53 protein-coding genes (1 of these 53 only partly in view) are annotated in these 56,032 nt (G+C 68.1%); 27 read left to right on the top strand and 26 right to left on the bottom strand.

The window, feature by feature from the left end:
* The first annotated feature begins 74 nt into the window (after positions 1–74).
* From tolQ to folD, 12 genes are all read left to right on the top strand, one after another.
* Positions 75–749: a protein TolQ gene (gene tolQ / locus O4G76_RS09330; RefSeq protein WP_207569209.1), complete on the top strand. Its 675-nt coding sequence runs from the start codon at positions 75–77 to the stop codon at positions 747–749.
* Position 750: 1 nt separating this feature from the next.
* Positions 751–1,245 (top strand): ExbD/TolR family protein, encoded by a 495-nt coding sequence (locus O4G76_RS09325; protein WP_269397072.1) that lies wholly within the window; start codon positions 751–753, stop codon positions 1,243–1,245.
* A gap of 10 nt (positions 1,246–1,255) precedes the next feature.
* Entirely contained in the window at positions 1,256–2,467 is a 1,212-nt protein-coding gene (locus O4G76_RS09320; protein ID WP_269397071.1) for a hypothetical protein, read from the top strand.
* 119 nt (positions 2,468–2,586) lie between these two features.
* Entirely contained in the window at positions 2,587–3,918 is a 1,332-nt protein-coding gene (tolB, locus tag O4G76_RS09315; RefSeq protein WP_269397070.1) for a Tol-Pal system beta propeller repeat protein TolB, read from the top strand.
* 76 nt (positions 3,919–3,994) lie between these two features.
* Positions 3,995–4,546, top strand: a complete 552-nt coding sequence (gene pal, locus O4G76_RS09310) for a peptidoglycan-associated lipoprotein Pal (RefSeq protein WP_085894632.1) — start codon at positions 3,995–3,997, stop codon at positions 4,544–4,546.
* Positions 4,546–5,379 (top strand): tol-pal system protein YbgF, encoded by an 834-nt coding sequence (ybgF, locus tag O4G76_RS09305; RefSeq protein WP_269397069.1) that lies wholly within the window; start codon positions 4,546–4,548, stop codon positions 5,377–5,379. Before pal ends, ybgF begins: the two co-directional genes overlap by 1 nt.
* Positions 5,376–6,614, top strand: coding sequence for a tRNA lysidine(34) synthetase TilS (gene tilS, locus O4G76_RS09300; RefSeq protein WP_269397068.1), 1,239 nt, complete (start codon positions 5,376–5,378; stop codon positions 6,612–6,614). Before ybgF ends, tilS begins: the two co-directional genes overlap by 4 nt.
* Positions 6,615–6,694: 80 nt before the next feature.
* The gene (gene ftsH / locus O4G76_RS09295) at positions 6,695–8,611 is read left to right on the top strand and encodes an ATP-dependent zinc metalloprotease FtsH (RefSeq protein WP_269397067.1); all 1,917 of its coding nucleotides are present in this window, start codon (positions 6,695–6,697) and stop codon (positions 8,609–8,611) included.
* Positions 8,612–8,731: 120 nt separating this feature from the next.
* Positions 8,732–9,331, top strand: coding sequence for an MOSC domain-containing protein (locus O4G76_RS09290; protein ID WP_269397066.1), 600 nt, complete (start codon positions 8,732–8,734; stop codon positions 9,329–9,331).
* Positions 9,332–9,412: 81 nt separating this feature from the next.
* On the top strand, positions 9,413–11,089 hold the full coding sequence (locus tag O4G76_RS09285; protein ID WP_269397065.1) for a formate--tetrahydrofolate ligase: 1,677 nt from the start codon (positions 9,413–9,415) through the stop codon (positions 11,087–11,089).
* Between the two features lie 51 nt (positions 11,090–11,140).
* Entirely contained in the window at positions 11,141–11,446 is a 306-nt protein-coding gene (locus O4G76_RS09280) for a chorismate mutase (RefSeq protein ID WP_269397064.1), read from the top strand.
* Positions 11,443–12,336, top strand: a complete 894-nt coding sequence (folD, locus tag O4G76_RS09275; protein ID WP_269397063.1) for a bifunctional methylenetetrahydrofolate dehydrogenase/methenyltetrahydrofolate cyclohydrolase FolD — start codon at positions 11,443–11,445, stop codon at positions 12,334–12,336. Before O4G76_RS09280 ends, folD begins: the two co-directional genes overlap by 4 nt.
* Before the next feature lie 7 nt (positions 12,337–12,343).
* Here the strand turns inward: folD and pdeM are convergent, their stop codons facing one another.
* Genes pdeM through O4G76_RS09260 form a run of 3 tightly spaced genes read right to left on the bottom strand, consistent with a single transcriptional unit; the run spans position 12,344 to position 16,152 of the window.
* The gene (gene pdeM, locus O4G76_RS09270) at positions 12,344–13,033 is read right to left on the bottom strand and encodes a ligase-associated DNA damage response endonuclease PdeM (protein WP_269397062.1); all 690 of its coding nucleotides are present in this window, start codon (positions 13,031–13,033) and stop codon (positions 12,344–12,346) included.
* Positions 13,034–13,082: 49 nt separating this feature from the next.
* A complete protein-coding gene (locus O4G76_RS09265; protein ID WP_269397061.1) occupies positions 13,083–15,515 on the bottom strand; it encodes a ligase-associated DNA damage response DEXH box helicase in 2,433 nt (810 codons plus the stop codon).
* A 31-nt stretch (positions 15,516–15,546) separates the two neighbouring features.
* Positions 15,547–16,152, bottom strand: a complete 606-nt coding sequence (locus O4G76_RS09260) for a MarR family winged helix-turn-helix transcriptional regulator (protein ID WP_269397060.1) — start codon at positions 16,150–16,152, stop codon at positions 15,547–15,549.
* Positions 16,153–16,290: 138 nt separating this feature from the next.
* Here O4G76_RS09260 and O4G76_RS09255 point away from each other — a divergent pair, with 138 nt between their 5' ends.
* The gene (locus tag O4G76_RS09255; RefSeq protein WP_269397059.1) at positions 16,291–17,778 is read left to right on the top strand and encodes an MDR family MFS transporter; all 1,488 of its coding nucleotides are present in this window, start codon (positions 16,291–16,293) and stop codon (positions 17,776–17,778) included.
* Positions 17,779–17,784: 6 nt separating this feature from the next.
* On the opposite strand, the gene O4G76_RS09250 is transcribed toward O4G76_RS09255, so the two are convergent.
* From O4G76_RS09250 to O4G76_RS09200, 11 genes are all read right to left on the bottom strand, one after another.
* Entirely contained in the window at positions 17,785–19,095 is a 1,311-nt protein-coding gene (locus tag O4G76_RS09250) for an ATPase (protein ID WP_269397058.1), read from the bottom strand.
* An 88-nt stretch (positions 19,096–19,183) separates the two neighbouring features.
* A complete protein-coding gene (locus O4G76_RS09245) occupies positions 19,184–20,035 on the bottom strand; it encodes a lipopolysaccharide assembly protein LapB (protein ID WP_269397057.1) in 852 nt (283 codons plus the stop codon).
* Positions 20,036–20,061: 26 nt separating this feature from the next.
* Positions 20,062–20,619, bottom strand: coding sequence for a tetratricopeptide repeat protein (locus tag O4G76_RS09240; RefSeq protein WP_085894645.1), 558 nt, complete (start codon positions 20,617–20,619; stop codon positions 20,062–20,064).
* A gap of 11 nt (positions 20,620–20,630) precedes the next feature.
* On the bottom strand, positions 20,631–21,617 hold the full coding sequence (locus O4G76_RS09235; protein ID WP_269397056.1) for a type II secretion system F family protein: 987 nt from the start codon (positions 21,615–21,617) through the stop codon (positions 20,631–20,633).
* Between the two features lie 3 nt (positions 21,618–21,620).
* Positions 21,621–22,589, bottom strand: a complete 969-nt coding sequence (locus tag O4G76_RS09230; protein WP_269397055.1) for a type II secretion system F family protein — start codon at positions 22,587–22,589, stop codon at positions 21,621–21,623.
* Between the two features lie 4 nt (positions 22,590–22,593).
* Complete coding sequence (locus O4G76_RS09225; RefSeq protein WP_269397054.1) at positions 22,594–24,093, bottom strand: CpaF family protein; 1,500 nt, start codon at positions 24,091–24,093, stop codon at positions 22,594–22,596.
* A gap of 28 nt (positions 24,094–24,121) precedes the next feature.
* On the bottom strand, positions 24,122–25,357 hold the full coding sequence (locus O4G76_RS09220; RefSeq protein ID WP_269397053.1) for an AAA family ATPase: 1,236 nt from the start codon (positions 25,355–25,357) through the stop codon (positions 24,122–24,124).
* A 192-nt stretch (positions 25,358–25,549) separates the two neighbouring features.
* Positions 25,550–26,203 (bottom strand): OmpA family protein, encoded by a 654-nt coding sequence (locus tag O4G76_RS09215; protein ID WP_269397052.1) that lies wholly within the window; start codon positions 26,201–26,203, stop codon positions 25,550–25,552.
* Between the two features lie 13 nt (positions 26,204–26,216).
* Positions 26,217–27,629, bottom strand: a complete 1,413-nt coding sequence (locus O4G76_RS09210; protein WP_373568026.1) for a type II and III secretion system protein family protein — start codon at positions 27,627–27,629, stop codon at positions 26,217–26,219.
* Between the two features lie 169 nt (positions 27,630–27,798).
* Positions 27,799–28,665, bottom strand: coding sequence for a Flp pilus assembly protein CpaB (gene cpaB / locus O4G76_RS09205; protein WP_269397050.1), 867 nt, complete (start codon positions 28,663–28,665; stop codon positions 27,799–27,801).
* A 451-nt stretch (positions 28,666–29,116) separates the two neighbouring features.
* On the bottom strand, positions 29,117–29,314 hold the full coding sequence (locus tag O4G76_RS09200) for a hypothetical protein (protein ID WP_269397049.1): 198 nt from the start codon (positions 29,312–29,314) through the stop codon (positions 29,117–29,119).
* Positions 29,315–29,623: 309 nt separating this feature from the next.
* Here O4G76_RS09200 and O4G76_RS09195 point away from each other — a divergent pair, with 309 nt between their 5' ends.
* Positions 29,624–30,457: a lytic transglycosylase domain-containing protein gene (locus tag O4G76_RS09195; RefSeq protein ID WP_269397048.1), complete on the top strand. Its 834-nt coding sequence runs from the start codon at positions 29,624–29,626 to the stop codon at positions 30,455–30,457.
* Here O4G76_RS09195 and O4G76_RS09190 read toward each other — a convergent pair whose 3' ends face one another.
* The 6 genes from O4G76_RS09190 to tldD all read right to left on the bottom strand — a co-directional run bounded on the left by O4G76_RS09190 (position 30,458) and on the right by tldD (position 37,664).
* Positions 30,458–30,745 (bottom strand): GNAT family N-acetyltransferase, encoded by a 288-nt coding sequence (locus tag O4G76_RS09190; protein WP_269397047.1) that lies wholly within the window; start codon positions 30,743–30,745, stop codon positions 30,458–30,460.
* Positions 30,738–31,364, bottom strand: a complete 627-nt coding sequence (locus tag O4G76_RS09185) for a 3-oxoacid CoA-transferase subunit B (protein ID WP_085894656.1) — start codon at positions 31,362–31,364, stop codon at positions 30,738–30,740. Before O4G76_RS09185 ends, O4G76_RS09190 begins: the two co-directional genes overlap by 8 nt.
* A gap of 2 nt (positions 31,365–31,366) precedes the next feature.
* Positions 31,367–32,062 (bottom strand): CoA transferase subunit A, encoded by a 696-nt coding sequence (locus tag O4G76_RS09180; protein ID WP_085894657.1) that lies wholly within the window; start codon positions 32,060–32,062, stop codon positions 31,367–31,369.
* 107 nt (positions 32,063–32,169) lie between these two features.
* Positions 32,170–34,890, bottom strand: a complete 2,721-nt coding sequence (topA, locus tag O4G76_RS09175; RefSeq protein ID WP_269397046.1) for a type I DNA topoisomerase — start codon at positions 34,888–34,890, stop codon at positions 32,170–32,172.
* 98 nt (positions 34,891–34,988) lie between these two features.
* A complete protein-coding gene (gene dprA, locus O4G76_RS09170) occupies positions 34,989–36,140 on the bottom strand; it encodes a DNA-processing protein DprA (RefSeq protein WP_269397045.1) in 1,152 nt (383 codons plus the stop codon).
* Positions 36,141–36,230: 90 nt separating this feature from the next.
* A complete protein-coding gene (gene tldD / locus O4G76_RS09165) occupies positions 36,231–37,664 on the bottom strand; it encodes a metalloprotease TldD (RefSeq protein WP_269397044.1) in 1,434 nt (477 codons plus the stop codon).
* Positions 37,665–37,853: 189 nt separating this feature from the next.
* Between tldD and coxB the strand changes: the two genes are divergently transcribed.
* The 10 genes from coxB to O4G76_RS09115 all read left to right on the top strand — a co-directional run bounded on the left by coxB (position 37,854) and on the right by O4G76_RS09115 (position 46,931).
* Positions 37,854–38,711, top strand: a complete 858-nt coding sequence (coxB, locus tag O4G76_RS09160; RefSeq protein WP_269397043.1) for a cytochrome c oxidase subunit II — start codon at positions 37,854–37,856, stop codon at positions 38,709–38,711.
* Between the two features lie 172 nt (positions 38,712–38,883).
* Complete coding sequence (gene cyoE / locus O4G76_RS09155) at positions 38,884–39,852, top strand: heme o synthase (RefSeq protein WP_269397042.1); 969 nt, start codon at positions 38,884–38,886, stop codon at positions 39,850–39,852.
* 6 nt (positions 39,853–39,858) lie between these two features.
* Complete coding sequence (locus O4G76_RS09150; protein ID WP_085894663.1) at positions 39,859–40,062, top strand: hypothetical protein; 204 nt, start codon at positions 39,859–39,861, stop codon at positions 40,060–40,062.
* On the top strand, positions 40,059–40,673 hold the full coding sequence (locus O4G76_RS09145; RefSeq protein ID WP_269397041.1) for a cytochrome c oxidase assembly protein: 615 nt from the start codon (positions 40,059–40,061) through the stop codon (positions 40,671–40,673). The genes O4G76_RS09150 and O4G76_RS09145 overlap by 4 nt, the downstream gene beginning before the upstream one ends.
* A gap of 25 nt (positions 40,674–40,698) precedes the next feature.
* Positions 40,699–41,499 carry a cytochrome c oxidase subunit 3 gene (locus tag O4G76_RS09140; protein WP_269397040.1) on the top strand — a complete coding sequence of 267 codons (801 nt, stop codon included), beginning with the start codon at positions 40,699–40,701 and terminating at the stop codon, positions 41,497–41,499.
* An 88-nt stretch (positions 41,500–41,587) separates the two neighbouring features.
* Entirely contained in the window at positions 41,588–42,256 is a 669-nt protein-coding gene (locus tag O4G76_RS09135) for an SURF1 family protein (RefSeq protein WP_269397039.1), read from the top strand.
* Between the two features lie 17 nt (positions 42,257–42,273).
* On the top strand, positions 42,274–43,662 hold the full coding sequence (gene thrC, locus O4G76_RS09130) for a threonine synthase (protein ID WP_269397038.1): 1,389 nt from the start codon (positions 42,274–42,276) through the stop codon (positions 43,660–43,662).
* On the top strand, positions 43,659–44,924 hold the full coding sequence (locus O4G76_RS09125) for a pitrilysin family protein (RefSeq protein WP_269397037.1): 1,266 nt from the start codon (positions 43,659–43,661) through the stop codon (positions 44,922–44,924). Before thrC ends, O4G76_RS09125 begins: the two co-directional genes overlap by 4 nt.
* Positions 44,924–45,508, top strand: a complete 585-nt coding sequence (locus O4G76_RS09120; protein WP_269397036.1) for a GNAT family N-acetyltransferase — start codon at positions 44,924–44,926, stop codon at positions 45,506–45,508. Before O4G76_RS09125 ends, O4G76_RS09120 begins: the two co-directional genes overlap by 1 nt.
* 13 nt (positions 45,509–45,521) lie before the next feature.
* The gene (locus O4G76_RS09115; protein WP_269397035.1) at positions 45,522–46,931 is read left to right on the top strand and encodes an FAD-binding oxidoreductase; all 1,410 of its coding nucleotides are present in this window, start codon (positions 45,522–45,524) and stop codon (positions 46,929–46,931) included.
* Positions 46,932–47,022: 91 nt separating this feature from the next.
* Here O4G76_RS09115 and O4G76_RS09110 read toward each other — a convergent pair whose 3' ends face one another.
* The gene (locus tag O4G76_RS09110) at positions 47,023–47,553 is read right to left on the bottom strand and encodes an adenine phosphoribosyltransferase (protein WP_269397034.1); all 531 of its coding nucleotides are present in this window, start codon (positions 47,551–47,553) and stop codon (positions 47,023–47,025) included.
* 199 nt (positions 47,554–47,752) lie between these two features.
* Here O4G76_RS09110 and O4G76_RS09105 point away from each other — a divergent pair, with 199 nt between their 5' ends.
* A complete protein-coding gene (locus tag O4G76_RS09105; protein WP_269397033.1) occupies positions 47,753–49,345 on the top strand; it encodes a SulP family inorganic anion transporter in 1,593 nt (530 codons plus the stop codon).
* 106 nt (positions 49,346–49,451) lie between these two features.
* Here O4G76_RS09105 and O4G76_RS09100 read toward each other — a convergent pair whose 3' ends face one another.
* Positions 49,452–50,057 carry a flavin reductase family protein gene (locus O4G76_RS09100; RefSeq protein ID WP_269397032.1) on the bottom strand — a complete coding sequence of 202 codons (606 nt, stop codon included), beginning with the start codon at positions 50,055–50,057 and terminating at the stop codon, positions 49,452–49,454.
* 137 nt (positions 50,058–50,194) lie between these two features.
* Here O4G76_RS09100 and O4G76_RS09095 point away from each other — a divergent pair, with 137 nt between their 5' ends.
* Both O4G76_RS09095 and O4G76_RS09090 read left to right on the top strand, forming a co-directional pair.
* Entirely contained in the window at positions 50,195–50,692 is a 498-nt protein-coding gene (locus O4G76_RS09095) for a GNAT family N-acetyltransferase (RefSeq protein WP_269397031.1), read from the top strand.
* 31 nt (positions 50,693–50,723) lie between these two features.
* A complete protein-coding gene (locus O4G76_RS09090; RefSeq protein WP_269397030.1) occupies positions 50,724–51,539 on the top strand; it encodes an EcsC family protein in 816 nt (271 codons plus the stop codon).
* Here the strand turns inward: O4G76_RS09090 and arsH are convergent.
* From arsH to O4G76_RS09070, 4 genes are all read right to left on the bottom strand, one after another.
* Positions 51,536–52,243, bottom strand: a complete 708-nt coding sequence (gene arsH / locus O4G76_RS09085; RefSeq protein WP_269397029.1) for an arsenical resistance protein ArsH — start codon at positions 52,241–52,243, stop codon at positions 51,536–51,538. The genes O4G76_RS09090 and arsH overlap by 4 nt on opposite strands.
* A 60-nt stretch (positions 52,244–52,303) precedes the next feature.
* Positions 52,304–54,559, bottom strand: coding sequence for a phosphoenolpyruvate--protein phosphotransferase (gene ptsP, locus O4G76_RS09080; RefSeq protein ID WP_269397028.1), 2,256 nt, complete (start codon positions 54,557–54,559; stop codon positions 52,304–52,306).
* A 41-nt stretch (positions 54,560–54,600) separates the two neighbouring features.
* Positions 54,601–55,839, bottom strand: coding sequence for an aspartate kinase (locus O4G76_RS09075; RefSeq protein WP_085894678.1), 1,239 nt, complete (start codon positions 55,837–55,839; stop codon positions 54,601–54,603).
* Between the two features lie 70 nt (positions 55,840–55,909).
* A protein-coding gene (locus O4G76_RS09070; RefSeq protein ID WP_269397027.1) for a DUF1178 family protein crosses the window boundary here: on the bottom strand, positions 55,910–56,032 show its end. Its footprint extends 300 nt past the window's final position; only the last 123 of its 423 coding nucleotides appear in the window; its start codon lies off the right edge, out of view — the gene reads right to left on this strand; its stop codon occupies positions 55,910–55,912.

Below are 56,032 nucleotides of genomic sequence, written 5' to 3'. Positions count from 1 at the left end.
TTCGCGCCACGGATCGGTTATGCGCGCCACTAGCGGCCCGCGAGAGGCCACGCGCGTCACTAAAGAGCAGGCAGATGGATCAGGTTGTAGACTTCTCGATGTGGGGGCTCTTTGCCCGCGCGACGATCACCGTCAAATTCGTCATGATCGCGCTGATCCTGGCCTCGATCTGGTGCTGGGCCGTGATCGTCGACAAGGTGATCCAGTACCGCGCCGCCCGAGCCGAGGCCGCGCGCTTCGACCGCGCCTTCTGGTCCGGCGAGCCGCTCGACCAGCTGTTTGACGAGATCGGCGCCGACCCGAGGGGCGCATCGCAGCGCATCTTCGCCGCCGGCATGACCGAGTGGCGCCGCTCGCACCGCCAGGATGGCGGGCTGATCGCAGGCGCGCAGGCGCGCATCGACCGCGGCATGGACGTGGCGATCGCCAAGGAGGCCTCGCGGCTGCAGCGCGGTCTGCCGGTGCTCGCCACCACCGGCTCGACCGCGCCCTTCGTCGGGCTGTTCGGCACGGTCTTCGGCATCATGAACGCCTTCATCGAGATCGCCGAGGCGCAGAACACCAACCTCGCCGTGGTGGCGCCGGGCATCGCCGAGGCGCTGCTCGCCACCGGCCTCGGCCTGATGGCCGCGATTCCGGCGGTGATTTTCTACAACAAGCTTTCGGCCGATTCCGACCGGCTGCTGGGCGGCTACGAAGCCTTTGCGGACGAGTTCTCGACCATCCTGTCGCGCCAGCTGGACAGCTGAGATGGGCGCGGGTGTCATGAAATCAGGCGGCGGCGGCAATCGCCGGGGACGCCGCAGGGGTCGGGCCCAGCCGATGGCCGAGATCAACATCACACCCTTCGTGGACGTGATGCTGGTGCTGCTGATCATCTTCATGGTCGCGGCGCCGCTGATGACCGTGGGCATCCCGGTGGAACTGCCGCAGACCGCCGCCTCGGCGCTGCCTTCCGACGAGGAAGAGCCGCTGACGGTGACCGTCACCGCAGAGGGCGGGCTGCTGATTCAGACCACCGAGGTGCCGCAGGGCGAGCTGATCACGCGGTTGCAGGCGATCGCCGCCGAGCGGTCCAGCAACCGCATCTTCCTGCGCGCCGACGGCGCCAATGCCTGGGATCGGGTCGCCGAGGTGATGGGCGCGCTCAATGCCGGCGGCTTCTCGAATATCGGTCTTGTCACGGATGTCGGCGGTTCGGATTTCGGGGCGGGCGCGCCGACCGCGCTGCCTTCGGGCGGCTGAGGCATTCGCGATGAGCACGGGGGGCTACATCTCGGGCATCGGCCATGCCGGCCTGCTCATCTGGCTCGTCATGGGCTGGGGGTTCGACAGCGAGCCTCTGGACTTCGAGGTCGCGCCCGTCTCCGTGGTCTCCGGCGAGGAATACGCGGCGCTCGTCGCCGCCACCTCGCCGCAACCGCAGACCGAGCTGCCGCCCGCCCCCGAGACCCCGGTGGTCGAGGAAACCCCGCCCGCGCCCGAGACACCGGTCGAGACCCCGGCCGAGGCGCCACCGCCGCCGCCCGCGCCCGAGGCACCGGCCGAGGAAACCCCGCCGCCGCCCGCGCCGGAGCCGCTGCCCGAGCCGCCGGCCGAGATGGCCGAGGAAATCGCGCCACCGCCGCCGCCGCCCGCCGCCGCGCCCGCACCGACAGAGGTACCCGAGATCGCCGAGCGCCCGGTACCGCGCCCGGCGCCGCGCGTGGCGCCCGAGGCCGTCGCGCCGCCGCCGCCGGATGCACAGGTGGCCGATGTCGTGCGCGAGGCGGCGACGCCCGAAGCCGAGAGCGCCGAGGTGGCCGAAATCGAGGAAGAGGCCACCGCGCCGGAGGAGGCCACGACCGAGATCGTGACCGAGGCCGAGGAACCCGCCTCGGCACCCGAAACCCCGCCCGCGCCGCAGGTGGCGGCTCTGGCGCCGCCCTCGGCGCCGCGCCCGCCGTCGCGCCCCGCGCGTGCCGCCCCCCAACCCGAACCGGCGCCCGAAACCCCGGCGCAGACCCAGACGGCCGCCTCCGAGAACGTCACGCCCGAGCCCGAACCGGCGCCGAGCACCGACACGAGCGACGCCGTGGCGGACGCTCTGGCCGCGGCCCTGGCCTCGACGCCGGCGCCATCGGCCCCGGCCGCTGCCGCAAATCCCGGCCCGCCGATGACCGGTGCCGAGCAGGATGCGTTCCGCGTCGCGGTGCAGCAGTGCTGGAACGTCGATGTCGGCTCCGAAGCGGCGCGGGTGACGCTGACCGTGGCCTTCGATCTCGATCCGCAGGGGCGGGTGCAGGGCGACGTGCGGCGCATTTCCGGTGCGGGCGGCAGCGACGGCGCGATCGAGGCGGCCTTCCAGGCCGCCCGGCGCGCGATCCTGCGGTGCGAGCGCGACGGCTACGTGCTGCCCGCCGACAAGTACGAGCAGTGGAAGGAGGTCGAGATGACCTTCGATCCTTCCGGCATGAGGATGCGCTGATGTTTCGGCCCGCTCACGAAACCGTTGAACCCGCGCGCCCGAAGGGGCGTTGCCCAAACACACGCCGCTGCGCACAAAGGGGCGCCAGACCCCCGCGGCCTGACGGAACGAGGACCAAGATGCTGACCAGAACCATCGCGCTTCTGCTGGCGCCGCTCGTCGCGGCGACCGTGCTTCCCGCCCCCGTGACCGCCCAGAGCGGCCCGTTGCGGATCACCATCTCCGAAGGCGTGATCGAGCCGCTGCCCTTCGCCGTGCCGGGCTTTCAGGCCGAGACCGCCGGCGCCGAGCAGATCGCCGCCGACATCACCCGCGTCGTGGCGCAGGATCTGAGCGGCACCGGGCTGTTCCGCGAGATCCCGGCCTCGTCCTTCATCTCCACCCCGGCGAGCTTCGCCAGCCCGGTGGCCTATCCCGACTGGCGCGCGATCAACGCGCAGGCGCTGATCACCGGAGCGGTCGCCGTCAATGGCGACCAACTCACCGTGAAGTTCCGCCTCTACGACGTCTTCACCGGCGCCGAGCTGGGCGAGGGGCTGCAATTCGCGGGCACCACGGGCGGCTGGCGCCGCATGGGTCACAAGGTGGCCGACGCGGTCTATTCGCGCATCACCGGCGAGAGCGGCTATTTCGATAGCCGCGTCGTCTTCGTCTCCGAGAGCGGCCCCAAGGACAACCGCGCCCGGCGCCTTGGCATCATGGATTACGACGGCGAGAACCGGCAGTTCCTGACCGACAGCAACTCGCTCGTGCTGGCGCCGCGCTTCTCGCCCAATGGCGACCGGGTGCTCTATACCAGTTATGAGAGCGGCTTCCCGCGGATCAACCTTCTGGACGTGGCCAGCGTCGGCCGCCGGCAGATCACCACGGTCGAGGGCGAAATGGCCTTCAGCCCGCGCTTCTCCAAGGATGGCGGCGCGGTGATCTACTCGGTTTCGACCGGGGGCAACACCGACATCTATCGCACCGAACTCGGCTCCGGCGCGCATAGCCGCCTCACCTCGGCGCCCTCGATCGAGACCTCGCCCTCGCTGTCCCCCGATGGCAGCCAGATCGTGTTCGAGAGCGACCGTTCCGGCACCCAGCAACTCTACGTCATGCCCGCCTCGGGCGGCGAGCCGCGGCGCATCTCCTTCGGGGAGGGGCGCTACGGCTCCCCGGTCTGGTCTCCGCGCGGCGATCTGATCGCCTTCACCAAGCAGAATGCGGGCCGGTTCCATATCGGCGTGATGCGCACCGACGGCTCCGAAGAGCGGCTGCTCACCTCCTCCTTCCTCGACGAGAGCCCGACCTGGGCGCCGAACGGGCGGGTGCTGATGTTCACGCGCGAGACGCAGGGCGCCTCGGGCGGGCCGCAGATCTATTCGGTCGATATTTCGGGCCGCAATCTCAAGCAGGTGCCGACGGGCGGCTTCGCCTCCGATCCGTCCTGGGGACCGTTGCAGCAATAATGACGCGGCGTTTGCACGGGGACGACCCCGTGCTACGCATGCCGGTAATCACTCCTCGAGGGGCAGGACCAAACACATGAACAAGTATCTCACCGCTTCCATCCTCGTCGGCGCGTTGGCGCTTTCGGCCTGCACGCGGCCCGACCGCTTCGGCGGCGGCGCAGGTGCGGGCGCCGACGGCATGGGCGCCGGCGCCGGCATGGGTGCCGGTTTCGATCAGTCGGCGATCGGTCAGGGCGGCCTCGGCGCCGGCAACCCCAACAGCCCCGAGTACTTCGCCCAGAGCATCGGCGACCGGGTGCTGTTCGCGGTCGACCAGTCGACGCTGAGCTCCGAGGCCATGGCGACGCTCGACGGCCAAGCCCAATGGCTGATGACCAACACCGACTACCTCGCGGTGATCGAGGGCCATGCCGACGAGCAGGGCACGCGCGAATACAACGTGGCGCTGGGCGCGCGGCGCGCCAACGCGGCACGCGAATACCTGATTTCGCGCGGCGTGCCGGCTTCGCGCCTGCGGACGATCTCCTACGGCAAGGAGCGCCCGGTCGCGACCTGTTCCGATCCGAGCTGCTACGCGCAGAATCGTCGCGCGGTCACCGTCATCGCGGCCGGGGCGCTGAGCTGATGATGGCCCCCCTGCGCAGCCTCGCGCTCCTGTGCGCCCTTGCGGCTCCGGCCGCGGGGCTTGCGCAGGGGCAGGACAAGACGCTCGCCGACATCCGTCAGGAACTGTCGGTTCTCTACGGCGACATCCAGTCGCTCAGGGGCGAGCTCAACACCACCGGTGCCGCGCCGCAGGCGGTGGGCGGCAATTCCGCGCTCGAACGGCTCAACGCCATCGAGGCACAGCTTCAGGGGCTGACCTCGAAGACCGAAGAGCTGGAGTTCCGCATCAACCGGATCACCACCGACGGCACCAACCGCGTCGGCGATCTCGAATTCCGGATCTGCGAACTCGACGAGAACTGCGACATCAGCCAGCTCGGCGACACGCCGTCGCTTGGTGGTGTCGACAGCGCCTCGAACGTGCCCACCCCTGCGGCGCCGGCCACGACCGGTTCCGGACCTGCGCTGGCGATCGGCGAGAAGGCGGATTTCGAGCGGGCGTCGGAGGCGCTCGCCCAAGGTGACTTTCGCGGCGCCGCTGACCAGTTTGCGGCCTATCTCCAGACCTACCCGGGCGGTGCGCTGAGCGCCGAGGCGCTTTACAAGCGCGGCGAGGCGCTTTCCGGGCTGGGCGACAACGCCGGCGCGGCGCGAGCCTATCTCGACAGCTTCTCGGGCGATCCCGACGGCAAGGTCGCGGCGCAGGCGCTGCTGGAACTCGGCCAATCGCTGGCGGCGCTGGGGCAGGTGCCCGATGCCTGTGTCACGCTGGGCGAGGTCGGCACCCGTTTCCCGGGCAACCCGGCCGCTACCGAGGCGCAGGCCGCGATGCAAAGCCTGTCCTGCCAGTGACCGCCGGGCCGGACGATCTCGTCCGCCGCGCGACCCGATGCCTCGAGACCGGGCCCCGCAACGGGCTCGGTCTCGCCGTTTCGGGGGGCAGCGACTCCATGGCCCTGCTGCACATGGTCGGCCCCGCGGCTCGTGCGCGCGGCCTGACCTGCCGCGTGGCGACCGTCGATCACGGCCTGCGCCCCGAAGCACGGGCCGAGGCGGAGCGCGTCGCCGCGGCCTGCGTGCGCCTCGACCTGCCGCACGAGATCCTCGATTGGACGGGCTGGGACGGGCGCGGCAACTTGCAGGGTGCGGCCCGTCGCGCGCGGCAGGCATTGCTGGGAGATTGGGCCCGGCGCCATAGCCTCGACGCGGTGGCGCTCGGCCACACGCGCGACGATCAGGCCGAAACCGTCCTGATGCGCCTAGCGCGCGGCTCCGGCGTCGACGGGTTGTCGGGCATGGCGTCAGCGCGCGCGACCGCCGGGCTGCTCTGGTTGCGCCCGTTGCTGGATCTCGGTCGCGCCGAACTGAGGGACTGGCTGGAGAGCCGGGGCATCGGCTGGGACGAAGACCCCTCCAACGCCGATATCAGGTTCCAGAGGGTACGAGCGCGCCGCGCCATGACGGCGCTCGAGCCGGTCGGGGTGACGCCGGACGGCCTCGTGGCTACCGCCGAGCGGATGGCTCTGGCCCGGATGGCGCTGGAGCATCTCGCGGATGCGCTGTCGGCCCGGTCCGTGCGGCTCGCGGCGGGGGCGGTGGCGATCGACCCGGAGGCTCTGGCACAGGCTCCGGAGGAAACGCGGCTGCGACTGGTTTCCGCCGCGCTGCGCTGGATCGCCGGTAGCGACTACCGCCCACGGATCGACGCGCTGCGGGCGGCCCTCGCCGGAGCGAGCGCCGGGCGGCGTACGCTGGGCGGCGTCGTGCTGGAGACCTGGCGCGGCGCGACGTGGTTGAGCCGGGAGGTCGCGGCAACGGCACCCGATGCCACGCCCGATGCCTTGTGGGACGGGCGCTGGCAGCTGTCGGGGCCCGCGCTTTCGGGGGTGCGTGTCGCGGCGCTCGGGGAGACCGGCCTGCCGCTTTGTCCACAGTGGCGCGAATTGGGGCTGCCGCGCGCGGCGCTGCTGGCCAGCCCGGCGATCTGGCACGGCGACACGCTGGTGGCGGCCCCCTGCGCTGGCGAGCCCGGTGAATGGTCCGCGCGGATTGTCGCGGATTTCCCTTATCGGGTGCTTCCGCATTGAAGATACCGCGCCAATCTCTATCTTGATTCCGTGGCCCGCGTGCCATTAAGCGCGGCCAAACCAATTTCGGAGGAAATCCTTTGGGCAACGCGCGCAACATCGCCTTCTGGGTCGTGCTTTTCTTGCTGATCCTGGCGCTGTTCAACCTGTTCAGCGGCGGGCAGTCCACGCTCCAGTCGAATTCCCGCAACTATTCCGACTTCGTCGAGGCGGTGGAGACCGGCAACGTGTCGCAGGTCACGCTCGATGGCGAGGAAGTGCGCTATCGCGGGACCGACGGGCGCGACTACGTCACCATCAAGCCCGAGGATGCCGAGGTCACGCAGCTTTTGATCGAGCGTGACATCCCGGTGAACGCGCGCAGCCAAGAGCAGTCGGGCTTCACCACCTTCCTGCTGTCGCTACTGCCCTTCCTGCTGCTGATCGGTGTCTGGATCTATTTCATGAACCGGATGCAGGGCGGTGGCCGTGGCGGTGCCATGGGCTTCGGCAAGAGCCGCGCCAAACTGCTGACCGAAAAGCATGGCCGCGTCACCTTCGACGACGTGGCGGGCATCGACGAGGCCAAGGACGAACTCGAAGAGATCGTCGAATTCCTCCGCAACCCGCAGAAGTTCTCGCGCCTTGGCGGCAAGATCCCCAAGGGCGCGCTGCTCGTGGGCCCTCCGGGCACCGGTAAGACGCTGCTGGCGCGCGCCATCGCGGGCGAGGCGGGCGTGCCCTTCTTCACCATCTCGGGCTCCGACTTCGTCGAAATGTTCGTGGGCGTCGGCGCCAGCCGCGTGCGCGACATGTTCGAGCAGGCCAAGAAGAACGCGCCCTGCATCGTGTTCATCGACGAGATCGACGCCGTGGGCCGGTCGCGTGGCGTGGGCTATGGCGGTGGCAATGACGAGCGCGAGCAGACGCTGAACCAGCTTCTGGTCGAGATGGATGGCTTCGAGGCGAACGAAGGCATCATCATCGTCGCGGCGACCAACCGTCCCGACGTGCTCGACCCCGCCCTGCTGCGTCCCGGCCGCTTCGACCGTCAGGTTCAGGTGCCGAACCCCGACATCAAGGGCCGCGAGAAGATCCTCGGCGTGCATGCCCGCAAGGTGCCGCTCGGCCCTGATGTCGATCTGCGCATCATCGCCCGCGGCACGCCCGGCTTCTCGGGCGCCGATCTCGCCAACCTCGTCAACGAGGCGGCGCTGATGGCCGCGCGCGTCGGCCGCCGGTTCGTAACGATGATCGATTTCGAGAACGCCAAGGACAAGGTGATGATGGGGAGCGAGCGCCGCTCCATGGTCATGACCGAGGACGAGAAGAAGCTGACCGCCTACCACGAGGCCGGTCACGCCATCGTCGGCCTCAACGTCCCGCAGCACGACCCGATCCACAAGGCGACGATCATCCCGCGTGGCCGTGCCCTCGGTCTGGTGCTCAGCCTGCCCGAGCGCGACCAGCTCTCGGTCACCTACACCAAGTACAAGTCCAAGATCGCCATGGCGATGGGTGGCAAGGTCGCCGAGGAGCTGATCTTCGGTAAGGAGAACGTCACTTCGGGCGCGACCTCGGACATCCAGCAGGTGACCAAGATCGCCCGCGCGATGGTCACGCAGTTCGGCTTCTCGGACAAGATCGGCCATATCGACTATGCCAACGAGCAGCAGAGCTATCTCGGCTCCTACTCGGGCGGGGCCAGCCATTCGGCCGAGACCCAGAAGGTCATCGACGAAGAGGTTCGCCGGATCATCGACGAGGGCTACGAGACCGCCAAGCGTATCCTGACCGAGCGCCGCGAGGATCTGGAGCGTCTGGCGCAGGGTCTTCTCGAATACGAGACGCTGACCGGCAACGAGATCACCCGCGTGATCGCGGGCGAGCCGCTGAACCGGGGCGACGACGACGACAGCCAGAAGCCCGAGCAGGGCGGCGGCGCGTCGATCACCGCGATCCCGAAGACGCGCAAGCCCAAGCCGACGGATGGCGGGCTGCCCGAGCCCAGCGCCTGATCAGGCGTTCCATGTGAATCGAGACGAGCCCCGGCCCCGCAAGGCGCCGGGGCTTTTCATGCGCGCTTGAGCAATATCGGGCGGACTGGCATGAGGGGCGCAACCATCGCAGGAGTTGCCATGCCCGCCCTTGCCCCTACCGGTTATACCGGCCGCATCACTTGGCTGGGCCGGGTGCCGCATCGCGCCGCCGCGCCGATCGAGACCGAGGCGCTGAGCGAGATGCCCCTCGGTTTCGGCGGCATGGAAGGAGAAGTCCATGCCGGCCTGACCCGGCCCTCCTGTTCGCGCGTCACCGCGCAACATCCCAGGGGCACCGAGATCCGCAACACCCGTCAGCTCACCCTGCTTGGGGCCGAGGAACTGGACGAGATCGCGGCGAGGCTGGGGTTGGACGCGCTTGATCCCGCCTGGCTCGGTGCGTCCTTGGTGGTGGCGGGCCTGCCGGATTTCAGCCACCTGCCGCCCTCGGCGCGACTACAGGGGCCCGATGGCTGCACGCTGGTCGTCGACATGCAGAACCGGCCTTGCCAGTTCCCTGCGATGACCATCGAAGCGGCCCGTCCCGGCCATGGCAAGGCGTTCAAGCAGGCCTCCAAGGGGCTACGGGGGGTCACGGCCTGGGTCGAGCGCCCGGGCACGCTTCGGCCCGGCGATGCGCTGCGACTGCACCTGCCCGACCAGAGGGCGTGGCGTCCCGAGGCCCGAAACGACGCTTAAGCGCGTAGAAGGGTCGCGCCGGCGCGGCACGATACGGCCCGTGATCGCGAGGCTGGACGGCAGGGAGAGGGGAGAGCGGACATGGTGCAGAAATCGGACATCGAAATCGCCCGCGCGGCGGACAAGCTGCCGATCCGGGAGATCGGCGCGCGGCTGGGCATCGGCGAGGCCGACCTGCTGCCCTACGGGCATGACAAGGCCAAGATCTCGCAGCGCTTCATCGACAGCCTCGAAGGCCGACCCGATGGCAAGCTGGTCCTTGTGACGGCGATCAACCCGACCCCTGCCGGCGAGGGCAAGACCACTACCACCGTGGGCTTGGGCGATGCGATCAACCGGATCGGCCGCCGCGCCGCGATCTGCATCCGCGAGGCCTCGCTCGGGCCGAATTTCGGCATGAAGGGCGGGGCGGCGGGCGGCGGCTACGCGCAGATCGTGCCCATGGAGGAGATGAACCTCCACTTCACTGGCGATTTCCACGCGATCACCAGCGCCCACAACCTGCTCGCGGCGATGATCGACAACCACATCTACTGGGGTAACGAGCTCGAGATCGACACCCGCCGCATTACCTGGCGGCGGGTCATGGACATGAACGACCGGGCTTTGCGGCAGATCACGGCATCCTTGGGCGGCGTGATGAACGGCTTTCCGCGCGAGGCGGGCTTCGACATCACCGTCGCTTCCGAGGTCATGGCGATCCTGTGCCTCGCCACCGATCTGCGGGATCTGCAGACGCGGCTCGGTGACATGATCGTGGCCTACCGCCGCGACAAGACGCCGGTCTTCGCGCGCGACCTCAAGGCCGATGGCGCGATGACGGTGCTGCTGCGCGACGCGATGCAGCCCAACCTCGTGCAGACGCTCGAGAACAATCCCGCCTTCGTGCATGGCGGCCCCTTCGCCAATATCGCGCATGGCTGCAACTCTGTCATCGCCACCCGAACGGCGCTCAAGCTTGCCGATTTCGTGGTGACCGAGGCCGGCTTCGGCGCCGATCTGGGCGCGGAAAAGTTCTTCGACATCAAGTGCCGCAAGGCCGGGCTGCACCCCGACGCGGCGGTACTGGTGGCGACGATCCGGGCGCTGAAGATGAATGGCGGCACCCCCAAGGAGGATCTCGGCACGCCGGATGCCGAGGCCGTCGCGCGCGGCTGCGCCAATCTCGGGCGGCACCTCGCCAATCTCAAGGGCTTCGGCGTGCCGGTGATCGTGGCGATCAACCACTTCGCGGGCGACAGCGAGGCGGAGATCGCCACCGTCATGGACTATGTTCACCAGCATGGCTCCGAGGCGGTGCTGTGCCGCCACTGGGCCGAGGGCGGGCGCGGTGCCGAGGCCCTGGCCGAACGGGTGGTGAAGCTGGCCGAGAGCGGTGCCTCCGCCTTCGCGCCGCTCTACGAGGACGGGATGGGACTGTTCGACAAGATCGACACCATCGCGCGCCGCATCTACCACGCCGATCAGGCGATCGCGGATGCCAGGATCCGCGACCAGCTCCACGCATGGGAAGCGCAGGGCTACGGCCATCTGCCGGTCTGCATGGCCAAGACGCAGTATTCCTTCACCACCGATCCGACCCGGCGCGGCGCGCCCACCGGGCACGACGTGCCGGTGCGCGAGGTAAGGCTGTCGGCGGGGGCGGGCTTCGTCGTCGCGGTCTGCGGCGAGATCATGACCATGCCTGGCCTGCCGAGCCGTCCCGCCGCCGAGAAGATCCGCCTGTGCGAAGCCGGTCATGTCGAGGGTCTGTTCTAGGCCGCCGCACTGTGGGAAAAGGCCCCCGAACGAGCTTTCGGAGGGTTTCGAATGACGGCAGCGGCCGAAATCGGCGACATGGCGGCGCTCAGGCGCGAGATCGACGCGATCGATGCGGAGCTGGTGCGCCTGCTGGCGCGCCGCGCGACGATGATCGAACGCGCGATCGAGCTGAAACCGGGCGAGGGGCTGCCCGCGCGGATCGAGAGCCGGGTGCAGGACGTGCTCGACAAGGTGATCGCCCGTGCCCATGCCGAGGGGCTCGATACCGGTCTCGCGGAGCGGCTGTGGCGCGAGATGATGGAGCATTTCATCGCGCGCGAGGAAGAGGTTCTGGGCAAGGGAGACGCCGAATGAGCGCCACCATCATCGACGGCAAGGCCTTTGCCGCCGACATCCGGGGCCGGGTGGCCGAACAGGTCGCGGCGCTGAAAGCCGATCACGGCATCACCCCCGGTCTCGCCGTGGTGCTGGTCGGCTCCGACGCGGCCTCAGAGGTCTATGTGCGGTCGAAGGGCCGGATGACGGTCGAAGTCGGCATGGAGAGCTTCGAGCATCGCCTGCCCGAGGAAACCTCCGAGGCCGATCTGCTATCGCTGGTCGCGCAACTGAACGCCGACCCGGCGGTGCATGGCATCCTCGTACAGCTGCCGCTGCCCGGGCACATGAATTCCGACGCGGTGATCAACGCCATCGATCCGGCCAAGGACGTGGACGGGTTTCATATCTCCAATGTCGGCCTGTTGGGCACCGGACAGAAGGCGATGGTGCCTTGCACGCCGCTGGGTTGCCTGATGATGCTGCGCGAGCATCTGGGTGACATGTCGGGCAAGGAGGCCGTCGTCATCGGTCGCTCCAACATCGTCGGCAAGCCGATGGCGCATCTGCTGCTGGGCGAAAGCTGCACGGTGAGCATCGCGCACAGCCGTACCAAGGACATCGCCGACGTGGTGCGCCGCGCCGACATCGTCGTGGCGGCGGTGGGCCGGCCCAAGATGGTCAGGGGCGACTGGATCAAGCCCGGCGCCACGGTGATCGATGTTGGCATCAATCGGGTCGAGGCCGAGGGCGGCAAGACACGGCTCGTGGGCGATGTCGATTTCGACGCGGCCCGGGAGGTCGCGGGCGCGATCACCCCGGTGCCCGGCGGCGTCGGACCGATGACCATCGCCTGCCTGCTCGCCAACACGCTGACCGCCGCCTGCCGGGCGAACGGCTTGCCAGAGCCCGAGGGGCTGACGGTCTGATCCCGGGCTAGAAGCGCCGGCGTCCCCGTCCCGTGCCCTTGCGTCCGGGGTAGGGGACGAGCAGGGGCTTGGTACCCGTGAGCACCGCGAAAGCCGGGCTGCCGATCAGCGCCGCGAACTCCGGCGCGGTGGCGGGCATGCCGCCGGTATAGGCGCCATAGGCGGGCAGGATCATCCGGTCCGCGTCGAACAGGAAGCATGGCCTCGTTCCGCCGCAACCGGGCAGGCCGAACTTGGGGTGGTAATGCCCCGACAACTCGCCCCGCGCGCCCACTTCGGCGATATGGCGGAAGACGAGCGGACCGATGACCAACTCGGCATGATGCTCGCCCGGCAGTCCCGCCGGTCCGGGATCGTGATTGCCCTCGACCCAATGCCAGACGCGCCCTTCGATCAGCGAGACGAGATGCGCTCGGTCCTCGTCGTCCAGCCCGTTCGCGGCGTCGAGATCGTCGAAGCTGTCGCCCAAGCAGAGCACGCCGCCCGCGCCCGTTTCCAGCAGATCCGCCTCCAGCCGCTCCAGCGTCGCGCGGGTCTCATATGGCGGCAGCATGGTGCCGCGGCGGCGCGCGATGCGCTCGGACTTGCCGAGATGCAGGTCCGAGACGATCAGCAGGTCCCGCGCGGCCCAGTGGAGCGCGCCGGAGCCCAGCGCACAGAGCGTCTCGCCCTGAAAGGGGATCTCTATTCCGTTCATGGAACGGTCCCATGCCCGCACGGGGCGTCGCGTGCAAGCGGGACCTCCCTCACACCCCCGCGACCGTGGGGGCGCCGAGGGCTGCGAGACCCGATTCCTTCAACAGGCGCGCCGCCTCCTCCTCGGCCAGCCGCTCGCGGCCGGCACCCGCAACGGGCACCCGGTCGCGTTCCAGCAGCATCGCGGCGGCAAGCGGCGTGGGGCGGGCGGCGCGAACGAGATCGACCCGGCCCTTGGTGCGCTCCAGCATTTCCTCGACCCGGGCGAAGTCGACGAGACCGCGCATCGCCTCTTCGCGGGTGACCCGCAGGATCAGGTGCTCTGGGTCGTATTTCGCCAGCGTGTCGTACAGGATGTCGGAGCTGAACGTTGCCTGCCGACCGGTCTTGCGGACCTGCGGCAGGTTCTTCTCGATCAGTCCGGCAATGCTCGCCACGCCCCGGAAGGTGCGCTTCATCACCGCGTTCGAGGTCAGCCAGCCCTCCAGCCCCTCGCGCAGCTCGTGCGCTTCGAACAGCGGCGCCGGATCGCTGAGCTCGTCGAGCCCCCAGATCAACGTCGCGTAATCGGTGCCGACGAAGCCCAAGGGGTGCAGGCCCAGTGTCTCCATCCGCCGTGTCAGAAGCAGACCCAGCGTCTGCTGTGCGTGGCGGCCCGCGAAGGTGTGGAAGCAGGCATGGTGACGCCCGTCATGCTCGAAGGTTTCCACGAGGATGCGCCCCCGCTCGGGCATCTTCGACACCTCGCGCTGGAGGTGCAGCCAATCGCGCGTATGGGGCGGCAGTTCGGGCCAGTCGGGGCGTTGCAGATCGTCGAGGATGCGATGCGCGAGCTGCGCCGAGGTCGGCATCTTGGCCCCGGCGTAGGTGGCGATGCGCGGTTCGCGATCGGCGCGACGGGTGACCTCCACCGTCATTTCGCGCAGCGTCTCGTAACGCACGACCTGCCCGCCGATGAGAAACGTGTCGCCCGGGGTGAGCGATGAGGCGAAACCCTCCTCGACCTCGCCCAAGGGCTTGCCACCGCCGCCGCGCATCCGCACCTTCAGCATGTCGGCATCCTGGATCGTGCCGATATTCATGCGGATGCGCAGGGCGCTTCGAGGGTCTCGCAGCTGCCACAGCCCGTCGGGGCGCCGCAGCAGCCGCTTCCACTTGTCATAGGCGCGCAGCGCATAGCCGCCGGTGGCCACGAAATCGAGGCAGTCGTCGAATTGTGCCCGGCTGATCCCGGCATAGGGACCGACGCTCTTCACCTCGGCAAAGAGCGCGTCCTCGTCGAAGGGTCCGGCGCAGGCGGTGATCATGATGTGCTGGCACAGCACGTCGAGCGGGCCGGGGCCGCGCGGGTTGCCGTCGAGCTCGTGGTCGCGCACCGCCTCGAGCGCCGCCATGCATTCGACCACCTCGAAGCGGTTGGCGGGCACCAGCAGCGCCTTGGACGGTGCGTTGTAGCGGTGGTTGGCCCGGCCGATGCGCTGCACCAACCGCTTGATGTTCTTGGGGGCGCCGATCTGGATCACCAGATCCACGTCGCCCCAGTCGATCCCGAGATCGAGGCTGCCGGTGCAGACGATGGCGCGCAGATCGCCCGCGACCATCGCGGCCTCGACATTCTCGCGCACCTGCCGCGACAGGCTCCCATGATGGATGCCGATCGGCAGGTCGTCCTCATTGGCGAGCCAGAGCTTGTGAAAGAAGATCTCGGCTTGAGCGCGGGTGTTGTGGAAGATCAGGGTGGTCTTGTGCCGTTTCACCTGCGCCAGCACCTCGCGCACGGCATAGCCGCCGCCCGCGCCGGCCCATGGCGGCGGCGCTTCGGTGCGCAGCATCGAGATGTTTGGATCGGGGCCGGGATCGGCCTCGATGATCTCGCAGGGCTCGGGGTGCCGTGCGAGCTGCGCGGCCAGCGCCTCGGGGTCGTCCACCGTGGCCGAAAGCCCGACCCGGCGCAGCCCGGGGGCAAGGCTTTCGAGCCGCCCCAGCGACAGCATCAGCTGGTCGCCGCGCTTGCCCTCCATCAGCGCATGGATCTCGTCGACCACGACCCGTTGCAGCCCGGCGAAGATGCGCGGCGCGTCCTCGTAGGAGATCATCAGCGCGAGGCTTTCGGGCGTGGTCAGCAGGATATGCGGTGGATCGGCGCGCTGGCGTTTCTTGGCGGTCTGCTTTGTGTCGCCGGTCCGGTCCTCGATCCGGATCGGCAGTCCCATTTCCTCGACCGGGATGGTCAAGTTACGCCTGATGTCGGTGGCCAGCGCCTTCAGCGGCGAGACGTAGAGCGTGTGGAGCCCCTTGTGATCGCCCTCCGCCAGCTCGGCGAGCGTCGGCAGGAAACCCGCGAGCGTCTTGCCGCCACCGGTGGGTGCGATGAGCATGAGCGCAGTCGCGTCGGACCGGTCGAGCATCTCTTGCTGGTGCGGATGAACGCTCCAGCCACGTTTGGAAAACCAGTCCTCGAAGATGGGGGGCAGGGCGCTCATCACCCCCATCTAGGGCGCGCGGCCCCCGCTTTCAAAGCGCGGCGAGCTTCTGCGCCAGATCGTCGCGCAGCCGACCGATCCGGTTCTCCAGATCCGCCTCGTCGGCGGTGGCGCCGGTTTCGGACCAGTGCGAGAACCGCTCCAGCAGCGGCAACAGCGTTTCGCGCTCCTCCACCGTCCAGTCGGAGAGAAACCCGCCCAGAAGCAGGAACTTGTAACGCCGCACCGCCTCGACGATGGCCTGCCCCGAGGGGGTAAGCGCGACGATGGTTCGCCGCGCATCGGCCTGGCTCGCGGCGCGTTCGGCAAAGCCGCGCGCGATCAGGTCCGAGACGATCCGGCTGGCGCGCGACGGGTCGATGTTGAGCCGCTGCGCCACGGTCGACACCATGGTCTCTTCGGCGGGGTCGTCGCCGAACTCGTTGGCGGGCGCATGGATCGCGATCATCACATCGAGCTGCGCAAGATCGAGCGGCAGACCCAGTTCGGAGAGCGCCCGGTGCCCCAGTTCTCGCGTGCGCACCCGTCGGCGCCAGCGTTGCAGCACCGCGTCGAAGGCGAGTGCCGCCCGCGTCACCTCCGGATCGATCCCGGCCCGCGCCATGTCCCCGATCAGTTCCTCGTCGCGTTCGGCCATTCCCCGCCTCTCCAAATTGCATGCCATTGACATGAATCTGCCAGTGTCACATATCTGGCGTTACCGCCCCGTTTCCGCAAGCCTCTCCGCCCTTCGGCGGAGCGTGCGGGCCTGTACCCTGATAGCCCGGAGTTTCGCATGACCGCCACACCCCAAGCCATGGAGACGCCGGGCCATCATCGGCGACTGGCGATCTGGGCGGTGGCAGTGACGCTTTTCGTGGCCTCGACCGGCCAGACCATCGTGTCCACGGCGCTGCCGGTGATCACCGCCGATCTCGGCGGGCTGAACCGGATGAGCTGGGTGGTCACGGCCTATCTTCTGGCCTCGACCGTCGGCGCGCCGATCTTCGGCAAGCTGGGCGACCTGTTCGGCCGCAAGGCGGTGATGCAGGCCGGGCTGGGTGTGTTCACCTTGGGCGCGCTGATCTGCGGTGTCGCGCCGTCGATGGAGGTGCTGATCGCGGGGCGCGCGGTTCAGGGGCTGGGCGGCGGGGGCCTGATCGTGGTGGCGATGGCGGTGGTGGCCGACCTGCTGCCCCCGCGCGAGCGTAGCCGGGTGCAGGGCGCGCTGGGCGGGGTGTTCGGCCTTTCCACGGTGGTCGGGCCGCTGGTCGGGGGCTTTCTGGTGCAAAGTCTCGGCTGGCACTGGATCTTCTTCGCCAACCTGCCGGTGGTCGCCATCGCTTGGGTCGTGCTGCAATCGGCGTTGCGCGGACGCGCGCCGGGCGCCCGGCCCCACATCGACGTGGCAGGGGCGGCGCTCTTGACCGCGACGCTGTCGGGGCTGGTGCTGATGACGAGCATGGGCGGCACCGCGCTGGGCTGGAGCGAACCGGCGATGCTGGCGCTGATCGGCGCGACGATGGCGTCGCTCACGGGGTTCCTTTTCGTCGAGGGCCGTGCCGCGGAGCCGATCCTGCCGCTGTCGCTGTTCCGGCTCAACGCGGTGGCGGTGGTCAACGCGGCGGGGCTGCTGGTCGGCATGGCGATGTTCGGCACGATCACCTTCCTGCCGCTCTATCTGCAGGTTGTGCAGGGGGTCTCGCCGGTATTGTCGGGAATGTTCCTGCTGCCGATGATGGGGGGACTGATCGGCGCCTCGATGGTCTCGGGGCGGGTGATGGGCCGCACGGGCCGCTACAAGGCGCTGCCGGTGGCCTCCACCGCGCTGCTGGCCGTGGCGATGCTGGGTCTGTCGCGGCTTGGTCCCGACACGCCGCTCTGGCAGGTCGTGGCGTTGATGACGGCCACCGGGCTCGGCATCGGGCCGATGATGAGCGTCGGCGTCGCGGCGATCCAGAACGCGGTGCCGCGCGCGATGCTGGGTGTGGGCACCGCCAGCGCCAACATGTTCCGCCTGATCGGCGGCTCGCTCGGCACCTCGATCTTCGGGGCGGTGTTCGGCGCCGGACTGGCGCAGAATCTCGCGGGCCGCGTCGAGGGGGCAGGGCTCGGCACGATCAGCCGCGACAGCGTGATGGCGCTCGAACCGCATCTGCGCGAGAGCGTGCTGGCAGGCTTTGCCGCGGCGCTCGATCCGATCTTCCTGCTTGCGGCAGGGATCGCCACGCTGGCCTTCGCCGTCACGCTGCTCTTGCGCGAGGTGCCCTTGGCCGAAGCGTGAGGGGGTTCAGCGCACCACCGCGCCCTCGCGCACGAACATGTTGTCCCAGGCCCGGTCGATCAGTTCGGGCGTCATCTGGTAAGGGATTCTCTCGAACTCGCAGATCGAGATGATCTGGTCGATCAGGAATACCGGTTGGTAGTTGGCATAGACATTGCCGATGGTCGGGTACTTGGCCTTGAGCAGATGGATCAGCGCGGCCTGGCTCAGCGGCATCTTCTTCTTGCGCGCCACCAGCGCGAAGATCTTGAGGAAATCCTCCTGGCTGGGCCCGTCCACGCGGATCTTGAAGAAGATCCGCCGCAGTGCTGCCTGGTCGAAGATCTCATTGGGATGGAAGTTGGTGGAGAAGATCACCAGCGTATCGAAGGGCACCTCGAACTTTTCGCCGGATTGCAGCGCGAGGATATCGCGGTTCTCTTCTAGTGGCACGATCCAGCGGTTCACCAGCTTCTGGGGTGGTTCGGCCTGTCGGCCCAGATCGTCGACGATGAACACGCCGCCCGTGGCCTTGAGCTGCAACGGCGCCTGATAGGTGCGCGCCACCGGGTTGTAGACCAGATCGAGCATGTCGAGCGACAACTCGCCCCCGGTGACGACCGTGGGCCGCTCGCAGCGCACGTAGCGGGTGTCGAAGCGCGTGGTCGAACGGCGCAGCGCGTTCGGGTCTTCCGGAGCATCCTCGATGCTGGCATGGATGATCGGGTCGTAGACGGTGATGACCTGCCCGCCATATTCGAGCGCGCGCGGCACATAGACGAGATCGCCGAGCGCGGCGCGAATGCCGTTCGAGATCGAGGATTTGCCGTTGCCGGGCGGGCCGTACATGAGGATCGAGCGTCCGGCGCCGATGGCGGGTCCGAGTTGGCCGATCAGCCCGGGCGGCAGCACCAGATGTCCCATCGCCGCCTGCAGCCGGTCGCGGGTCATGGTCAGGTTGCGTACCGACTGCTTGGCCACCTGCTCGCGGTAATCGGCGAGAGGCACCGGCATGGCGCCGAAATATTCTGATTGCGCCAGCGCGTCGAGCGCCCGGGCCCGGCCCGCCTCGGTAAGCTGGTAAGGCATTTCGGCACTGGCACCGGGACCGGTGAGCGTGCCCATCGCCTCGATCAGCTTCTGACCGCGCAACAGATCGACGAGTTCCTGCGCGACGTTGACGGGCAGGCAGGTGGCACGGGCGACCTCGCTGACCAGTCGGGCATTCATGCGGAAGATCGTCTTGAGGGCGATGTCGCGCATCATCACCATCGGCAGTCCGGCCGCCTCGAGGCTGCGCGGTACCTGCGGCGCCATCGCGCCGATCTGCATGTTCATCGAGATCTCCCGTCACTGCCGCTGCCATTCGGCCCTGCCGCCCGAGCTTCGCAAGCGATTGTGGCAGCAGCGGGGAAGCAGCCCGGCGCTAGTTGGTCGCGCCGCCTTCAAGGGCGTTCAGCGCCCGCGCGGCCTCTTCGAAATGCTGCGGATGCGTCTCGACCGCGTCGCGCAGCAGCCCCTTGCCGATCGTCACGTCGTTCTGCTTGATCGCGGCGAGCGCCAGCGTGTAGAGCAGCTGCGCCCGCTCGGTCTGGGTCATCGGCACCACCGGCAGCTGGTAGTTGCGCTGGGCACCCCGCGCGAGAACGAGGTTGTTCTTGGCGGTGAAGAGCCCCGGCTCCTGCCGCAGCGCGTCGGTGAAGAGCCGCTCGGCGCCGTTGTAGTCGCCGCGGGTGAGCTTGGAATAACCCCAGTTGTTGAGCACGCCCGCGGGCGTCGTGGTCAGCCCCGCCGCGGTTTCGTAGAAGCTGTCGGCGCGGCTCCATTCCTCGTTGCTGTCAGCGACCATCGCCTCGAGCCGGTAGCGCTGGAAGGTTTCGAAGGTCGGCGGAATGCCGTCGAGCACGGCCTCGGCCTCGTCCCAGGCATTGGTGCGGATCAACGCGTCGGCCAGCTCGACGCTATCGGCCGGACCGGATTCCGGATGCGCGACCACCTTGCGCCATGCGGCCACGCCCTCGGCGCTGCGCTTGGCGCGGACCAGCGAGGTGGCCAGACCCCGCTGCGGCGCGATGGCGGCGGGTTCCGCCGTGACGAGGCGCTGAAAATAGGCAACGCTTTCGGATGGCTCGGCCACCGTCAGCATGATCTCGTTGAGGTCGGCGTCGCGGGCCTCGCGCAGATCCCCGACCGCGCGCGACACCTGGCCCTCGGAATCGCCGCATCCCGCGAGAATGAGCGCCGACAACAGGGCGCAACAGCTGAGGGGAAGGCGCATGGGCGCGTCCTTTGTGCTCGACATCCTCACAGCGCGGTCAGGATCGCGTATTGCCCCGATCCGCGCCGCACCAGCTGGAACTCTTCCGTTTCCTGCGGGCCAGCATAGAGCGCGCCGTCACGCTTGGCGAGGGCCCGGCGCAGGTTGTCGCGCACCATGTCATCGCCGCCATCCACCAGCGCGAAGGCGCGGCGAAAGCTCTCGGCGGCCTCCGCGGCGCGGTCGGTCTCCATCAGTACCACGCCCAGGTTGTTCCAGGCCGGCGCGAAGTCCGGATCCTCGGCCACGGCACGGCGCAGCAGCCGCTCCGCCTGGCCCAGACGGCCCAGCCGCAGATTGGCCGAGCCCATCGCCGAGAGCGTGTCGACGTCGAGACCCTGCTGGCCGGCGGCGCGGCCATAGGCGTTCAGGGCCAGTTCCGGCTCGTTCGCCGCCATCAGCCGGTGCCCGACGATCAACCCGTCCACGTCGGGCTCACCGGAGGGGCCGGGGGCATAGACGCCACCCGCGGATGCGGAGAGGCCGCCCGCATCCGAGCAGGCGGCCAGCAAGGCGAGGGCGGCAAGAATGGCGATCGATCGCATATGTGAGAGAGTCAGTTCCCGGCAGCCCCGCCGCCAAGGGTCATGTAGATGTCGAAGATCGACGGCCCGATCAGGATGATCAGCAGCGGCGGCACCGTCAACATCATCGTCGCCAAAGTCATCTTGGTGGGCAGGGTGTTGGCCTTTTCCTCGGCCCGCATCACGCGCTTGTCGCGCATCTCGGCGGAGAAGACCCGCAGCGCTTCGGCGATGGAGGTGCCGAATTGCTGGCTTTGCACCAGCACCGTGACGAAGCTCGAAATATCGACCACGCCGCAACGTTCCGACAGGTCGCGCAGCACCAGCGCCTTGTCCTTGCCTGCCTTCATCTCGTGCGCCACCTGGCTGTATTCGAAGGCGAGGTCCGGATATCCCGCACGCAGCTCGTGGCTGACGCGGATGATCGCCTGATCGAGCGACTGGCCCGCCTCGACGCAGACCAGCATCATGTCGAGACTGTCGGGGAAGCCGTCGGTGATCTGCTGCTTGCGCGCCTCGCGGCGCCGGGTGACCCAGTATTTGGGCCCCATGTAGCCGATCGCGGCCGGGATCAGCGTCGCGGTGATCAGGTCCTGCGTCGTGGCCTCGCCGCGGCTCAGCGCCCAGATCAATCCGGCCAGAAGCGCGCTGATGCCTAAGGCGAACTGGCTGAAATGGTAGATCCGCACCGCGTTGCGCGCGCGGTAGCCCGCCTGCATCAGCCGCAGCCGCACGGCCGAGAGCTCCTCGGCGTTCTGCGGCTCGAGAAACGTGGCGTAGCGATCGAGCTTGTCGGCCGCCGATGGCGCCCGCAGCCGGTCGACCGAACTGGCCTGGGTCTCGCCTCCCTCGCGCACGTTCTGGGCCCTGAGCTTGTCGAGCGGGTCCTCGCGGCGGCGCAGTAGGGCCGGCAACGTCAGGAGGATCATCGCGAGACCGAGCAGGCCCACCACGATGAGTGGTCCGGCCGGGCCGAGATGTTCGACGAGGATCGCCTGGATCTGCTGGAACACGGGCATGGTTCAGACCTTGATGTTGACGAGGGCACGCATGACGATGACGTTCACGGTCAGGAAGGCGCCGACCACGAAGCAGGCCGGGATGAACACCGCCGTCTCCCGCACCTCGTCGTAATAGTTGGGGTCCATCAGGTTGATCCCTACCAGTGCCGCCAACGGGAAGCCGGAAAGGAACATGCCCGACCATTTGGCCTCGGCGGTGATGGCCTTGACCCTGCGGAACAGCCGGAACCGGGCGCGCACCACCTTGGCGAGGCCGTCGAGGATCTCGGCAAGGTTGCCGCCTGCCTGTCGCTGGATCGTCACCGCCACGGCGAGAAAGCGCAGATCCTGCATGTCGAGCCGCTCGGCCATGGCTTTCAGGCTTTCGCTCATGTCGCGCCCATAGGCGGCCTCGTCGGCGATCACGCCCATCTCCGAACCCAGCGGATCGGGCACCTCGCGCGCGACGATGCCGATGGCCGATGAGAAGGGGTGGCCCACGCGCAGCGATCGCACCATGAGTTCGATCGCCTCCGGCAACTGCGACTCGATCAGCCCGAGGCGCTTCTTGGCCTTGTTGTTGACCCAGACATAGACGCCACCCACCCCCATCGCCGCGCCAACTACGATCCGAATGGGCAGGCTCGCCGCCGTGCCCACCGAGAGGCCGGCGAAGGCCAGAAGCCCCAGCCCCGCCATCAGCAGCACCAACTGGGTCGGGGTGAAGGCGATATTGGCCTTCTGCGCCTTGTGGGCGAGGATCGAGTAGAGCGGCACGCGGCGCGACTTCAGGTGCTGCGTCATCTCCTTGCGCAGCTGTTCGAGCACCTCTTCGCGCCGGCCGCCTTTTTCCAGCAGCGTCAGGCGGCGATTGACCCGGTTGTTGAGGCTGATCGAGCGTCCGAAGATGGTGAGGTAGAGCCCCTCGACCAGCACCAGGACGGCGACGAAGACGAGGCCGTAGATGATCGGTTCCGCGCTGAGGTTCATGTTCCTACTCCGCCGCCATCGGTTCGAAGATCGTCGCCGGCAGGTCGTAGCCCCAGAGGCGGAACCGCTCCGAGAAGTGGCTGCGCACGCCGGTGGCCGTGAAATGGCCGATGATCTTGTTGTCGGGGGTGAGGCCGACGCGGCGGTAGCGGAACACCTCCTGCATCGAGATCACGTCGCCTTCCATGCCGGTGATCTCGGTGATCGAGGTCATCCGGCGCGAGCCGTCCTGCAGGCGGCTTGCCTGCACGATCAGGTTCACCGCGCTGGCGATCTGGCTGCGAACCGCCTTGATCGGCATCTCGATCCCGGCCATCGCGATCATGTTCTCGAGGCGCGAGATACCGTCCCTGGCCGAGTTGGCGTGGATCGTGGTCATCGAGCCGTCATGGCCGGTATTCATCGCCTGCAGCATGTCGATCACTTCCTCGCCGCGCGTTTCGCCGACGATGATCCGGTCGGGCCGCATCCTGAGCGCGTTCTTGAGACAGTCGCGCTGGCTCACCGCGCCACGCCCCTCGACGTTGGCGGGACGGCTTTCCATCCGGCCGACATGGGTCTGCTGGAGCTGAAGCTCGGCGGTGTCCTCGATCGTCAGGATGCGCTCGTTGTTGTCGATGAAGGATGAGAGGGCGTTCAGGGTCGTGGTCTTGCCCGAACCGGTGCCACCCGAGACGATGATGTTGAGCCGCGTCGCCACCGCCGCCTCGAGATAGGCGGCCATCTCCTCGGTCATCGCGCCGAAGCGGATCAGGTCGTCGATGCCGAGCTTGTCCTTCTTGAACTTGCGGATCGAGACGAGGCTGCCATCCACCGCGATCGGCCCGACCATGGCGTTGAAGCGCGATCCATCGGCGAGGCGCGCGTCGACATAGGGGTTCGATTCATCGACCCGGCGGCCGACGGCAGAAACGATCTTGTCGATGATCCGCAGCAGGTGCCGTTCGTCCTTGAAGGTGATGTCGGTCAACTGCAGCTTGCCGCCCCGCTCCACGAAGATCTGGTGCGGGCCGTTGACGAGGATGTCGTTGACGCTGTCGTCCTTGAGCAGCGTCTCGAGCGGGCCGAGCCCGGTGACCTCGAAAAAGAGATCCTGGTTGAGACTCTGACGCTCTTCGCGGTTCAGAACGACGCCCATGGTGTCGAGCGTTTCGGTCGCGATCGAATTGATCTCGTTGCGCAGATCCTGCTCGCTTGCCTTGTCGAGCGCGGCGAGGTTGAGCGTGTCGAGCAGCGCCTTGTGCACCTCAAGCTTGATCTCGGCCAGCCGCTCCTTGCGGCGACGCTCCTTGTCGGCGGGCGCGGCCTCGGCAGCGCGGCGCACGGCATCGGTCGCAGGAACCGACCGGCGCATCGAGGCGCTGGCAGGGCCGGGCAGGGCCGGCGCCGGTGTCGAGGGGACCGCCGCCTGCGGCGCGGGCGCCGCGGGCTTGGCCGCCGGAGTGCGGGCAGCGGTTGCGCCGGCATTCCGGCTCGGATCGGGCTTCCTGTATTTCGAGAACATGGCGCTCTCCTGGCTGCGGCGCCGGCCCTCAGGCCTTGGCCTCGGCGACGTTGACCTTGTGAACGGAGCGGGCAAGCTTGGCGATCTCGCGCCGCAGCGGGTTCTTGGCCGCGCCCTCGGCCAGCGGCGTGCCGTGATCGGCGCTCTGGGTCACCGCGCGGCCACCATCGGGCAACTGCACCTCGATCGAGATGCCCAGCGAGTCGGCGAGCCTCTTGGCCCGGCTCTTGCCCGACAGATCGGTGAAGCCCGGCGCGCGATTGAGCACGAAGCGCAGCTTCTCGAAGGGCAGCTCCTCGGATTGCAGAGCCCGCTTGAGCCGCATCGTGTTCTGGGCCGAACGCATGTCGAGTTCGAGCGTGGCGAAATAGACATGCGCCGCCTGCAGCACCGTCTCGGACCAGTCGACCACGCTCGAGGGCATGTCGATCACGACATAGTCGAAATTGACCCGCGCCATCTCGATCAGCCGCGCCACGTCGGCCGGACCCATGAGATCGAGCGGCACCAGCTCGGCCGGAGAGGTCAGCACGTGCAGCCGCTCCTGATGCACGATCATGGCGGCGAGCAGGCTCTCGCTGTCGGCGCCCGCGGTATCGCTCAGGATCTCCAGCACCGCCTCGCGGCGCGGCAGGTCGAGATAGGTGGCGGTGGTGCCGAATTGCAGGTCGAGATCGATCAGGCAGACCCGCGGCGGTGCCTTCCGGTCGATATTGGCCAGTTCCCAGGCGAGGTTCACCGCGAGCGTCGTGGCACCGCTGCCGCCTGCGAGGCCCTGTACAGGGATCACCACGCCGGAGCGGTCATCGGTGGCGCGGGGCTCGGTCGGCTCGGCTTCGGGCAGAAGCGGCCCGGCGCCCGAGCGCAGCCGCTCGATCGCCTGGGCCAGTTCGCCCTCGGGCAGGGGATAGGGGACGAATTCGTCGCCGCCCTCGCGCAGCAGCTGGTGCAGCGCGGCCGGGCTCACGTCATCGGCGATCAGCACCACCTTGATGCCGCGCCGCTTCGCGTGGGCGATGATGTCTGCGATCAGCGGCAGCTGGCGCTCGTCCTCCTTGCTCAGGGCGACCGCCACGAATTCGAGTTCCGCGGCCTCGGGCTGCTCGAGGAAGGCGAGGGCGTCCGCGAAACCGAGATCGCCCCAGTTCTCGCCCATCGCAGCCTCCATGTCCTCGATCAGCAGGTCGAACTGCTGCACATCACGACTGATCGTGCAGGCCGCGATCGGCTGGGGTTCGGGTTGCAGGGGGGCCGTGCTGCTCATTCCTTCGTATCCTCTGTCAAGGCGGGAGGGCCCGCCGAAGCGGGTCGGGCGGCCCGGAAGACGGTGCAGAGACCATCCCCTCCACCGGTTCAGTCTTGCAGATCAATGATGGCTGCAATGGGGCTGAAAAACTGTAATTGTTGGGGCGCTGGCAACGATCGCGATGTACGGTTCGAATTTGTCACACCGGACTCAAGGGGCCGCGGCTTCGACACCGTCGCCACCAGATCCGCCTTCGCCGAGCGTGCTTTGGGGCACCGCGCTCTCCACGTAGCCCTCGAAGATCACCGCGGCGTATTTGCCGTTGAGAAGGTTGGGGTGACCGCGCACGAAGCCCGACACCTCGGTGACGGTCCGGCGGTTGGCCCGCTCGGGATCGGTCGTGGCGATCAGCGGACGGGTTTCGCCGAAGGAGGCCACCGCCTCGAGGCGGCTCGCATCGAGGCCCTGCGACACGAGATAGGCCACCGCCGCGCGGGCCCGGCGCAGGCCCAGCGCCTGATTGTAGCTGGCCGGGCCGACGAGGTCGGTATGGCCATAGACCCGGAATCGCAGCTCCGGATAGCGCCGGATCCACGCCGCTTGGCGCTGCAGCACGGCGCGCGCCTTGGCATCGAGCTGGGCGGAATCGAAGGCGAAGGTGATCGTGGTGTCGACCTCGGCGGCGAACTGACGCGCCAAGTTCACGCGCAGGCCTTCAGAGGCGCTGCTATGGGCGATGACATTGTCGCGCGTCGCCGTGCCGAAGGCTGGCCCGGCGCGGCCCGCCTCATCGTCGAAGCCCGGCGGCGCTGCACAGGCGGCGAGCGAAAGGGCGCAGCCCAAGGCGGTCAGGACGCGGCGCATCGCGGATCTCCCTTCAGTCGAGCACATAGCCGTATGAGCCCGAGAAATCCTGTCGCGCGATTTCGCCGGCGGTGCCGCTCTGGGGCGCGCGGTCGGCCGAGACGCGCCCGAACAGGAACAGCTCGCGCTCGGAAGGCGGGCGAACACGGTCGGTCGGCATGGCCAGCGTCTCGCCGCGGGTCGGGGTCACCAGATGCGGCGTGATGATGATCACCAGCTCGGATTGCTGGCGGGTGTATTCGGCGGAGCGGAACAGCGCGCCCAGCACGGGAATGTCTCCGAGCCAAGGCACCTGACCGTTGAGGTCCTGAAAATCGTCCGAGAGGAGGCCGGCGATGGCAAAGCTTTCGCCGTCGCGCATTTCCACGGTCGTCGCGGTCTCGCGTCGGCGGAACGCGTCGATGGTAAAGCCGTCCGCGGTGAAGCCGTTGCTCGGGTCGATCGAACTGACCGACGCCTTGAGTTCGAGATTGATCAGGTCGCCTTCCACCACGCGAGGCACGAAGGTCAGCTCGACCCCGAACGGCTTGTATTCGATCGTGGCGGTGCCGTTCTCCTGGCTCACCGGGACCGGATATTCACCGCCTGCGAGAAAGCTCGCCTCCTGGCCCGACAGGGCGGTGAGGTTGGGTTCGGCCAGTGTGCGCACGACGCCGCGGCTTTCCAGCGCCTCGAGCAGCAGTCCAACCTCGACGCCACCGGCGTTGAAGCCGAACAGGGTGGAGGCATTGGCCGAGCTGGAGCTGGGAAGGGAGCCGCCGAGCGCGGAGCCCAGAGCCGCGGAGTTTCCAAGCGTGTTGGTCCCCACCGCGAGGCCGAGATTGTCTCCGAAGGCAGTCCCGCGTGCCCCCAGGGAGGCCGAGAGCGACTTGCTCACCGAACGCTGCATTTCCGAGAAACGGACCTTGAGCATCACCTGCTGCGTGCCGCCGACGCTCATCAGGTTCGACACCCGGTCGGGGGCATAGCGTTGCGCCAGCTCCAGCGCCCGGTCGAGCTTGCCGATCGAGCTGACCACGCCGGACATGACGATGCCGTCATTGGCGGTGCGGACCTCGATCGGCTCGCCGGGCAGGATCTGCTCCAGCCGTTCCTTGAACTCGGCGATGTCGGGGGTGACATGCACCTCGACATTGGTGATCAGCCGCCCGTTCTCGCCCAGCACGGTGAGCGTGGTGCGGCCGGGCGCCTTGCCCAGCACATAGATGGTGCGATCGGTCAGCGAAGAGATGTCGGCGATGCCGGGATTGGCGATCGACAATTCGGTGAAGGGTACGTCGCTTTCGACCACCACGGCGCGATTCATCGGGACCTGCAAGGCGCGCGACGGCGCGCCGGCCCGAACCTGGAGCGCCTCGGCCTGCGCCTCGCCCATCGGAGTCAGCCCTGCAAGGCTCAGCGCGAGGCCGGCGAGGCCGGCTCTCATGGTGTGTCGGATGCTCATTCGGCCGCCTCGCTGCAGGTCGTGCGTCGGGGTCTTGAGGTCGCCCCGTCCGCGCCGAGCCTGCCCGAGGGGGCGGGGCATTGCAACGCGCGCCGCCTTGTTGCGCGGGGTTGTGGACGTCCGGCCACAGGCCGAACGCCACGGGGCAGGCTCAGTTGGTGCAGGGGATCGCGATCTCGACCACCTCGGCGCCGCGCCGGGTGCGCACGGTGCAGACTTCGGGCGCGGGCGCCGGTGCTGCGATGATCTGCGGCTCTTTCTCTTCCTCGACGATGCCGAGCAGGCTGCGCTGGTCGACCTCGACGGCACCCGCGACGCTGTCATCGCGCAGCCCGACCAGCGACAGCGCCAGGGTGCCGGTGGATTGCGCCTGTGCCAGCTTGGCGACCTGCTGCGGCGAGGCCTGTACGGTCACGGTGCGCGCCACCATGGCCTCGGCGCGGGTCTGGTCGGCGGTCTGGTCGACACCGATCAGTTCGAGACCGGTTTCGATCAGCTTGGTGACCTCGCGCGAGTTGCCACCCACCGAGACCGAGCCGGTCCAGTAGACGTCGACCCGGTCGCCCGGCCGCAGGAAGCCGGAGACGCCGCTGGTCGCGTTGACGCTGATCGCGAAGGCGCGCATGCCGGTGCCGAGCCGCGTGCTGATCCCGGCATCGCCGCCCGGCGCGGTGATCTTGGCGGCGAGGATCGGCTCGTTCGGCTCCATCGGACGAAGCACGAGGCGCGGCACATCCTCGCCCTCCGGGAACAGCGCCTCGAGGTCGGGGAAGGTGCCCTCCGGCAAGAATGCCTCGGTGTACTGGATCGGCTTGAGATCTTCGCGGGTGATCACGGTGCCGTAGGGCAGGGGGTTCTTCACGCCCACCACTTCGACGGTCGGCAAGCGGTTGGCGGCGGCCGCGCGCTCGGCCGCCAGCACGGCCTCTTGCTGATCGAAATAGCCTTTCACCATGTAGACCGCGTAGCCCGCTAGGCCGAGGCCGAGGGCGAAGACCAGACCGAACACCATTCTCATTTCGTTTCTCCTAGCACCTGATCGACACGCGGCTTATGGGCTAACACTGGCAGCCTTCGGCAGTACCGCCTGAACGGAACTGCGCAGGTTGTCGGCCGAGCTGGTACCTATCTTTGTGAAGGCCACGCCGACCAACAGGGCAAGTGCAATGCTGCTTCCTGCGATGGCGACCCATTCGGTCACTGACCCGGTATCACAGTCCCATAGTGCTCGAATGCGCCGCCTCATATGTCCGATCCTCGTCGGGCCCGAAGCCCATTGGCTTAAGTATCAGCTAACCGTGACTGCGGATTGTGGCGAGGCGATGAATGCCCGGCGTCAAGAACAGGACACCTGTTCGTCGGGTCGCGGAAAATCCGCTTTGCCCGATTTCTGATATCGCCGAGCGTTTGAAATAGGACCGGGGGCCACAGCATGCTGTGGCCCCCGGTAGCTTGCGATGAAAGGCGGATTAGTAAGTTGCGGTCGATGCAGAAACCGTTCCGTCTGCGAGAGAGTTATTGATGTCAGTGGCCATATTCTTAGCACCTGCGCCGACCTGCGTCATGATCGCGACGCCGAGGCCGACGATGGCAGCGGTGAGAACGACCCAATCGACGGTGACGGCGCCGGCTTCGTCCTGGGAGAATTTCTTGAAGAAGTTGAGCATGTGAGGTCCCTCCTGGGGGGTGATGATTTCGTTCCCTACCCGTGCGGACTGTCTCGTGTCTGTCAGGCTCTGACCCGATCACCGCAGTGGATGGACCCATATAGCTGTCGGATTGGGGCGGGAGTTTGTCGGTCTTGGCGCGTTTTCACAGCACATGAAGCTTGCGCCTATCCGGTTGTAAGGCCCGTCCCTATACCAAAGGCCGTGTCGAATTTTCATCAACGGCGAAATCCCCGCGTCCGGGGGGCATCGTTGCCGGATGCGCAACGCTAGGCTGAAGCCGGAATCACGGTACCACGAGGCGGGCGGATGCGGATCGGCAGGAGATTACCCGGAATCGCCTTGGCGGTGGCGCTGGGATTCGCGCTGGCGAGCGAGGTCGCAGCCGAGCGAATCGGAACCGACTTCACCTTCCGGCGCATCGCCGTGCCGCAGCCTGGTGCCCGGCGCATCACCGTGCAGATCTCTCCCGTCGCCCCTGTCGCGCGCGCCGCCCCTTTGGCCCCCGCTGCTGCGGGATCTGCCTCCGGCGCCGGCAGGAAAAGCGGCGACACGACGGCCGCCTGGTTCTGGAGCGCGGTGTCGCCACGGCTGGCCGATGGTGGGCCGGGACGGCTGGAGCTGGCGCTGGCGGCGCTGCGCGACGCGCCACCCGGCGCGGCAGCGGGGCCACGATTGCAGCATCTGCAGGAGATCGCCGGGCGGTACGGAGCCGACATCATGCGGGCGACGATCGGCACCCGCGTGTCGCCGGCGCTGGTGTTGGCGGTGATCTCCGTCGAGAGCGCCGGCCGGGCCGATGCGGTCAGTTCCGCGGGCGCGCAGGGGCTGATGCAGCTGATGCCGGCCACGGCAGCCCGATTCGGAGTGAAGGACCGTGCGATCGCGCCGGAGAACATCCGCGGCGGGATCGCCTATCTCGACTGGTTGATGGAGCATTTCGGCCGCGACCCGATCCTCGCTCTCGCGGGGTACAATGCGGGCGAAGGATCGGTGCACGACAATGCCGGCGTGCCGCCCTATGCCGAGACCCGTGCCTATGTGCCCAAGGTGCTCGCGGCGTGGACGGTGGCGCGCGGGCTGTGCCTGACGCCACCGGTGCTGATGAGCGACGGGTGCGTCTTCTCGGTCAACAGCCTCTGATCAGGCGAATTGCGCTGCCGCCTCGGGATGCCTGCGCGCCCAGAGCGCGACATAGGAGCAGGCGGGGACGATGCGGAAGCCCTCGGCCTTCGCGTCCTCGACCATCGCCGCGACGAGAGCGGCGGCGTGGCCCCGCCCCTCATGCTCGCGCGGCACGCCGGTATGCGTGGCGATGCGGGTATCGCCCCGCGCCACCCAGGTCAGCTCGGCCTCGGCGCCGCCGCCGAGGTCGAGCGCGTAGCGGCCCCTGTCGGGGCCGCCTTCGCGGCGGATCTCTCGATCAGACAATGGTCGCCTCGGTGGCGTCGCGGATATCCTGCTCGGTCACGCCGGGCGCCGTTTCCACGATCTTCAGCCCGCCCTCGACCACGTCGAGCACACCGAGATTGGTGATCACCCGATCGACCACGCCCTTGCCGGTGAGCGGCAGCGTGCATTCCTTCAGCAACTTGCTGTCGCCATGCTTGGAGGTGTGGTCCATCACCACCACGACGCGGCCGACGCCGGCGACCAGATCCATCGCGCCGCCCATGCCTTTCACCAGCTTGCCGGGAATCATCCAGTTCGCCAGATCGCCGTTCTCGGCCACTTCCATCGCGCCGAGGATCGCCATCGCGATCTTGCCGCCGCGGATCATCCCGAAGCTGGTGGCGCTGTCGAAATAGGCGGTATGCGGCAGCTCGGTGATGGTCTGCTTGCCCGCGTTGATGAGATCCGGGTCGATCTCGTCCTCGGTCGGGAAGGGGCCCATGCCAAGCATCCCGTTCTCGGATTGCAGCGTCACGTGCACCCCTTCGGGGATGTAGTTCGGCACCAGGGTCGGAATGCCGATCCCGAGGTTCACATAGGTGCCGTCCTCGAGTTCCTGCGCGGCGCGCGCCGCCATCTGCTTGCGATCCCAGCCCATGATCAAGCCTCCCTGATGGTGCGCTGTTCGATGCGCTTTTCATGCTCGCCCTGGATCAGGCGGTGCACGTAGATGCCGGGCAGGTGGATATGGTCGGGGTCGAGCGATCCGGCGGGCACGATTTCCTCGACTTCGGCCACGCAGACGCGCCCGGCCATCGCGGCGGGCGGGTTGAAGTTGCGGGCGGTCTTGCGGAAGACGAGGTTGCCGGTCTCGTCGGCCTTCCACGCCTTGACGATCGACAAATCGGCGACGATGCCGCGCTCGAGGATGTAGGTCTCGCCGTCGAAGACCTTCTCCTCCTTGCCCTCGGCCACCTTCGTGCCGACGCCGGTCTTGGTGTAGAAGCCGGGGATGCCGGAGCCGCCGGCGCGCATCCGCTCGGCGAGCGTGCCCTGCGGCGTGAACTCCAGTTCCAGCTCGCCCGAGAGATACTGGCGCATGAACTCGGCGTTCTCGCCCACATAGGAGGAGATCATCTTCTTCACCTGCCGGGTCTGCAACAGGAGCCCCAGGCCGAAATCGTCGACGCCCGCATTGTTCGAGGCGAAGGTCAGATCCTTCGTGCCCGCGTCGCGGATGGCGGCGATCAGAAGCTCTGGAATGCCGCAGAGGCCAAAGCCCCCGGCGGCGATCAGCATCCCGTCGGACAGGAGCCCGTCGAGCGCGGCGGCCGCGTCCGGATAGATCTTGTTCATGCGTCTCCCCCTGTTGTCACGGGGGCGAGACTTGCGCCGGCGGCGCGCGAAGTCAATGCGGATGCCGCGCCGCAGCGGGCGGCGCGGCTTTCACCCGGCTGAGGGACCTATTCGGCCGCCTCGTCGGGGGCCTCGGCCTTCTTCGCGGGCGCTTTCTTGGCGGGAGCCTTCTTGGCCGCCGTCGATTTGGCCGTGGTCTTCTTGGCCGCGGTGGTCTTGCCGGCCGCGGTCTTCTTGGCAGCGGGTTTCTTCGCCGCCGCCTTCTTGGCCGGTGCCTTCTTCTTGCCGCCCTTGGCGGCCTTCTCATCGACCAGGGCGATCGCCTGCTCCAGCGTCACCGCCTCGGGTTCCAGATCCTTGGGCAGGGTCGCGTTGACTTTTTCCCACTTCACATAGGGGCCGTAACGCCCGGGCATCACCGAGATCGCGCCGCCCGAGGGGTGCTCGCCCAGCTCCTTGAGCGCCTTGGCGGCGGCGCCCCGGCCACCGCGCCCGGCGGCCTTCTGCGCCAGCAGTTCCACCGCGCGGTTCATGCCGATCTCGAAGACCTCGTCGACCTCCTTGAGGTTGGCATAGAGCTTGCCATGCTTGACGAAGGGGCCGAAGCGTCCCAGCCCGGCCTCGATCGGTTCGCCATCCTCGGGGTGATGGCCGACGAGGCGCGGCAGCGACAGGAGCGTCAGTGCCTTGTCGAGATCCATCGCGTCGGCCTGCCAGCCCTTGGGCAACGAGGCGCGCGGCGGCTTGGGCTGATCCTCGGTCGGCTCGCCACGCTGGACATAGGGACCGAAGCGCCCGGTCTTGAGCCAGATCTCGTCGCCGCCATCCTCGCCCAGCACCCGGTCGGCGCCGGTGTCGGCGCCATCGCCACCGATGGGACGGGTATAGCGGCACTCGGGATAATTGCCGCAGCCGACGAAGCCGCCGGTGCGCGAGGTCTTCAGATGCAGCTTGCCGGTGCCGCATTGCGGGCAGATGCGCGGGTCGGAGCCGTCCTCGCGCGGCGGGTAGAGCTGCGGCGCCAGCGCCTCGTCGAGCACGTCGAGCACCTCGGTGATCCGAAGCTCCGAGGTTTCGGCGATCGCCGCCGAGAAATCGCGCCAGAACCGCGCCAGCAGCTCCTTGTAGTCGGCCTTGCCGGCCGAGACGTCGTCGAGCTGCTCCTCGAGCTCGGCCGTGAAGTCGTACTCCACGTAGCGCTTGAAGAAGTTCAGAAGGAAGATCGTGACGATCCGGCCCTTGTCCTGCGGGATCAGCCGGTTCTTGTCCTTGGTGACGTAATCGCGGTCCTGGATCGTGCCGATGACACTGGCATAGGTCGAGGGGCGGCCGATGCCGAGCTCTTCCATCCGCTTCACCAGCGTCGCCTCGGTGTAGCGCGGCGGCGGCTGGGTGTGGTGCTGCAGCGCCAGTACGGCGTCGGGGCCTCCGAGCACGGCCGCGTCCTTGTTCTCCTCGGTCGCCTTGGCGAAGGCAGCCTTGAGCGTGCCGGAGGCGAACTTGGCAGCCTCGCCCTGATGGATCTGCGGCAGGCGGCGGTCGTCGTCGCTCTCGACGTCGTCGCGGCCCTCTTCATAGACCTTGAGGAAGCCGTCGAAGAGCACGACCTGGCCGGTGGCGCGCAGCATTACCTGCTCGTCGCGGCTCGCGATGTCGACGGTTGTGCGTTCCAGCCGCGCCGCTTCCATCTGGCAGGCCAGCGTCCGCTTCCAGATCAGGTCGTAGAGCTTGCGCTGGTCGGCTTCGAGACGCGCGAGCTTCGAGGCGTCGCGCGACATGTCGGTCGGGCGGATGCACTCGTGCGCCTCCTGCGCGTTCTTGGCCTTGTTCTTGTACATGCGCGGGCTCTTGGGCACGTAGGCCTCGCCGTAGCGCGACTTGATCTCGTCGCGGGCGGCCATCACCGCCTCGGGCGCCATGTCGATGCCGTCGGTCCGCATGTAGGTGATGTAGCCTGCCTCGTAGAGGCGCTGGGCGGCCGACATGGTGGCGCGCGCGCCCATGCCGAACTTGCGGCTGGCTTCCTGCTGCAGCGTCGAGGTCATGAAGGGCGCGGAGGGGTTGCGTGACGCCGGCTTCGCCTCGACCGAAGACACGGTGAGATCGCGCGAGGCCACCGCCTGCACCGCCATCTCGGCCTGGGTCCGGTCGGCGATGTCAAAGCGGTCGAGCTTCTTGCCGGCCAGAACGGTGAGGCGCGCTTCGTATTCCTGGCCACGCGGCGTGACCAGCTGCGCCTTCACGCTCCAGTATTCGCGCGGCTTGAACGCCTCGATCTCCATCTCGCGCTCGACGATGAGCCGCAGGCAGACCGACTGCACGCGTCCGGCCGATTTCGCGCCGGGCAGTTTGCGCCAGAGCACCGGCGAGAGGTTGAAGCCCACGAGGTAGTCGAGCGCGCGGCGCGCCAGATAAGCGTGCACCAGCGGCGCATCGACCTCGCGCGGGTTCTTCATCGCCTCGGTCACGGCGGCCTTGGTGATCGCGTTGAACACGACGCGGCTGACCGGCGTGTCCTTCTTGAGCACCTTGCGCGCGGTGAGCGCCTCCTGAAGGTGCCAAGAGATCGCTTCCCCCTCGCGATCGGGGTCGGTGGCGAGGATCAGGTTCGGGTCGGATTTGAGCGCGTCGGCGATCGCCTTCACGTGCTTGCGCGAATCCGCACCGACCTCCCAGCGCATGTCAAAATCATTGTCGGTATCGACCGAACCATCCTTGGGCGGCAGGTCGCGGACATGCCCGTAGGAGGCGAGGACGGTATAGTCCGACCCGAGATAAGTGTTGATCGTCTTGGCCTTGGCCGGAGATTCGACGACGACGACGGGCATGGGGAATCCTCGGGACAGGGGAGGGGCGCTTTGGGCGGGCAACATGTGGCGGGGGCCGCCGCAATGTCAATGCGCCCTCTGTCCGGTGGCGTTCGGGCTTACCCCGCGCCATTCGCGGGGCCGTGCCGCGCCAGCAGACCGCCCGGCTGTCGGGCGACATGGCCCGACAGTTCAAGATCGACGAGCGCCTGGCTGACCTGAGCGGCGGGCAGGCCGAGATCGCGCAGCAGTTGATCTTCGGCAAGCGGCGCGGCGCCGAGCCGGTCGAGAATGCGCGCCGACACCGCCTCGCTCGGGCCCTTGCGCGGTTCCGGCGGCGCATCGGGGGACTTTGGCAGCGTCGATGCCGATGGCGCGATGCGACCGATGATGTCGAGCACGTCCCGGGCGCCCCGGACCAATGTCGCCCCATCGCGGATCAGCAGGTTGCAGCCGCCGGCGCGGGCATCGAAGGGGTGTCCCGGCACCGCCATCACCTCACGCCCCGCATCGAGCCCGGCACGCGCGGTGATCAAACTGCCCGAGCGCGCCGCCGCCTCGACCACCAGCACCGCCCGCGACAGCCCGGCGACGATGCGGTTGCGCGCCGGGAAATGTCGCCCCTGCGGCACGAGCCCGGGCGGCTGTTCGGACAGGATCAGCCCGTCGCGGGCGATGCGCGCCGTCAGATCCGCGTTCTCCGGCGGGTAGACGACATCGACGCCCCCCGCGGCGACGGCGATGGTGCCGCCGGTCAACGCGGCCTCGTGTGCGTACGCATCGATGCCGCGTGCCAGACCCGACACCACGATCCAGCCTGCCTCCGATAACTCGGCCGCCAGCCGGCGCGCCATGCGCAGCCCCAGCGACGAGGCGTTTCGGGCACCCACCAGGGCCAGCATCGGGCGGCGCAGCAGGGCCGCGCGGCCGCGCAGCCACAGGAGCGGCGGGGCGTCGGGCAGGGCGGCGAGATCGGCAGGGTAGAGCGGATCGCCATGCGCCAGCAGATGCGCGCCTGCGGATCGGGCCGCCGCCATTTCGGCATGAGCGGCCTCGACCGGGCAGGGGGCATAGTCTTCGATGCCGGCAGCGCGGGCGACGTCGGGCAGCGCCTCCAGCGCGGCCCGAGCTGAACCATGCTCGGCCATCAGGCGCCAGTAGGTGGCGATGCCCACGCGGCGAGAGCGCAACAGGCGGAGGCGGGACAGCGTGTCTTCTTCCGAGGTGGGTGGGAGTGGGGGGTGAGCGGAAGAAGTCGGTTCCTGGGACATCCGCGCCTCGCCTGTTGCCCGCTCAGGTTTAAGGCGACTCGGTTAATGAGGCGTAAACCGCAGCGGGCATGGCGGTGGGATCTGCGGGGCTCAGCTTCCCGACCCGCCCACCGTCAGCCCGCCGATCGCCAGCGAGGGCTGCCCCACCCCCACCGGCACCCATTGCCCGGCCTTGCCGCAATTGCCGATCCCGGGGTCGAGCGCGAGATCGTTGCCGATGGCGCGGATCTTCTGCAGCGCCGTGGCGCCGTCGCCTATCAGCGTCGCGCCCTTGACCGGCGCGCCGATCTTGCCGTTCTTCACCCGGTAGGCCTCGGTACAGGAAAAGACGAACTTGCCGCTCGTGATGTCGACCTGTCCGCCGCCGAACCCCACGGCCCAGATGCCGTCCTTCAGATCCGCCACCATCCCGGCCGGGTCGTCCTTGCCCGCCAGCATGTAGGTGTTGGTCATGCGCGGCATCGGCGTGTGGGCAAAGCTCTCGCGACGGCCATTGCCGGTGGGGGCCACGCCCATCAGCCGGGCGTTCTGCCGGTCTTGCATGTAACCCACCAGCTTGCCGTCCTCGATCAGCGTGGTGCGGTTCGAAGGCGTGCCTTCGTCGTCGAAGGTGAGAGAGCCGCGCCGGTCGGGGATGGTGCCGTCATCGAGCACGGTGACGCCCTTGGCGGCGACCTGGCTGCCCATCAGCCCGGCAAAGGCCGAGGAGCCCTTGCGATTGAAGTCGCCCTCGAGCCCGTGCCCCACCGCCTCGTGCAGCAGGATCCCGGGCCAGCCCGGCCCCAGCACCACGTCCATGACGCCTGCGGGTGCCGCCTCGGCGTCGAGATTGACCAGGGCGATGCGCAGCGCCTCGCGCACCACCGGCTCCCAGTGATCGCGGGCCATCAACCCGTCGAGGCCGAAACGGCCGCCGCCGCCCATATGGCCGCTCTCGCGGCGTCCGTCCTTCTCGACGATGACACCGATCGAGATCCGCGCCATCGGGCGGATGTCGGTATAAAGAGCGTCCTCGGGCCGCAGGATCGCCACCTCCTGATGCGAGGCGGCGAGGCTCGCGGTGACCTGCACCACCTTCGGGTCGAGCGCACGGGCAAAGGCGTCGATCTCGCGCAGGAGGTCGACCTTCACCCCGAAGGCGGCGCCGGCGATCGGGTCGGCATCGGTATAGAGGTGCCTGTTGGTACGGGCAGGGGCCTCCGCGAGGCTGCCGCCTCCATCGCCCACCGCGAGCCGCGCGGTCGCCACCGCACGCTTCAGCGCCGCCTCGTCGATACTGGTCGAATGCGCATAGCCCGAGGTTTCGCCGCGCACAGCGCGCAGGCCGAAGCCCTCGGCCGCATCGAAATTGGCGTGCTTCAGACGGCCATCGTCGAAGCCCAGCACCTCGGAGCGGCGACGCTCGAGGAACAGCTCGCCGTCATCGGCGCCGGCCACCGCCTCGCGCAGCAGCCGCAATGCCGCGGCGCGGTCGAGATGGGTGGCGAAAGGATCGAAGGCGGGCTCGGCCTGTCGTGCGGTCATCTGGCGTCCTCGTCGGGGCTCTGGGCGGGGAATGAAGGCGACGGGCAGGTAGGGCGAGCGTCCGTTTGCCGCAACCCGACAGCTTGTTCTGCGCGACAGTTTATGGGAATAGACCCGCGGACGACAGGGGATTCCGCCGCGGCGGGGGCCTCGGGGCGCCGACTTACGCCACACACGCAAGGTAGAGACATGCACCTCACAAAGCCCCTCGCCGTGCTCGGGACCGCCGCCGCCACACTGACGGCGAGCATGGTCTCGGCACAGGAGACGATCGCCGAACTGCCGATCATCGGCCGTCCGGTCGATGGGGCCGTGGGCTGGCAGCCCGCCGCGACCAAGCTGGCGCGCGACATCCACTGGCTCGACGGGATGCTGCTCGTCATCATCACCGCGATCACGCTCTTCGTCACCGGCCTGCTGGCCTTCGTGATCCTGCGCTACAACCGCAAGTCCAATCCGAATCCGGCGACCTTCACCCACAACTCGCCGCTCGAGATCGCCTGGACCGTGGTGCCGATCGTCATCCTGATCTTCATCGGCGCCTTCTCCCTGCCGGTGCTGTTCGACCAGCAGGAGATCCCCGAGGGCGACGTGCACATCAAGGTGACCGGCTTCCAGTGGTACTGGGGCTACGAGTATCCCGACGAGGAGGTCGCCTTCGAGAGCTTCATGATCGGCGCGGGCATGGGCAACCTCAACGAAGAGATCCTGGCCGAGCTGAACGAGGCCGGCTACGGCGCCGACGAGTTCAAGCTGGCGACCGATACCGCCGTGGTGGTCCCCGTGGGCGCGACCGTGGTGATGGACGTGACCGCCGCCGACGTGATCCATTCCTGGACCATTCCCGCCTTCGGCGTGAAGCAGGACGCGGTGCCGGGCCGGATCGCCCAGCTGTGGTTCGAGGCCGAGCAGGAAGGCGTCTATTTCGGCCAGTGCTCTGAGCTTTGCGGCAAGGATCACGCCTATATGCCGATCACCGTCAAGGTGGTGAGCCCGGAGGCCTACGAGCAGTGGCTCGCGGGCGCCAAGGAAGAGTTCCCGGCCTGAGCCGGTTAGTGAACCGAGGGGCAGGGCGCGCAGGCGCCCGCCCCACGGGGCGGCGCCGCCGCCATTCGACATGACGACCGGCCGGGACCGCCCGGCCGCGCAGCCGGGGTCGAGGCACCCCGCGACCGCGCCAGCAGCCACGGCGGATGATGACCGCCGGACGGGAGCCCGCATGACCGATGCCAGCATGACCGATCTGAGCTATCCCGGGGCCCCCGAGGCCGGGCTCAAGGACTACTTTGCGCTGCTCAAGCCGCGGGTGATGTCGCTCGTGGTCTTCACCGCGCTGGTGGGCCTGCTGGTGGCCCCCGTCGCGGTGAATCCGTTCCTGGGCTTCGTGGCGATCCTGTGCATCGCGGTGGGCGGCGGCGCCTCCGGCGCGCTCAACATGTGGTGGGATGCCGACATCGACGCGATCATGCGCCGCACCAAGAGCCGCCCGATCCCCGCTGGCAAGACCACGCCGGGCGACGCGCTGGCGCTGGGCCTCGCGCTGTCGGGCTTCTCGGTGCTGGTGCTGTTCCTCGCCGCCGGCCCTCTCGCCGCGGGGCTGCTGGCCTTCACCATCTTCTTCTACGCCGTGATCTACACGATGTGGCTCAAGCGCTCGACGCCGCAGAACATCGTCATCGGCGGCGCCGCGGGGGCCTTTCCTCCGATGATCGGCTGGGCGGCCGCCACCGGCGACATCGCCATCGAAAGCGTGCTGATGTTCGCGCTGACCTTCATGTGGACGCCGCCGCATTTCTGGGCGCTGGCGCTGTTCGTGAAGTCGGATTACGGCGATGCGGGCGTGCCGATGCTGACCGAGACGCATGGCCGCCGCTCGACCCGCCGCCATATCCTCGCATACACCGTGCTTCTGGTGCCGGTGGCGCTGGGCCTAGGATTCACGTCGATCGGCGGGCCGATCTACCTCGCCATCGCTTTGGTGCTGAACCTGCAGTTCCTGGGCGGTGCGTGGCAGCTGTTCCGTCGCAGCGAGGAGCAGGCCGAGGCCGATGGCTACGCCGCCGAGAAGAAGGTCTTCAAGATCTCGCTCGGCTATCTCTTCCTGCATTTCGGCGCGCTTCTGATCGAGGCGGCGCTACGTCCCTGGGGTGGTTCCTGGCAGATCCTGTCGGGGCTGGTCGGGGCATAAGGAGACATGTCCATGCGTGTCGAACATGAACTGCATCACCGCCGGCGGGGCCGCAACTGGGGCGTCGGGCTGCTGCTCGTGGGCTTCGTCGCCCTGATCTTCGGCCTGACCGTGGTCAAGACGTTGTCGCTCGGCTCGATCGTCGAGCTGGAGCGCTTCGATCACGTGGCGCGCCCGCAGCTCGTGCCGCAGGAGGGGGCCGCGCAATGACCGATCGCGACCGCAAGCTGCGCCGTACCGCGCTGCAGATGGTCGGCGTGGTCGTCGTGATGGGCGCCCTGGCCTGGGCGGCCGTGCCATTCTACTCGTGGTTCTGCCGCGTCACCGGCTTCGGCGGCGCCACCTCGGTGGCCGAGGCGGGATCGGACACGGTGCTCGACCAGACCATCACCGTGCGCTTCGACGCCTCGCTCGACCGCGGCATGCCGTGGGAGTTCAAGCCGGTCGAACGCGAGATGGAGATCAGGATCGGCGAGACGGGCCTCGCCTTCTACGAGGCGCACAACCCGACCGAGCGGGCCGTCGCCGGTCAGGCGAGCTACAATGTCGCGCCCTATTCGGCCGGCGGCTATTTCGAGAAGATCGAATGCTTCTGCTTCACCGAGCAGGTGCTGCAGCCCGGCGAGACGGTGCTGATGCCGGTCAGCTTCTTCGTGGACCCCGAGATCGTCGAGGATCGCGAGGCCAAGTATGTCCACGAGATCACGCTGAGCTACACCTTCTACGAGATCGACCTGCCCGAGGACACGGAGACGGCGGCACTGGCGCCGGGCAACGAGTCTTTGACACGCACCGCCGCTCAGGCGATAGACACGAACTGAACGAAAGGCCCGAGGGACCGAACGAATGGCGCATGAAAAGAACCACGATTATCACATCCTGGCCCCGTCCATCTGGCCGTTCCTGTCGGCCGCCGGCGCCTTCGCCATGCTGTTCGGCGCGGTCGTCTGGATGCACGGCTCCGGCCCCTGGCTGTTCCTGATCGGCCTCGCGGCGGTGCTCTACACCATGTATGGCTGGTGGGCCGACGTGATCGGCGAAAGCCGCCAGGGCGACCACACCCCGGTGGTCCGGATCGGTCTGCGCTACGGCTTCATCATGTTCATCATGTCCGAGGTCATGTTCTTCGCGGCATGGTTCTGGGCCTTCTTCAAGAACGCGCTCTACCCTATGGGCCCCGAGAGCCCGATGGTCGACGGCACCTGGCCGCCCGAGGGCATCACCACCTTCGATCCCTGGCACCTGCCGCTGATCAACACGCTGATCCTGCTGTGCTCCGGCGCGGCGGCGACTTGGGCGCACCACGCGCTGGTGCACGAGAACAACCGCAAGGACATGCGCAACGGTCTGCTGATCGCCATCGGTCTCGGCGTGATCTTCACCGCGTTCCAGGCCCTGGAATACTGGGAAGCGCCGTTCAGCTTCGGCGGCAACGTCTATGGCGGCGTGTTCTTCATGGCGACCGGCTTTCACGGCGCGCATGTGATCATCGGCACGATCTTCCTTGCGGTCTGCCTGTACCGCCTGCAGCGCGGCGATTTCACCCCGGAGAAGCATGTCGGCTTCGAGGCGGCGGCCTGGTACTGGCACTTCGTCGATGTGGTGTGGCTGTTCCTGTTCTTCTCGATCTACGTCTGGGGCAGCTGATACGGCAGGGCCTCGCGCCCGCCACGACAGCCCACCCAACACGGACGCGCGGGCCCTCTCGCGCGTCCTTCTCGTTTCCGGAGACAAGATGCGACGCATTGTTCTACCGCTGCTGATGGGCGTCCTGGGCTGCGCGATCCTGATCGGCCTCGGGGTCTGGCAGGTCCAGCGCCTGAGTTGGAAGACCGCGATCCTCGCCGATCTCGACGCGCGCATCCTCGCCGCCCCCGTGCCGCTCTCGGGCGTCGGCACCGCCGATCCGCAGGCGCAGCGCTTCTTGCCGGTGGTGGCGGAGGGACGGCTCACCGGCGAGGAGATCCACGTGCTCAGCGCCGCCGACGGGCCGGGTTACCGGGTGATCGGCGTGCTCGAGACCGGCGGGCGCCGTGTCATGGCCGATCTGGGCTTCGTGCCGCTCGGGGCCAAGGATCTGAGCCGCGCCACGCCGAAAGCGATGATCACCGGAAACCTGCATTGGCCGCAGGAGGTCGACGATTGGACCCCGGCCCCCGACACGGCCGCCAATATCTGGTATGCCCGCGACGTCGGGCCGATGGCCGCGGCGCTCGGCACCGCGCCGCTTCTGGTGGTGGCGCGTCGCATCACGCCGGCGATCGGAACCGCGCCCATGCCGCTTGACAGCGGCGCCGTGCCGAACGACCACCTCGGTTACGCCATCACCTGGTTCTCGCTGGCCGCCGTCTGGGCCGTGATGACCGGATTCTTCCTGTGGCGCGGCCGCCGCGCCGCGTCCTGACTTCGAAGGACAGACCCATGCGCTATGTCTCGACCCGCGGCCAGGCCCCGAGCCTTTCCTTCGAGGAGGCGATGCTAACCGGCCTCGCCCGCGATGGCGGTCTCTATGTCCCCGAAACCGTGCCGATGTTCGATCGCGCGCAGATCGCGGCCATGGCGGGTCAGCCCTACGAGGAGGTGGCCTTTCGGGTGATGCGCCCCTTCATCGGCGACGCCTTCTCCGATGACGAGTTCCGCCGCCTGATCGCTAGGGCCTATGCGAGCTTTGCGCATCCGGCGCGGGCGCCACTCAGCCAGCTCGGGCCGAACCATCACCTGCTGGAGCTGTTCCACGGGCCGACCCTGGCCTTCAAGGACTTTGCCATGCAGCTGATTGGTCAGCTGTTTCAGGCATCGCTTGAGCGCTCCGGCGAGCGTATCACCATCGTTGGTGCCACCTCGGGCGATACCGGCTCGGCGGCGATCGAGGCGTTTCGCGGGCTCGCCAATGTCGACGTGGTGATCCTCTACCCGCATGAGCGGATCTCCGAGGTGCAGCGCCGGCAGATGACCACTCCGCGCGAAAAGAACGTCCACACCCTCGCGGTGACCGGCGATTTCGACGATTGTCAGGCCGCGCTCAAGGACATGTTCAACGATTTCGTCTTCCGCGACGAGGTGCGGCTTGCGGGCGTGAACTCGATCAACTGGGGCCGGGTGCTGGCGCAGGTGGTCTACTATTTCACGGCCGCCACCAGCCTTGGCGCGCCGCATCGCGAAATCGACTTCACGGTACCCACCGGCAATTTCGGCGACATCTATGCGGGTGACATCGCCCGGCGGATGGGCCTGACGATCGGTCGGCTGGTCATCGCCACCAATCGCAACGACATCCTGCACCGCACCATCGAGAACGGCGAGCATCGCAAGTCGGGCGTGACGCCGACCATCAGTCCCTCGATGGACATCCAGGTCTCCTCGAACTTCGAGCGGGCCTTGTGGGATGCCTATGGCCGCGACGGTACCGCCGTGGCGCAGCTGATGGACGAGCTGAAGGCGAATGGCGGTTTCGCCGTGAGCCAGGGCGCGATCGGCCGGCTGCGCGACAGCTTCGCCTCGGGCCGCGCCACCGAGGAGGATACACGCGAGACGATCCGTCGCATCCACGAGCAGACCGGTGAACTGCTCTGCCCGCATTCGGCGGTGGGTGTGCACGTGGCCGAGGCACATCTCGGCGCGAACCCGATGGTCACCCTCGCCACCGCGCATCCGGCCAAGTTCCCCGACGCGGTCGAGGCCGCCACCACGATCCGGCCGCCCCTTCCAACCCGGATGGCGGGGCTGTATGACCGTGCGGAGCGGGTGACGCAGGTCGAGAACGATCTCGCGGCCCTGCAATCCGTCATTCGGGAGAAGATCGCGCGGTGAGTGTCCAGCTTCACACCCTGTCCAATGGTTTCCGCATCGCCACGGAGCGGATGCCGGGGCTGCAATCGGCCTCGATCGGCATCTGGGTGCTGGCTGGCGGACGCCACGAGACGGCGGATCAGAACGGCATCGCGCATTTCCTCGAGCACATGGCCTTCAAGGGCACCAAGACACGCTCGGCGCTCGCCATCGCCGAGGCGATCGAGGATGTGGGCGGCTACATCAACGCCTATACCTCGCGGGAGATGACCGCCTATTATGCTCGCGTGCTGGGGCAGGATGTGGGGCTCGCGCTCGACGTGATCTCGGATATCCTGCTGAACCCGGTGTTCTCGGAAGAGGAGATCGAGGTCGAGCGCGGCGTGATCCTCCAGGAGATCGGCCAGGCGCTGGACACGCCCGACGACATCATCTTCGACTGGCTTCAGGAAGAGGCCTATCCGGACCAGCCGTTGGGTCGAACCATTCTCGGCCCGGCCGAGCGTGTTGCGCAGTTCAGCCGCGCCGATCTGCAGGATTTCACCCGGTCGCATTACGGGCCGGGCCAGCTGATCCTTTCGGCCGCGGGGGACGTGGATCACGACGAGATCGTGCGCGCGGCCGAGCGTCTGTTCGGCGGGCTGGCGCCGCGCGTCACCGCGCCGATCCAGCCGCCCGCGCGCTTCATGGGCGGCGAGAGGCGGGTCATCAAGCCGCTCGAGCAGGTGCATTTCGCGATGGCGCTGGAAGGTCCGCATTACCGCGACCCGGCGATCTACACCGCGCAGATCTATGCCACCGCGCTTGGCGGCGGCATGTCCTCGCGGCTGTTCCAGAAGATCCGCGAGGACCGGGGGCTGTGCTACACCATCTTCGCGCAGGCCGGGGCCTACGAGGATACCGGCATGACCACGATCTATGCCGGCACCTCGGCTGAGGAGATCGGCGATCTGGCACGGATCACGATGGACGAGATGAAGCGCGCGGCGGGCGACATGAGCGAGGCCGAGGTGGCCCGCGCCCGGGCGCAGATGAAGGCCGGGATGCTGATGGGGCTGGAGAGCCCCTCGAACCGGGCCGAGCGTCTGGCGCGGATGCTCGCGATCTGGGGGCGCGTGCCGGCGGTCGAGGAGGCGGTCGAGAAGATCGATGCCGTCACCGTCGAGGCGGTGCGCGAATTCGCCGCCCATGCCGCGGGCGGGGCGGGCAGCGCGCTGGCGCTCTATGGACCGGCCGAGACCGCGCCGCGTCTGGAGGAGCTGAAGGAAAGGCTCGCCGCCTGATGCTCGGCCAGCGCCGGCGGGTCCAGATCGAGACCGAGCGGCTCGTTTTGCGCCCGCCCGTGCATGGCGACTTCCGGGCCTGGGCGGCGCTGCGTCGCGATTCGGCGGCCTTCCTGACCCGCTGGGAGCCGACCTGGGCCGCCGATCACTTGACGCGTCGCGCCTTCACGAACCGGGTCTACTGGGCACAGCGCTCGATCAGCCAGAACACGGCGCTGCCGCTGTTCCTGATCCGCCGCGCCGACCAGATGCTTCTCGGCGCGATCACCCTCGACAACATCCGGCGCGGCCCGGCGCAGGCGGGTACCACGGGCTACTGGATCGGCGAGCCCTTCGCGCGCATGGGGTACATGCGCGAGGCGGTGCAGGCGGTGGTGCACCATGCCTTCACCGTCATGGATCTGAGCCGGATCGAAGCGGGCTGCCTGCCTGAGAACACGCCATCACGGCGGCTCTTGGAAAGCTGCGGCTACAAGTATGAAGGCGTGGCGCAAAGCTATCTGCAGATCGACGGGCGCTGGCGCAATCACGTGCTCTACGCCAATCTGAGGGCCGATCGGCGCGGTCGTACCGCAACGGGCTGAGGAGAAGACCGCCATGCTGAACGCCGCCACTCCGGAGTTCCTCGACACTCTGCGGGACAGGCTTCCCGAGCCCGCCTTCCGTCAGGCCGGACCCGAGCACCTCGAGGAGCCGCGCGGCCGCTACAGGGGGCAGGGCGTGCTGCTCGCCCCCGCTTCGACCGAAGAGGTGGCGACGATCCTGCGCGCCTGTCACGAAGCGCGGGTGGGCGTGGTGCCGCATGGCGGCGGCACCGGGCTCGTTGGCGGGCAGGTGATGCAGGAAGGCGTGGCGCCGGTGATCCTGTCGCTGGCACGGATGGACCGGATCCGCGACGTCTATCCATCCGAGAACGTACTCGTGGCCGAGGCCGGCGCGATCCTTGCCGAGGTGCAGGGCGCCGCGCGCGAGGCGGGGCGGATGTTCCCGCTCTCGCTCGCCTCCGAAGGGTCGGCACGGATCGGCGGTCTTCTGGCGACCAATGCGGGCGGCCTGAACGTGCTGCGCTATGGCAATGCCCGGGCACAATGCCTCGGGCTCGAAGTGGTGACGGCGGACGGCAAGATCTGGGCCGGGCTCACCCGGCTTTACAAGGACAATACGGGCTACGACCTGCGCGACCTGATGATCGGGGCGGAAGGCACCCTCGGGGTCATCACCGCCGCCGCGCTCAAGCTGGCGCCGGTTCCCGCCGCCTCGGGCACCGCGCTGTTCCAGGTGGCCTCGCCGCGCGCCGCGCTCGATCTCCTCGCGCTGGCGCGCGACCGGGTCGGCGACAACGTCACCGCCTTCGAACTGATGCACCGGCAGGGCCCCGAATTCCTGATCGAAGCCGGGCTCGACGCACGGGTGCCTCTCGATCCCATGCCCGAATGGATGGTGCTGGTCGAACTGGGGCTTCCCGAGGGGCTGCGCCCCGAAGACAGCCTCGCCGCGATTTTCGAGGCGGCGGTGGCGGCCGGGTTGTCCGAGGACGGCGTCATCGCCTCGTCGGAGGCGCAGGCCGCGGCGCTTTGGTCAGTGCGCGAGACGATCCCCGAGGCCAATCGCCGGATCGGCTCGATCTCCTCGCACGATATCTCGGTGCCGCTCTCCTCGGTGCCGGACTTCATCGCGCAGGGCGGCCCGGCGCTGCGCGCGCTCGGCGATGTGCGGATCAACTGCTTCGGCCATCTGGGCGATGGCAACCTGCATTACAACGTGTTCCCGCCCAAGGGCCGAGACCGCAAGGATTACGAGGACATCCGGCCGCGCGTGAAGGAGATCGTCCATGATCTCGCCCATGCCTTCGGCGGCTCGGTCAGCGCCGAGCACGGGATCGGGCGGCTCAAGGTCGGCGATCTGGAGCGCTACGGCGACCCGGCGAAGCTCGCCATGATGCGGGCGATCAAGTCGGCGCTCGATCCGCACGGCATCCTCAACCCCGGCGCCGTGCTGCGCAGCTGAGGTCGGAATTGCGTAATCGGAAAAAGATGAACCGGGAAAGGCGCGCTCCCCGGCTCGTTCTTCCTCGAATACGCAAGCCCCCTGACGAGCTTCAGTCGCCCGCATAGGTGCAGAGCGCCTCGACCCGGTGCCCGAGCCCCTCGAGAAGCTTGCGGCCGCCGAGATCCTTGAGGTCGATGATGAAGGCACAGGCCACCACCTCGGCGCCCAGTCGTTCGATCAGCTTGATGCCCGCCTCGGCGGTGCCGCCGGTGGCCAGCAGGTCGTCGACCAGCAGTACCTTCTGCCCCCGGTGCAGCGCGTCGTCATGCAGCTCGACCTCGGCCTCGCCGTATTCGAGCTTGTAGCTCTGGCCGATGGTGCGGCCCGGCAGCTTGCCCTTCTTGCGGATCGGCACGAAGCCGGTGCCCAGCCGGTCGGCCAGCGCGCCGCCCAGGATGAAGCCGCGCGCCTCCAGCCCGGCCACCGTGTCGATCTCCAGCCCTTCGCAGGCTTCGACCAGCCCCTCGATGGCGAGGCGCAGCCCGTCGCGGTCGGCAAACAGCGTCGTTACGTCCCGGAACAGGATTCCCTCGTGGGGGAAATCGGGGATGGTGCGGATGTAATCGGTCACATGGGCCATGACGGCTCCTGTCCTGGGGGGCGGGGCGGGGCCCGCATCGGGTCTCGTACCCCGGAGTGGGGGCGGCGCGTTCATAAGGCGTGCGATGGCCATTGCGAAGCCCGATTCGGGGAAACGGCGCGTTTGCGGGTTCCGTCGACGGGCCGGCTGGGCTATTCCGCCACCGCAGCCCGAAGACCCACCAAACGAAAGTGAGCCGATGAGCCGATCTCCCCTGGCCGTGGTGGCCAACGCCGTTTCCTCGGAAAACGCCCCGGCCCTGCCGCGCAACGCGGCCGATTTCAAGACCGAGATCCTCTCCGGCCTGACCGTGGCGCTGGCCCTTGTTCCCGAGGCGGTGGCCTTCGCCTTCGTCGCGGGTGTGAACCCGCTGGTCGGCCTCTACGCCGCCTTCCTCGTCGGCCTGATCACCGCGCTGATCGGCGGCCGGCCCGGCATGATCTCGGGGGCCACGGGTGCGCTGGCCGTCGTCATGGTCAGCCTCGTGGCGGAACACGGGGTCGAATATCTCTTCGCCACGGTGGTGCTGATGGGCATCCTGCAGGTGCTCGCGGGGATCTTCCGGCTGGGCAAGTTCATGCGCCTCGTGCCGCATCCGGTGATGCTCGGCTTCGTCAACGGGCTCGCCATCGTCATCGGCCTGTCGCAGCTCGAACAGTTTCACGATCCGGCCACGGGCGGCTTCCTGTCGGGCTTTCCGCTGGTGTTGATGCTGGCGCTGGTAGCGCTCACCATGTTCATCATCTGGATCATGCCGCGCATGACCCGTGCCATTCCCGCGCCGCTGGCTGCGATCGGCATCGTCGCGGCGATCGTCATCGGCCTCGGCCTGCCGGTGCCGCGCGTCGGCGATCTGGCGCAGATTTCGGGCGGGCTGCCCGAGTTCTCGATCCCGCTGGTGCCGCTGAACCTCGAAACCTTGGGTATCATCCTGCCCTATGCGCTGATCCTCGCCGCGATCGGCCTGATCGAGAGCCTGCTGACGCTCAACCTCGTCTCCGAGATCACCGGCAAGCGCGGCGGCGCGAGCCAGGAATGCGTGGCGCAGGGCATCGCCAACGTCGTCACAGGCTTCTTCGGCGGCATGGGCGGCTGCGCCATGATCGGCCAGTCGATGATCAACGTCTCCTCCGGCGGGCGCACCCGGCTCGCCGCCGCCTCGGCCGCGATCTTCCTTCTGTGCTTCATCCTCTTCGCCGCGCCGGTGATCGAGCAGATCCCGCTCGCAGCCCTCGTGGGCGTGATGTTCATGGTCGTGATCGGCACCTTCGCCTGGAACACGTTCCGGGTGATGCGCCGGGTGCCGCGCGTCGATGCCATCGTCATCGTGCTGGTGACCGTCATCACCGTCCTGACCGACCTCGCCACCGCCGTGGTGGCGGGCGTCATCGTCTCGGCGCTGGCCTATGCCTGGCAGAACGCCACGCGGATCGGCGCGCGCACATTCCGCACCGATGACGGCGCCAAGGTCTATCAGATCCAGGGCCCGCTGTTCTTCGGCTCGGCCGACGGCTTCTCCGAACTGTTCCAGATCGATAAGGACCCCGACCACGTGATCGTCGATTTCGAGCACAGCCGGGTCGCCGACCAGTCGGCACTGGCCGCGATCGAGACCATGGCCGACCGCTATACCGCCGCGGGCAAGCGGCTGGTGCTGCGGCACCTGTCGCCCGACTGCCATGCGCTGCTGCGCCGCGCCGGCCAGCTCGTGGTCGAGAGCGATGACGATCCGAACTACGGCGTGGCGGTGGATTACGACATTCGGCCCGGCGCCTTGGGCGGCGGCCACTGAGGACTGAAACGCGGGCCCGGCCTTGATGGCCGGGCTTGCGTATGTCAGGTGCAAGGAAACGCGAAGGGCGGCCCGGATGGGCCGCCCTTCGCGCCTGTCGGACCGGCTACTGGCCCGGACGGGGCAGGCTGAACAGCTCGGTCACGCGGGCATAGTCGCGGTAGCCGAGCCGCGCGAGCGGCTGGAAGGCGGTCACGTCGAACCGGCCCTCTCGGATGCAGTCGTCGCGCATGTGCACGCCCGTGACCTCGCCGATGGCCATGAAGTTGTGCGCACCTTCCAGTTCCACGATCTGCACCAGCCGGCATTCGAGCGACGCAGGCGCGTTCGCCACCCGCGAACAGGCGATCGTCTGGCAGGTGGCGCGTTCGATGCCGGCCTTTGCGAACTCGTCCTCATCCTTGGGCCAAGGCCCCGAGGTGGCGTTCATCGCGTCGCGCGCGGCGTATTCGACGATGTTGACGCAGAATTGGCCGGTCTCGCGGATGTTGAACATCGTGTCCTTCGAGAATGGACGGTCTTCCTTGGCCGAGGTCGAGGCGAACATCACCTGTGGCGGCACATAGGCCACGGCGTTGAAGAAGGAATAGGGCGCGAGGTTCTCGGTCCCGTCCGACCCCCGGGTCGAGACCCAGGCGATGGGACGCGGCGCGACGATGGCGTTGAACGGGTTGTGCGGCAGGCTGTGGCCATCCTCGGGGCGGTAGAACATGCGTTTCCTCCTTGGTCGCGCCAAGAGGTAGCGACTGGGCCGGGGCGGGTCCAGCGGCGCGAGCGGTTTGCACCGTCCCCACGGCGTGCTAGGGCGCGCGCGCGGCGCGCTTCGCCGCCAAGGGGCGGGAGTGACGCATGGCCGAGATCGCGCAGGAGCAGGCCGGAGACCATCACGAGGTCGAGGCGCTCTACGACCTGTGTTTCGCGCCGGGCCGCGAGGCGCTCTCCTCCTACCGGTTGCGCGACGGCGTGCCCCCCGAGGCGGAGCTTTGTCTCGTGGCCCGGGGCCGCGCCGGCGAGGCGGCGGGCGCGATCCGGACCTGGCCGGTGCGGGTGGGCGATCATGCCGCGCTGCTGCTGGGGCCGGTCGCGGTACATCCCACGCGTCAGGGCGAAGGCTTGGGCGGATTGCTGATCTTCGAAGTGATCGAACGGGCGCGCATGGCCGGGCATCCGCGGATGATGCTGGTGGGCGATGCGCCTTATTATTCCCGTTTCGGCTTCTCGCGCCTCGGCGGCGTGCTCATGCCTCCGCCGACCAATCCCGAGCGTGTGCTCGGTTTGGCGCTACAGGATGGCGCTTGGGACGGCATCGGCGGCGAAGTCACGCGTGCCGCCGATCCGACCGATTGAAAACCCGGTCGCGCAGACCAATTATCGGCGCATGAGCACACCCATGCGCGAGATCAATCCCGAAGTGCCGCCGCGGCCCCTCGACGACACCGTCAAGGCCGAGATCGCGGCTCTGGCCGAGCGACAGGCGCGCGCGGGCCGCGGCCTGATGCGGATCATCAACCTCGCCGGAGACCGGGTCGAAGGTGGCATGCGGATGTTGCCGAAGCCCGCCCGGGCCCGGATCGAGGCGGCGGCGCGCGCGGCGCTGTCGCGCAGCTACGACGTCGCCGCGCGCACGCGGCGTCCGGGCAATGGCGCAGGCGCGCTCGAGGCGGCCTTCGGCACGGATGGGGCGGCGCGGGTCATGGCCACGATTTCGGGCGCGGTGGGCGGCTTGGGCGGCCTTACCACCGCCCTGGCCGAACTTCCGGTGGCGACGACGATGATCTTCCGTGCCGTGCAGCGCGTCGCCGAGGCGAATGGCGAAGACCCGGCCAGCGACGAGACCCGGGCCGAATGCCTGCGGGTCTTCGGCGCCGGTGGTCCGGGCGGGGAGGATGAGGGGATCGACACCGCCTTTCTCGGGGCCCGGCTCGGGCTCTCGGGCGTCGCGGTGAACCGGCTGATCTCGCGTATCGCGCCGCGCTTTGCCACGGTGCTCGGACAGAAGCTGGCGGGGCAGGCGGTGCCGATCCTCGGCGCCGCGGCGGGGGCGGGGACGAACTATGCCTTCGTCGATTACTATGTCGAGGTGGCGCATGTGCATTTCGGGCTGCGGCGGCTGGCGCGGATCCATGGCGAAGAACAGGTACTCGACGCCTTCCACGCGGCGTTGGAGCGCCGCCGCATGCCGACAAAGCGTTAGGTCCGGCCGGTATTGACCCGCCGCGACAGCGCCTCGGCGCTTTCGACGCGCTCGGAATAGCGATCGGTGAGGTGGGGACGGCCCCGGGTCATCAGCGTGAACTTCACCAGCTCCTCCATCACGTCGACGATGCGGTTGTAATAGGGCGAGGGCTTCATCCGGCCCGCCTCGTCGAACTCGTCCCAGGCCTTGGCCACCGAGGATTGGTTGGGAATCGTCACCATCCGCATCCAGCGCCCCAGCACGCGCATCTGGTTGAGCGCGTTGAAGCTTTGCGAACCGCCGCAGACCTGTGCGAGCGCCAGCGTCTTGCCCTGAGTGGGGCGGACGCTGCCGAGAGACAGTGGAATCCAGTCGATCTGCGCCTTGAGGATGCCGGTCATCGCGCCATGCCGCTCCGGGCTCGACCAGACCATGCCCTCGGACCATGCCACCAGCTCGCGCAGTTCCGCCACCTTGGGGTGGTCGACGGGCGCGCCGTCGGGCAGGGGCAGACCGGTGGGATCGAATAGCCGGACCTCGGCGCCCAGATGTTCCAGAAGCCGCGCCGCCTCTTCGGCCACGAAGCGCGAAAACGAACGCTCGCGCAGGCTGCCATACAGGATCAGGATGCGCGGCGCATGACCCGGATCGCCGGGCGCGACATAGAGCGCGGGATCGACCGGCGGCAGGAGGTCAAGGTCGAGATTGGGCAAGTCGGGCATGACCGTCTCCTCATTTCCAATATTCAAGATATATGGAAATGAGATCTCCGGATCAAGCCGTCACATCAGCCAGCCTTGCGAGGTCAGCCATTTCGTCACGGCGGGGCGGACCGAGGCCACGCCGCTGTCGCGGGCTTCGTGGATCACGCCCCTGAGCGCCTTGAGATTGCAGTGACGAATCAGGTGCTTGACGGGCCCGACCGAGGCGGGGCGCATCGACAGCATCGGAAAGCCCAATGCCGCGAGGCACAGAGCTTCCATCGGCCGGCCCGCATCCTCGCCGCAAAACGAGATCGGCGTGCCGGCGGCGGTTGCCCGGGCGAGGATGTGATCGAGAAGCCCCAGAAAGCTCACGTCCAGCGTGTCGTAGCGCCTGCGCACCCGCTCGTTCTCGCGATCGGCGGCGAAGAAGAACTGCTTGAGATCGTTGCCGCCAACCGAGAGAAAATCGACCTCCCGGAAGAACTGGTCCGGCGCCCAGGCGAGGCTCGGGGTTTCGAGCATGGCGCCGACCTCGACGGTCTCGGGCAGCGGGTGGCCGAGGATCCGCTCGCGCTCCATCGCCTTCTCGAACTCCTCGCGCGCGGCATAGAATTCAGCGGGCAACGCGATGAAGGGGAACATCACCGAAAGCGGGCGGCCATTGGACGCGCGGATCAGCGCCTGCAGCTGCATCCTGAGTACGCCGGGCTTGTCGAGCCCCACCCGCACCGCGCGCCAGCCCATCGCCGGGTTCGGCTCGTCATTGGGCTTCATGTAGCTCAGCACCTTGTCCGAGCCGATGTCGAGGGTGCGAAAGGCGACACGCTTGCCGTCGGCGGCGTCCATCACCCGGGCATAGAGCGCGGACAGCTCGGCCCGCTTGGGCATCTTGTTGCGGATCAGGAACTGCAACTCGGTGCGGAACAGGCCGACGCCCTCGGCACCCGATCCTTCGAGCGAGGGCAGGTCGGCCATCAGCCCGGCGTTCATGTGCAGCGAGATCGTGGTGCCGCACAGCGCCGTGGCCTTCATGTCGCGGATCGAGGCGTAGCGCTCCAGCGCCCGAGCCTGCATCGCGATCTTGTCGCGGAAGGCGGTCTTCACCGTTTCCTCCGGGCGCAGATGCGCGACGCCCTGGTCGCCATCGACGAGGATCACGTCGCCGTTGAGCGCCTCGGAGGTGATGTTCTTGGCGTGGATCACCAGCGGAATCGCCCAGGCCCGGGCCACGATCGCGGCGTGCGAGCCGACCGAGCCCTCCTCGAGCACGATGCCCCTGAGCTTCTTGCCATATTCCAGGAGTTCGCCGGGGCCGATGTTGCGGGCCACCAGAACCGGATCGTCCGGCAGTTCGGCGCCGGTATCGCGCCCTTGGCCGGTCAGGATGCGCAAAAGCCGGTTCGACAGATCGTCGAGATCCGAGAGCCGCTCGCGCATGTAGTGATCGCCGGAGCGGTTCATGCGCGAGCGCGCCAGCGACTGCTCCTTCTCGACCGCGGCCTCGGCCGAAAGACCGCTCTCGATGTCCTCCTCCATCCGTCGCATCCAGCTGCGCGAATTGGCGAACATGCGGTAGGTTTCGAGAACCTGCACCTGGTCAGGATGGGCGCTGGTCGCCCCCGAGAGCAGCTCGTCGACGGTCACCCGCAGCTTGTCCACCGCATGGCGCAGCCGCTCCAGTTCGATCGCCGGGTCATCGGCGATCGGGTTGGTGACGACGACGCGCGGCTCGTGCAGCCAGACATGGCCCTCGGCCGCGCCCTCCTGGCCGGAGGTGCCCTTGAACATGACGGCCTGCTGATGCCGCGCCGAGAGCGCCGCGCCGGTATCGACGAAGGCCCCCAGCTCGGTCATCTCGGCCAGCACCATGGCCACGACCTCGAGCGCGTAGACCTCGTCGGTGGTGAACTCGCGGGCATTCTTGGACTGGACCACCAGCACACCCAATGGTTCGCCCAGCCGCTGGATCGGCACGCCGCAGAAGCTCGAATAGCGCTCCTCGCCGGTCTCAGGCATGTAACGGAAACCGGGCTCGCCGGGGGCATTGGCGGTGTTGACGACCTGGCGCGTGCGGGCGGTGCGGCCGACGAGACCCTCACCCAGCCGCATCCGCGTCTGGTGCACGGATTCGGCCTTGAGACCTTCGGTCGCGCAAAGCTCGAGCGTCTCGGCATCGCGGAACAGGTAGATCGAGCAGACTTCGGTCTTCATCGACGAGGCGATCAGCCCGACGATGCGGTCGAGCCGCGCCTGACCGGCACCGCCCTCCGCCATGACCGCCGAAAGGCGGCCCAGAAGCTTGCGGCTTTCGGATTCTACAAGTCGATCGACCATCGCCGCCCTCTCGCCACCATGTCCGGGGGGAGTGGTCCCGGTCAGGCGGCCTTGTCCAGCCCGAAGGCATCATGGAGGGCCTGCACCGCGAGTTCCATGTATTTCCGGTCGATCAGCACGGAAATCTTGATCTCCGAGGTGGTGATGACCTTGATGTTGATGCCTTCGGCGGCAAGCGCCTTGAACATGTCGGCGGCGACACCGGTATGGCTGCGCATGCCGATGCCGACCACCGAGACCTTGGCCACGCCGGTATCGGTGACGAGATCGTTGAAACGGATGTCGCCGCGATCACGGGCCGCCTCGACCGCCTTCTCGGCGCGCATCACCTGATCGTTGGGACAGGAGAAGGTCATGTCGGTGCGACCTTCTTCCGAGATGTTCTGGACGATCATGTCCACGTTCACGCCCGCATCCGCCAGCGCCCCGAAGATCGCCGAGGCGATGCCGGGCCGGTCGGCCACGGAGATGAGCGTCATCTTGGCCTCGTCGCGGGAATAGGCGACACCGGCGACCACGTTGCTTTCCATGATTTCCTCCTCGTCGCAGACGAGCGTTCCCGCGTCGTCGGACTGTTCCTCGAAGCTCGACAGCACGCGCAGCTTCACCTTGTAACGCATCGCCAGCTCGACCGAGCGGGTCTGCAACACCTTGGCCCCGAGAGAGGCCAGCTCGAGCATCTCCTCGAATGCGATCCGGTCGAGCTTGCGGGCCTTTTCGCAGATCCGCGGGTCGGTCGTGTAGATCCCGTCCACGTCGGTATAGATGTCGCAGCGCTCGGCCTCGAAGGCGGCGGCGAAGGCCACTGCGGTGGTGTCGGAGCCGCCGCGCCCCAGCGTGGTGATCCGGCCCTCGGGGCTCACACCCTGAAAGCCCGCGACGACGGCGACCTTCATGCCCTCGGCGAACTTGGCGCGGATGTTGGCGGGCGGGATGTCGAGGATCCGCGCCGCGCCATGCGCGCTCGTGGTCTGAACCGGCACCTGCCAGCCCTGCCAGCTGCGCGCCGGGATATCCATTTCCTGCAACCGGAGCGCCATGAGACCGGCGGTCACGTTCTCGCCCGAGGAGGTGACGGCGTCGTATTCACGCGCGTCATACATGGGCGAGGTCTCGTTCACCCAGCCGACCAGCTCGTTGGTCTTGCCGGCCATGGCCGACACGATCACGATCACTTCGTGCCCCTTGGCCACCTCGACGGCCACGCGTTTCGCGGCCCGGTGGATCCGGTCGAGCGTGGCGACCGAGGTGCCGCCGAATTTCATCACCAGGACCGACATGGCTCTCCTCGCGCAGATTCCGGCGCCTCCATAGCGGCCGGGCGACGCGAGGGCAATGCGCGACCGCGCCTCAGTTGGTCCGGCGCTTCGGCGCGAAGGGCAGGGCAGCCACGGGGATGCCGTCCTCGATCAGCCGGCGCGCCTCGTCGAGCCGCGCTTCGCCGTGGATCGCGCGCTCCGGCGTCTTGCCTTC

The organism is Limimaricola sp. G21655-S1, assembly GCF_027213785.1.
Lineage (GTDB): Bacteria > Pseudomonadota > Alphaproteobacteria > Rhodobacterales > Rhodobacteraceae > Limimaricola.
Note: the sequence above shows the minus strand (reverse complement) of the source record. Positions and strands in the feature narration are given on the sequence as shown.

Bases quoted from the DNA above. Each gene is read 5' to 3' on its own strand.
- ptsP (WP_269397028.1), bottom strand. From the start codon at position 54,559: ATGGTCGATCGACTTGTAGAATCCGAAAGCCGCAAGCTTCTGGGCCGC.
- O4G76_RS09285 (WP_269397065.1), top strand. From the start codon at position 9,413: ATGGTGCAGAAATCGGACATCGAAATCGCCCGCGCGGCGGACAAGCTG.
- O4G76_RS09290 (WP_269397066.1), top strand. From the start codon at position 8,732: ATGCCCGCCCTTGCCCCTACCGGTTATACCGGCCGCATCACTTGGCTG.
- O4G76_RS09180 (WP_085894657.1), bottom strand. From the start codon at position 32,062: ATGAACAAGATCTATCCGGACGCGGCCGCCGCGCTCGACGGGCTCCTG.
- O4G76_RS09265 (WP_269397061.1), bottom strand. From the start codon at position 15,515: ATGAGCGCCCTGCCCCCCATCTTCGAGGACTGGTTTTCCAAACGTGGC.
- O4G76_RS09120 (WP_269397036.1), top strand. From the start codon at position 44,924: ATGCTCGGCCAGCGCCGGCGGGTCCAGATCGAGACCGAGCGGCTCGTT.
- O4G76_RS09280 (WP_269397064.1), top strand. From the start codon at position 11,141: ATGACGGCAGCGGCCGAAATCGGCGACATGGCGGCGCTCAGGCGCGAG.
- O4G76_RS09200 (WP_269397049.1), bottom strand. From the start codon at position 29,314: ATGCTCAACTTCTTCAAGAAATTCTCCCAGGACGAAGCCGGCGCCGTC.
- O4G76_RS09225 (WP_269397054.1), bottom strand. From the start codon at position 24,093: ATGTTCTCGAAATACAGGAAGCCCGATCCGAGCCGGAATGCCGGCGCA.
- O4G76_RS09150 (WP_085894663.1), top strand. From the start codon at position 39,859: ATGTCCATGCGTGTCGAACATGAACTGCATCACCGCCGGCGGGGCCGC.
- O4G76_RS09115 (WP_269397035.1), top strand. From the start codon at position 45,522: ATGCTGAACGCCGCCACTCCGGAGTTCCTCGACACTCTGCGGGACAGG.
- O4G76_RS09320 (WP_269397071.1), top strand. From the start codon at position 1,256: ATGAGCACGGGGGGCTACATCTCGGGCATCGGCCATGCCGGCCTGCTC.
- O4G76_RS09230 (WP_269397055.1), bottom strand. From the start codon at position 22,589: ATGAACCTCAGCGCGGAACCGATCATCTACGGCCTCGTCTTCGTCGCC.
- O4G76_RS09075 (WP_085894678.1), bottom strand. From the start codon at position 55,839: ATGTCGGTCCTGGTGATGAAATTCGGCGGCACCTCGGTCGCCACGCTC.
- tldD (WP_269397044.1), bottom strand. From the start codon at position 37,664: ATGACCGCACGACAGGCCGAGCCCGCCTTCGATCCTTTCGCCACCCAT.
- dprA (WP_269397045.1), bottom strand. From the start codon at position 36,140: ATGTCCCAGGAACCGACTTCTTCCGCTCACCCCCCACTCCCACCCACC.
- coxB (WP_269397043.1), top strand. From the start codon at position 37,854: ATGCACCTCACAAAGCCCCTCGCCGTGCTCGGGACCGCCGCCGCCACA.
- O4G76_RS09260 (WP_269397060.1), bottom strand. From the start codon at position 16,152: ATGGCCGAACGCGACGAGGAACTGATCGGGGACATGGCGCGGGCCGGG.
- tolB (WP_269397070.1), top strand. From the start codon at position 2,587: ATGCTGACCAGAACCATCGCGCTTCTGCTGGCGCCGCTCGTCGCGGCG.
- O4G76_RS09090 (WP_269397030.1), top strand. From the start codon at position 50,724: ATGAGCACACCCATGCGCGAGATCAATCCCGAAGTGCCGCCGCGGCCC.
- O4G76_RS09145 (WP_269397041.1), top strand. From the start codon at position 40,059: ATGACCGATCGCGACCGCAAGCTGCGCCGTACCGCGCTGCAGATGGTC.
- topA (WP_269397046.1), bottom strand. From the start codon at position 34,890: ATGCCCGTCGTCGTCGTCGAATCTCCGGCCAAGGCCAAGACGATCAAC.
- O4G76_RS09105 (WP_269397033.1), top strand. From the start codon at position 47,753: ATGAGCCGATCTCCCCTGGCCGTGGTGGCCAACGCCGTTTCCTCGGAA.
- folD (WP_269397063.1), top strand. From the start codon at position 11,443: ATGAGCGCCACCATCATCGACGGCAAGGCCTTTGCCGCCGACATCCGG.
- O4G76_RS09195 (WP_269397048.1), top strand. From the start codon at position 29,624: ATGCGGATCGGCAGGAGATTACCCGGAATCGCCTTGGCGGTGGCGCTG.
- cpaB (WP_269397050.1), bottom strand. From the start codon at position 28,665: ATGAGAATGGTGTTCGGTCTGGTCTTCGCCCTCGGCCTCGGCCTAGCG.
- O4G76_RS09215 (WP_269397052.1), bottom strand. From the start codon at position 26,203: ATGCGCCGCGTCCTGACCGCCTTGGGCTGCGCCCTTTCGCTCGCCGCC.
- O4G76_RS09325 (WP_269397072.1), top strand. From the start codon at position 751: ATGGGCGCGGGTGTCATGAAATCAGGCGGCGGCGGCAATCGCCGGGGA.
- thrC (WP_269397038.1), top strand. From the start codon at position 42,274: ATGCGCTATGTCTCGACCCGCGGCCAGGCCCCGAGCCTTTCCTTCGAG.
- O4G76_RS09140 (WP_269397040.1), top strand. From the start codon at position 40,699: ATGGCGCATGAAAAGAACCACGATTATCACATCCTGGCCCCGTCCATC.
- O4G76_RS09185 (WP_085894656.1), bottom strand. From the start codon at position 31,364: ATGGGCTGGGATCGCAAGCAGATGGCGGCGCGCGCCGCGCAGGAACTC.
- O4G76_RS09135 (WP_269397039.1), top strand. From the start codon at position 41,588: ATGCGACGCATTGTTCTACCGCTGCTGATGGGCGTCCTGGGCTGCGCG.
- cyoE (WP_269397042.1), top strand. From the start codon at position 38,884: ATGACCGATGCCAGCATGACCGATCTGAGCTATCCCGGGGCCCCCGAG.
- O4G76_RS09255 (WP_269397059.1), top strand. From the start codon at position 16,291: ATGACCGCCACACCCCAAGCCATGGAGACGCCGGGCCATCATCGGCGA.
- arsH (WP_269397029.1), bottom strand. From the start codon at position 52,243: ATGCCCGACTTGCCCAATCTCGACCTTGACCTCCTGCCGCCGGTCGAT.
- pal (WP_085894632.1), top strand. From the start codon at position 3,995: ATGAACAAGTATCTCACCGCTTCCATCCTCGTCGGCGCGTTGGCGCTT.
- tolQ (WP_207569209.1), top strand. From the start codon at position 75: ATGGATCAGGTTGTAGACTTCTCGATGTGGGGGCTCTTTGCCCGCGCG.
- O4G76_RS09250 (WP_269397058.1), bottom strand. From the start codon at position 19,095: ATGAACATGCAGATCGGCGCGATGGCGCCGCAGGTACCGCGCAGCCTC.
- O4G76_RS09245 (WP_269397057.1), bottom strand. From the start codon at position 20,035: ATGCGCCTTCCCCTCAGCTGTTGCGCCCTGTTGTCGGCGCTCATTCTC.
- O4G76_RS09100 (WP_269397032.1), bottom strand. From the start codon at position 50,057: ATGTTCTACCGCCCCGAGGATGGCCACAGCCTGCCGCACAACCCGTTC.
- O4G76_RS09240 (WP_085894645.1), bottom strand. From the start codon at position 20,619: ATGCGATCGATCGCCATTCTTGCCGCCCTCGCCTTGCTGGCCGCCTGC.
- O4G76_RS09220 (WP_269397053.1), bottom strand. From the start codon at position 25,357: ATGAGCAGCACGGCCCCCCTGCAACCCGAACCCCAGCCGATCGCGGCC.
- O4G76_RS09210 (WP_373568026.1), bottom strand. From the start codon at position 27,629: ATGAGAGCCGGCCTCGCCGGCCTCGCGCTGAGCCTTGCAGGGCTGACT.
- ybgF (WP_269397069.1), top strand. From the start codon at position 4,546: ATGATGGCCCCCCTGCGCAGCCTCGCGCTCCTGTGCGCCCTTGCGGCT.
- O4G76_RS09110 (WP_269397034.1), bottom strand. From the start codon at position 47,553: ATGGCCCATGTGACCGATTACATCCGCACCATCCCCGATTTCCCCCAC.
- O4G76_RS09235 (WP_269397056.1), bottom strand. From the start codon at position 21,617: ATGCCCGTGTTCCAGCAGATCCAGGCGATCCTCGTCGAACATCTCGGC.
- O4G76_RS09095 (WP_269397031.1), top strand. From the start codon at position 50,195: ATGGCCGAGATCGCGCAGGAGCAGGCCGGAGACCATCACGAGGTCGAG.
- pdeM (WP_269397062.1), bottom strand. From the start codon at position 13,033: ATGAACGGAATAGAGATCCCCTTTCAGGGCGAGACGCTCTGTGCGCTG.